The sequence below is a fragment of the Bacillus proteolyticus genome (genome assembly GCF_001884065.1).
GTDB classification, from domain to species: Bacteria; Bacillota; Bacilli; order Bacillales; family Bacillaceae_G; genus Bacillus_A; species Bacillus_A proteolyticus.
Genome location: NZ_MACH01000092.1, coordinates 344,404 through 401,951 on the forward strand (window position 1 = coordinate 344,404; position 57,548 = coordinate 401,951).

The window sequence follows — 57,548 nt, forward strand, 5'->3', positions numbered from 1 at the left end:
AGAAATATTTTTCAGTAAAAAAGCAGGTATGTTACAGAAGGAGACTTCTTTCGCCTTACCATTTTGAACAGTAATATCTACTTCAACTAAGCCAGCTGGCGTATCTAGCTTTAAAGAAGTAACCGGTTCAACTACTGAAATTAAACCTGATTCAACTAAAGCTGTACATACACCGATTGTATCGTGGCCACACATCGGTAAATATCCACCTGTCTCTATGTATATAACACCTATATCAGCTTCAGGATGACACGGATCTGTTAATAGTGCTCCTGACATTACATCATGACCACGTGGCTCATTCATTAACAATTTGCGAATCCAGTCATACTCCTTTTTCATATGTAACATCTTCTCTGCCATCGTCTCTCCAATTAACTTAGGAAGTCCGCTAATTAATGTCCTCGTTGGATTTCCGCCCGTATGTGTATCAATCGTCGTAAAGACTTTCTGTGACCTCATCCGTTTAACACCCTTTCTGTAAAACGACTCAAACGAAGTGGTTCAATAGGAATGATTGTTTCTTTTTCATTTAATAACTCCTCAATCACTTTCCCAGTAACTGCCGCAAGACTAATTCCATCGCCTTCATGTCCTGCTGCTATAAAGTAGTTCGGAATATGTTCCACTCCTGAAATGATTGGCAAATGATCTTCTGTCCACGGGCGTAATCCAGCATATGAACGAATCACCATCATATCTGCCATTTTCGGATAAAAACGAATTGCTCTATTTGCAATACATTTAATAACCTCGTTATTTATCCTCGTATGAAACCCTACAAATTCTCTACTACTACCAATTAAAAAATTTTGACTTTCTGTTGGCTCAAACACAAGAGCTACCCCATATTTTTCAGTTAAAGCATCCACTTTTCGTTTTCCACCAAATTTAGAAATCAAATAACCAAATTCCATTACTTTACGGCAACCTACGTGCTGTTGCCTTGAGGCTACAATAATATGCCCTTTTCTCGGTTCGATTGGGATGTTTACATCTAACATCTGCCCGATTTTAGGAGCCCACACACCGGCTGCGTTCACAACTTGCTTCGCAGTAAACGTCCCATTTGTCGTTTCTACAATAAAGGAGCCGTCTATATCTCTTTTCATTTCTTTTACTTCTGTATGATTAAAAGCTTTCGCACCCAATTTTTTCGACTCTGCTAGAAGTGAAAATGCAAGGAGATATGGATTTACAGTAGAATCAGTTGCGCATTCTAAACCACCCAATAAATCATCCGCAAAAAATGGTGATTCCTCTCTTATATCTTGCCGATCAAGCATTCGAAACGGTAACCCAGCATCTTTTTGACGATTCACCCATTGCTGCGCTGCCTCCATCTCTTCGTCTGATTCACAAACGAGAATACTTCCTGGCGCCCTATATTCAAATGAGTGCTCCAATTCTTCACTTAATTCAGTTACTAATCTTTGACTTACTAACGACATTTGACTATCAAACCCTGGGTCTTTATCGATAGCCAAAATGTTCCCATCACACCGTGAAGACGTCCCACTGACAAATTCTCCTTTTTCAATGATTGTTACGTCTCTTCCGTATTTTGATGTGTAATACGCGATAGAACAGCCTATAATACCACCGCCTATTATTAAAACGTCACAGTGTCTCACATAGCACCCCCCTTTCTCCTAAATCTCTCACTTTCTATTTATGCAATTGGTGTGCCAACTCTACAGGCAGAACTATTTATATGAAATAATTTTTATTTGTAAAAATATTTTAAATTTATCGTAAATAGGTGTATTATTTTTTTATCACTGTCTAAATTTTTATACATAATAGGAGGACATTATGACATTTTCATTTCCAACAATAAAAGAGTTTATAAAAATTTTATCAATCGATCGTACAAGTATGTTTAAGTACATGAAACAGGTAGGTGACAAATTTTATTACATCCATTCATCTACTGAAAAATGGAGTTGTGCAGTTATATATGAAAATGACTCTTTCAATGCTTTAATCGAAGCCTTTTCTAGCTATTCAGCGGTCGTTATTATAAGCGAAACTCAAGAACCTATATGCTGTATAACTGCTCAGCAAACGATTCCTTTTCTTTATAAGTATTACAATGAACTACAAGCTTTTTATAATACTGTTATTCAAACAACTGATTCTTCTGTTACAGTCATCGATGATAAAGAATACGTCCGTACTTGGACGGATGGCGCCGAAAAGATTTTTTCAGTCAACCATAATGAAATTATCGGACAAGCAATCACTCGTTTTTTTGATTATAAAGATTTAGAAATTTTACAATCATTACATGACGGAAAAAGTATAATCGCTCAATTCCATCAGCCTCGTCCTGATTTGTTCGTATTAATAAATTCAAACCCAGTTTACTGTAACGATGAAATTATAGGAGCAGTCGTTTCAGAAACAGATGTTACAAATCAAGTTGTATTGAATGAAAAACTATTTAATATGTCACATGAAATGCACCGGTTAGAGCAAGAAGTAGCAAAATATAAAGATACATCGGATCCTTTCCTTGCGATGAATGGAAAAAGCCCTGTTATACAAAGGACTATTCAATTAGCTAGAAAGGTCTGTTCAGTGAAATCAACCGTTTTAATACTCGGCGAAAGCGGTGTCGGAAAAGAAGTATTTGCGAAAGCAATACATGAAGCAAGTGAGGCAGCAAAGGCGCCTTTCATTTCAATTAACTGCGGCGCAATTCCAGAAGCGTTATTTGAAAGTGAATTATTCGGATACGAACGTGGGGCGTTTTCTGGAGCGAATAGTAAAGGAAAAAAAGGTAAAATAGAGCTCGCTCAAGGTGGTACTTTGTTCCTTGATGAAATAGGTGAAATGCCTCTCGATATGCAAGTGAAACTTTTACGTGTATTGCAAGAAAGAAAGTATTACCGAGTCGGTGGAGAGAAAGAAATAAATATTGATTTCCGTATTATCGCTGCTACAAATCGTGATTTACAAGAAGAAATGAGAAAAGGAACTTTCCGAGAAGATTTATATTATCGCTTAAATGTAGTTAGCTTGCATATTCCACCACTACGTGAAAGACGCGAGGACATTATTGAATTAACATACTCATTCTTAAATGATTTTTCAATAAACTATAACAGACCAATTCGAGACTTACCTTCAAATATTATGCATGAACTACTTCATTACAATTGGCCTGGTAATATTCGCGAGCTCCGAAACGTAGTTGAAAGACTCGTCGTATTTGCGACAGACGGCATTATTAAACAAGAATATTTACCATTTCATACAAATGAAACTTTAGACAATCATACAGCTCAATCCCTATTACTCAGCAACAATAATACGATTCTTTCTTTACAAGAAGAAATGGATGAGCACGAGAAGAAGGTAATTGAAAGAGCTTTACGCATTTTGGATGGTAATAAATTAGAATGTGCGAAACAACTTGGCGTAACGAGGGCCACTTTATATAACCGTTTAAAAAGGCTGGGGTTACAATAAAGTGAAACTTTAATCAGTGGGGGTTTTATCCCCACTTGATTATCAGCCCTCACCAATCGGGCTTTTACGGGCAGCCCGACCCCCACCTAACTTCTTTGCTTTCACTGAATTTTGAGGTGGAGTCTTACTGCCCGGCAAATAGCGAGATACCCCCCTCCCCCTCTATATTGGCATAGTTTTTGCATAATAATTTATGTAAACCGAACTAGAGGAGGAGTACATATGACGAATAAAGAGAACTTAATTGTTTGTCGTTGTGAAGAAGTTACATACGGACAACTTCAATCGACAATTGCTGAATATAAATGCTCGGCAAGAGAATTAAAACTAAGAACACGTGCTGGCATGGGATTTTGCGGTGGCCGCACATGTAGAATGATGATAGATCGAATGATTGAAAATGCAAACCCTGACATAACTCCTAATGAAATACCTTTAAAATATCAACCACCCGTGCGCGCGGTTACTTTTGGAGCGGTAGGTGAAAGTAAATGAGTAGAATTACAGATCACCCTATTTTAGGTAGTTTAAATAATAGTGAACGCATCACATTTCAATTTAACGGTCAACAATACGAAGCTTATGAACACGAAAGTATAGCTGCTGCCCTGTTAGCAAACGGAATACGAACTTTAAGGGTCCATGAAGATAGCGGGACACCACGAGGTATTTATTGTAATATCGGACATTGTTCAGAATGCCGCGTGACAGTAAATAATCAAACGAACGTAAGAGCGTGCTTAACTGTTGTAGAAGACAATATGGTTGTTGAAAGCGGAAAACAGCATCCAAATATCGTGAGAGAGATGGTGAAAAAGCAATGATAGATGTAATTATTATTGGCGCAGGACCAGCAGGATTATCAGCGTCTATCTCTTGTGCCCATTTTGGACTTAACGTACTTGTTATTGATGAATTTATGAAGCCTGGCGGAAGATTGTTAGGACAATTGCATCAAGAGCCTACTGGAGAATGGTGGAACGGCATAGAAGAATCCAAACGCCTTCACGAAGAAGCAAAATCACTTTTAGTCGATATTCGGTGCGGTGTTTCTGTCTTTAATTTAGAAAAAGATGAGAACTCTTGGCTCATACATACAAATATCGGTACATTAGAAGCACCGTTCGTACTCATTGCTACTGGGGCTGCTGAGTATTCTATTCCCCTTCCTGGCTGGACACTTCCAGGGGTTATGTCAATTGGAGCAGCTCAAGTTATGACAAATGTTCATCGCGTGCAAGTTGGAAAAAAAGGAATCATTATTGGCGCTAACATTTTGTCATTCGCTATTTTAAATGAACTACAGTTAGCTGGAATTAATGTGGATCATATTGTACTTCCTGAAAAAAGTGAGTTAAGCCAAAAAGCTGGTGAACCGGAAGAAGTTTTAAACTCTCTTTTAAATGCGGCACACCTCGCTCCTTCTGCTTTTTTGCGTATAGGTAGCCGTTTTATGAAATATGATTGGATTCGAAAAGCTGGATTAACCTTCTATCCAAATAACGGAATGAAAATAAACGGGACACCACTTCATCTCCGGAAAGCTGCACTTGAAATTATCGGTACAGATCAAGTTGAAGGTGTGCGTGTAGCTAATATTGATTCTAACGGAAATGTTATTAATGGCTCAGAAAAGATATATGAGGCTGACTTCGTTTGTATTGCCGGAGGTTTGTATCCTCTTGCTGAGCTTGCCGCTGTAGCGGGATGCCCTTTCCATTACATTCCAGAATTAGGCGGACATGTTCCACTTCATTCAGAAGAAATGGAAACCCCTCTTCCTGGTTTATTTGTAGCTGGCAATATTACTGGAATTGAAAGTGGTAAAATCGCAATGGCGCAAGGAAAGGTTGCAGGTCTATCTATTGCTAAACATGCAAGTGAGAAACGTGACGTAATCGAGCAACAATTACACCAAGCAATGCAAAACGTTCACTCTGTTCGTCAAAAAGCAGCAATTCAATTTAATCCCATGATTGATGTTGGCAGACGGAAGATGAATGAAATTTGGCGTGATTATTCTTCTGTATATGCACATACTAAAAAGAGCTGCTGAGATTACTCTCAACAGCTCTTTTCACTACTCTTCTGAGTTATTAAATTTCGCTAATGCGTAAATGCCTTCTTCATCATCTAATTCAAGTTGCAATCTTGCAGCAAATGAATTGACGTTGTATTCTCGATCAAGTAGTAAGCGTAGCGCTTCGATTAAGTTTGCTTGAATTAAAATTTGCTGGCGACCATTTACCTCTACTTCTGCAGAGAAACCGTAGTCATCATCATACATTAGTTCAACTGCAACTTCTTCTGGACCAACTTGTCTTTTTTCAGCGATATATACACAAAGTGCATTTATAAGCTCTTGTTCAGAAATTTTTATTGTTTCCATGCTACTTCATCTGCCTTCTTCTTACGTTGATCTTTGAAGTATTTAAATGCACGAACTGCTAACATTACGATACCAGCCATTACTAACATATTTACCATAAACGCTAATACAGAACCAAGAGCTCCCATATTTGCAAATAAGCTACCCATTAGTAAACCACCAAGACCACCTAGTAATAAGCCTTTCATAAAGCCACCTTTATTACTTTTTGGTGCTGTGTTTGTTGCTTTTGTTTTTGAATCTGTTGTCGTTTTTTGTGAATTTACATTAGAATCTTTTTTGTTTAAATCAACTTTTGAATTTTGACCAGAACTTGGTGTATATGATTTCTTACCAGATTTGTAACTTTTCGCTTCCGCGTGATTTACGAACATAAAGCTACTAGCTCCAAAGATAACCATGAATGCTGTCATTACTGCTACAAATTTTTTCAACATATTATATCCATTCTCCTTTTATATAGATATATGTGAAATCTACCTTTCTTTTAAAATAAGAATGATAGATTTATTTTAAAACCTTTTTAAAGGTTCTTATGAACTTATTATATGAACTTTTGTCGAAATATGCAAGTATTATTTACTTACGACAAATTTATGACATAGGAAAAATTAAGCAAAACAGAATTGACTTTAAATGAAACAAAACATATTATAAGTTCATAAGAACTTTTTATAATTTTGGAGGTGAAAAGATGGAAACATTTCATCTCACACGAAACGAAATGGCAACGCTCCTTCTATCACTTAGAGGATGGAATCCGAAAAAGCCTCTTAGCATTTTACAAGAAGCTTGGGCAAAGTCACATAAAAAAGATATTGAAAGCGGACAAAGCGTTACAGCTTTTATTACAACCGCACTTTCACCTATTTTTGAAAAATTAATTAAAATCGATGATACAGATGTTGGTTTTTCTTTAAATGAAATAGTTGCGCTTGGTAATCAGATTGAAAACACGAGTTTCTCTGTAACTGCTATGCAAAACTGGGTGAAACGAGATATAAAAGAAATGATTGGCTCCCCTCAAAAAGGGAAGAAATACTCAATCGAACAAGCAGCCTTACTATTTATTGTTGAAGATTTAAAAACGGCACTTGATTTTGAATCTATTCGTAAACTATTACGACTCATCGTAAACGACCCGGCCGATCGTAGTGACGATTTAATTAATCCTGTTCATTTATATGGTGCTTACTCCTCTTTATTTGAAGAACTAAATCAAGGGAATTGCATACAACTAAATGCTACAGATACAATTCATACGATTGAAAATATTGTAAAAGAAAAAGCGGATAAAATCGCAAGCAAGTTCGATCAAATAAATAACGAACAACGCGAAGCAATTCGTAACGCTATTATTATCGCTACACTATCTGTACATACCGCATATGTACAAATGTTAGCGAAACGATATGTGACAGCAACGTTATTTTTACAAAATTTAGATGTGAAGCCGTAAAAAGAGGAGCCATAGATTATGGCCCCTCTTTTTGTCATTATAAAAGATACGATTATATCGATGTTTCTATGTAGATAATAGGTTTATTTAATTTAGGAATGCCAATAGTTTCACATAGCCTCCTTTTTCAATTGTTTATTTTATCCAATGCAGATTTAACAAAGCCTGTTTTATCATCAGCATATTTATGTTTATTATTGGGGGTAACCTGTGACAATTTCATCTTTAACTGCTCATACTCAATCCGAGCAGTTTTATTATTTATTAAGTAGTTTCTAAAACACAATTGCTCAATTAAATATTTATTCCCCTTTTCATACATATGAATTTGATGTGTTCTCGGCTCTCCTTTATTAAAATAATATCTTTCAGGTAATACATCTTTTCTATACCTATATTTTAAATGTTCTAACCTAGCAATACATTTCACACCATTCTCAAAATTTTTCAATTCAATTGCAATATCAATAATAGGTTTTGCACTCAAGTATGGACTAGAAGTACTTCCAATATGGTGTGTTGCCAAAATATATTCTCCAATTTGGTCTTCAATTAATTGTTTCTCTTTTAAAAATGCAACTTCCCATTCCTCAGTCCATGGAACTAAAAAAACTTCACCACGGGGTAATCCTAACATTCATTTAACTCCTCCTGCATATAGCCCTTTTTATAGATATAAATTCCAAATATTCCACCTTTATTGTATAACATACAAATAAAAATCCCCCTATTTTTACTACATATAAAATGAGAATTTTTTAATATTCCTTTCATTCTCTCTTCATGAAAACTCAACTTATATCATTTACTATAATACTTATGAGAGACATAAAAGAATTGAAATGGCAATCCCCTATATAAATAAGGTATAATCTACATATAGTGAACCTTTTATGTTGTTAAATAAAGGGGCTTATATTCAAAATTCATAAATTAGAAGGTGCAACAATGTTAAGTAGTTTTATTCACTCAGTATTAACATTTTTTGAAGGATTAGGTTATTGGGGCATTATGCTCGGACTTATGATTGAAATTATTCCAAGTGAGATTGTCCTTGCTTATGCGGGATACTTAGTATTCAATGGTAGTATCTCATTTGTAGGCGCAGTTATATTCGGTACAATTGGTGGTGTTATTGCCCAAATTTTTGTTTATTGGATTGGTCGATATGGTGGTCGCCCTGTATTAGAACGTTACGGTAAGTATATTTTCATACATAAAAAACAAATGGATGCTGCTGAAGATTGGTTTAATCGTTACGGAACTGGCGTAATTTTCACAGCGCGCTTCATTCCGGTAGTGCGTCATGCGATTTCAATTCCTGCTGGTATTACAAAAATGCCATTACTACGTTTCACTACTTTAACAGCACTTGCGATAATCCCTTGGTCTATCATTTTCATTTATCTAGGTGAAAAACTAGGTGAAAACTGGGAGAATATTAATGAAATTGCTGGACCGTATGTGAAATCTTTCGCTATTGGCGGGGTTGTTCTTATTATTTTATATTTCGTAATAAAAAAGTGGACAAAAAAACGTAAAAATCTTGCTTAAGATTATAATAATAACCGCTATAAATTCATTTAGAATTATAGCGGTTTTTATTATTGGCTTCGCTAAGTTTTAGGAATTGTATAATTTCTTCTTTATGTTTTAAATCATGTTGAATGAGTGATGAAAAATAATTGTTTAATCTCACTCTTTTCGTGCCGAATTGGAAATCATCTTTAAAATTCCGGGCAGAAATTTGATTAATTTGATCAACTAACTGTTTACGAGTAAAGCTGAATTGATCTAATAGTTCTTCTTTTGAAATACCGGATCTCGCATATTTCATTGCACCCTCATTCATTTCCTCAACACCTGTTGGAACATGGGGTACAGATTGTCCACTTATAAAGTATGGAATTCTAAAATTCATTAAAAACTCATCCCAAATGATTAAATGTGAAATCACATCCGCAATTCCCCATGAACCTTTTCTAAAAGGTTCAAACCATACATCATTAGTTACACACTTCAATGTTTGGCACCATTCTATTAGTCTTAACTTTTCTTCTAGAATACTTTCTTTCTCCATAATTCATTCCTCTTTCACACTAATAATCGATTCATATATAACTTCTAGACATTACATAAAAACCCCTCCAGTTTAAGATTTACGTGGATAAGCAACCATTCAGTCATATAATTCGTATAGTAACTCAAAAGGAGTGATTTCCCCTATGCATTGGCAGCAAAAAGTACCATACTTAATCGGACGCCCTGTTGGTGTTTCCCTCATTAATGGGCAAGGGACATCCGGCGTTTTATGCGGCGTACAAAATAATCAATTATTTGTTTATGAATACCTTTACCAAGCTCAATTTGCAATGAAACATTATGATTTTAGACAAATTCAAGATATACACGCCTTTCCAAATTGCCCACACCAAAATCCTTTATATTAAAAAACAGGAACGGCTTAATTGCCATTCCTGTTTCTAAGTTGTTATTTCTCAGAGTAAAACTTATGCACTGCTTCATCGAAATAAATCCAGCCTTTCCAACCTAAATGAATCGTATCTTTTAAGAAATACTTATCATATTCATGGCTAGAAAAATCGACTACTGGGTATCCCGCTTTCTCGACTTGCTCGCGAACCTTATTATAATACACATCACGACGTTCTTTCGGGAAACCAGCGTAATCATACCACGGTCCGTTTACAGGCACAGAAATAAAGAGTGGTTTTATATTTTTTTCTTTGAAAAGATCTAAAACAATTTGTAAGTCATCATATTCTGGTGAATCATCATAAGATTCATTTGCTCTAAAGTTTTTTAAACCTTTTAATTTTTTCTTTAAATTATGTTTATAGTAATATGGATTTTCAATTCCGAATGTATTTGTTGTGGATCCCACTTTACCTTCTTGCTCCGCATGTTTACGTGCATCTTCCCAAGAAAGCGAACGTAATCCCATATTCGTTTTCTCTTTCATCGGTTCAATCTTAAATAGAGAGTTAAATAAATCTCGATGATCTAAAATGTTCCGATACATATACGCTAGCGGCTTAGCTAATCCAGCTTTTATGTTATGTTTTGTATCGTTATATATAATACTTTCTAGAGAACTACTTAAGATCGCGTCTTTACGAACAACTTTGTAATCTAATAAACGCTTCGCGATTTTTTTCTTCATTTCAGGATTTATTTCATCATTAAAAATAAAGTGATAGGCTTGTTGTTTGGAGAAATTATTTGTAAAATCCCCTTGTGACACACCGGTTTTTGTAAACCATTGTGGTGAAAGAACAAAGACTACCTTTTTACCTTCTAATCCATCCATTGTAGACGTCATATTTAAAATATGAGCCAAGCTTTGCGTACCACCAGTCCCTATTAAAAATGGAGTAAAGCCTGCCGGATTTACTTTAAAATAATTAGACGGATGATATGCATCCATTCGTAAAAATTCTGATGAACCATACATCGGTAAATACTGCGAATTCTCTAACATTTTTTGCTGTAAGAAAACACTTTGCAATTTTTCTTTTTGCAAGGAAGTTGCTGCATCTTCTACCTTTTTATCGCTTATTAGTGATACTAAACTCTTAGAGGGAATAAGCAATACAATGAAAAAAAGTACGCAAGCTAAAATAATTGGTCCGAAAACATGCTTCATCTTCATCTGCTATTCCTCTTTCTAGTACTATTAAATTGTAACCCTTGTTTTTGACACGTCATCATTTCTCTCCTTTTTCTCTATACATGTTCCATTCTATTTATCTATTATACATGTATGTATTTCCTTCCTTGTTCTATTAAGTCCTATACAAATAGCACAAGAAAATGTTTCCAAAGAAACACGTTAATTATACAAGATTCCACATAAATTTCACACTGGAATTTATGTAATAATTTTATTTTTAAACGGCGAGAAAACATTTGAAATGTCTATAACTCATTTGAAGCTATAAGAAAAAACAGACTATCACATACGTGAAGTCTGTTTCTCCATCACTTTACTTTTGTACATCTGCCCATTTTAAGCTTGTAGCTGGACCAAATTGATGTACATATAAGTCTTTCACATATGGCTTTTGTAAATACGATAATCCTCGCTGGAATACTGGTGCAATTACTGCATCATCCAGAAGCATTTTTTCAGCATCTTGCAGTGCTTTCCAACGAGCTTTTTCATCATTACCTAATTCAGTTTTAATCTTCTTAATTAACGCGTCATACTCTGGATTTGCATATCCTGTATTATTTACGGTACTTCCCGAAAGGAAAACTTCTAAGTATGTCATTGGATCTGGATAATCAGGTAACCAACGTGATAACGACATTTCATATTCTTTTTTCTTCTCGAGCGCTAGTTTTTGTGTATGTGGTTGTAATTTCACATTTACCTTTAAGCCTGGTAAATTTTTCTCAAGCTGTTCTTTAATATACTCGCCTACTTTTTTAAAGTTTTCTAAGTCATAGTTTAATAACTCCAGCGTTACTTCATTTGTTCCCGTTTCTTGCTTCGCCTTTTCCCAATATTCTTTCGCTTGTTTTACATCAGTCTTATTAAACTCACCTGCCGTACTTCTAAAATCTTTCTTATCTGGACCTTTTAAAAATCCTTTTGGTACGTAGTAGTTCGCAGCGACAGAACCATCATTTAAAAATGAAGTTGCGAGCCCCTTCTTATCAAACACAGTACTTAGTGCAAGACGGGCATTTTTATTTTTAAGAATTGGTACATTTTCATTGAAACGGAAGAAGTACATAACCGGATCTGTATATTGTTTTAGCTCTTTATTATTTTTATATTTATCTACGAATTCTGTGGAAATGACAGCCCTATCTACTTTATCTGTTTCATATAAATTTACCGCAGTTGAAATTTCTTTAACAATTTGATAGTTTACTTCATCTAACTTCACTTCTTTTTTATCCCAATATTTATCGTTTTTCTTCATTGTAAAACTTGCTTCATGCTTCCACTCTGATAATGTAAATGGCCCATTATATATCGCTTTATTTGCTTCTAACCCGTATTTATCGCCTTGCTCTTTCGCAAACTTTTCATTAATTGGATAGAAAGACGGTAAAATAAGTAGTTTCGTAAAATACGGTACTGGATGTTCTAACTCAACAACGAACGTTTTATCATCTTTTGCTTTCACACCTAATTCTTCTAAGCCTAATTGTTTCTTATTTATCTTCTCCGCATTTTTCACATCGTACGCGATATATGCATATTGAGAGACTGTATCTGGATTAATAAGTTGCTTCCAAGCATATACGTAATCATGAGCTGTTACTGGATCACCGTTAGACCATTTCGCATCACGCAAGTGGAATGTATAAGTCTTTCCGTCTTTACTCACTTCATATTTCTGTGCCCCAGCCTCAATCACTTCATCATTTTTCGATAAACGGAATAACCCTTCCATTACGTTATTTAACACGTTAAACGATACCGCATCAGTTACTTTTCCTGAATTTAATGACGGAATTTCACCCGTTTCTAGTAGCTGTAATACTTTCTTCTCATCTCTCGGCTTTGTCGTTGTTTTTTCTTTTGCGCAGCCCACTAAAAATGAAGAAACTAATAGAGTACTAACTAATGAGTAACGAACAACTTTTTTCATTTGAAAACCCCCTCTATTTTTTAAGGTAAGTAACGACGAGCACCCGCGTATTCTTCTATATATCCTGGTGTATTTAACGGAATAATTTCAACTGATCTTTCAGCTCTTGGTGAGTGAATCATATTTCCGTCACCAATATACATTCCAACGTGATGAACACTACCTTTTCCTTGGTTATGTGCAAAGAATATTAAATCGCCCTTTTGTAGGTTTTCTTTATCAACCGCAATTCCTGCTTTTGATTGTGGCCCAGAATCCCTCGGTATTGTAATACCATGTGATTTATAAATCGTATGTGTAAATCCAGAGCAATCAAATCCGAATCCACTTGTACCAGCCCATATATACGGTAATCCTAAAAACATTTTTCCCGTGTTTATTAAATCATCAGCTGTCGGCTTTGGAATATCATTTTGAGAACGGTAAACAGTTCCATCATTTTTTCGTAGCCATGCCTTCTGACCATTTGGTAACAATACACGGTATGAAATCGGATCTTCACTTAATAGCGGCAGTCGCGTATTATAACTGACTTCAAGTGATTTATGTTTTTCAGAAGGATTTATATACAAAATGGCTGTCGGTTTCGTTACTAATACGAAAGGTTCATTTGTTTTATCTGCAAATTCTTGATTATATGTTAATTGTTTTTCAGGCATCCAACCTGGATAGCCTTCTTCGTTTCGTGGAGTTGGCTGTCCGTGCACTAGTACTTTTACCCAATCACCTTTTTTATCAATTACTGTTACTTCTTGACCGAGTAGCGCTTGCGTTTCTAATTTATTTGCACTCGTTAACCAAAGCTTCTCATCAAGCGTCATTGATTTCGTCCACTTCCACAAATCAACTGGATTTGTTGCGCTCGGTGCATCAATTGGTCGTAATGAGTCAGGCGCAGTCCATAACGTTGCAGCAGATACATCTATAAATGCTTTATTATCCTTCTTCTCTTCAGCATTTGCCGAAGTAAACGATGAAAATATAAATAAAGTTGTTAAAAATGCAGTTCCTACTTTTTTCATATATATCCCCCTTAAAAGATAGTTTACTAGGTACTACTCCTAAGATTGTATATTCACTACAGAATGCAGGTTTACCTTTGGACCAGTGTAAGTCATTCCTTCTGGCTCTTCTACTAACCATAACGGTGCATCAAGATCAAAGTAATGAATGTTCGGATGTGCCGCAGCTAAATGGGCAACAGCACTAACTGAAAGTGAAGATTCCATCATACTTCCAACCATACATTTCACACCTGCTGCTTCCGCGATATCCGCAATTTTCCAGGCTTCTCGAATACCACCGCATTTCATTAATTTAATATTAATCAGGTCTGCATATCCTCCTTGGACAATTTTTAATGCGTCACCCGCTGAAAACATACTTTCATCTGCCATAATAGGCGTTTGTACATTGTCCTTTACGTACTTTAATCCTTCCCAATCTTTCGCATGAACTGGTTGTTCTACAAATTCTATATTTAAATTTCTATTCTCCATTTCTCTAATAATAGAAATCGCTTCTTTCGGTTTCCATCCTTGATTTGCATCTAAACGTAACGTTGTACTCTTTGGAACCACATTTCGAATTGCCTCTATGCGTTCCAAATCTAAATGCGCCTCTTTACCCACCTTAATTTTTAATGTTTGGAATCCCTTTTCGATATGCTTTTTCGTTTCTTTTGCCATTAATAAAGGTTCATCCACACTTACAGTAATATCAGTATAAATCTCTTTCTTTCCACCTAGTAATGCGTATAATGGTATGTTGTGAAATTGACAATATACATCGTATAAAGCCATATCTACCGCCGCTTTCGCACTTGTATTTCCTATACAGCTCATTTGAATGTGTAACAATAACGTTTGAAACTGCAGTACATCTTTATCAACTAATACAGAGCGAATTGGCCCTAATATTGCTTCCTCAATCCCGTTGGCAAAATCACCTGTAATAACCGGCGTTGCAGTAGCAGCTCCTTTCCCAACAATCCCTTCATCTGTATGAATAACCACATCTATACTTTCGATTTCCGTTACAGTACGGAGCGCTGTTTTAAACGGTGTATGAAGTTTTACGTGTCGACGTTTTACCTTCACATCAGTAATTTTCATTTTGTTCATCCTTTCGTTGTCTTTAGAGTGTAACTTTAATCCACGGGAGGCTTTTATTCTGCCTATTAATACGAAATAAAAAAATCCAGCCATAAGAAAATTCTTACGGCTGGATTTTGTCTATGAATGGGTAGACAAAGCAGCAATCTGATTATATTTTTTCTGTGCATCCTTTAGCGCTACAAGTAGCGCCTTTTGAGACGAACCGAAGTATCGATTTTTTATTTCTGTTACTAATGCTGGGTCATTAATATTTTTATGTAGAAACAAATATTTAACAAATTGAGATGTTAATGCAATTGTTGCTGAGCAATCTGCATCTACAATTTCCCCTGTATCCTTCTCAAGTACAAATGCTACAAAATAACTTTTGAACTTTTCGGTAATAGGATTATTTTGAGGTGCTTTCGCATCCCCTACGACGTAAATTGTATTTGAAGCGTACACAGCTATCTTCCTTTCTTATACGAGGATAATGGTTTTCTTAACAGACGTATGAGCTGTTAACTCAACGTTGATTAAAAAATGTATCCGCTTACCTTGTATTATATACAATTGACAGAATTTTAACAATATTTATTTTGACGTATATTCCATAATTATGAAAATCTATTTCAACAATTAAAAATGGCTCAAACTTCTCATTTTTACAATATGTCATTGCTCCTTGTACCATGACATTCATACTACAAACACCTTTTCCCTCATACATCAAAAAACAGTTAGCTATCGCTAACTGTTCCACCACTTCACTTTGGCAATACGAATATTGTTTCGTTGGACTTAGAAAATTGATACTCTTTTCTCGCAAACTTTAAAATTTCTTCTTCATTATCCGTTAAATTCTCGATGTTAGTCTTTAAAGAACCTTGATCTTTCTTTAATGAAACTAATTGTTTCTTTTGATTCGTTATTGTATCTTTTTTTTCACTTATTATTTCTTGTTGTTTCGTCAATATATATTGAACGTACAAAGTAGTTGCAGCGACAAAAATAAACATGAATATAAATCGCCTTAATTTCTTTTTATTTATTGCTCGATTGTCATTAGACTGTGATAGTTGCTCTGGTATATTAGGAACATTTACTCTTTTGAGTTTCCTCATTTTCAAATCCCCCTAACCCATATTTTTCACTACCATCGGCACGATCCTCTTACTAACTTAAATTCTATTCTTATAAAATAAGCTCCTTCACAAAAAAATCTCACAAATTAACCAATTAGAGATAGCGTTCGACGACATTTCCGTATTTGATATGAAAATTTTTATTTATGCTGCTATAAAATAGTAGTTTATGTTATTCTTTTTCCCCAATTGTAGAAAACATTTTTACACACATAAATTCCAGTTTTGCATACCGATGTTATAACATGCTTACAAGGAGGAAAAGCGATGCACTACCGTACATTAGGTAAAACTGGAATTATTGTTTCTGAAATTGGCTTTGGAGCGTGGGCGATTGGCGGCGATGAATGGGGTCCTGTTAACGACAAACAATCTATAACCGCTATGAAGAAAGCAATTGAATGCGGCGTAAACTTTATTGATACTGCTGATGTATACGGTTTAGGACATAGTGAAAGGTTAGTAACTCAAGCAATAAGAGAGCACCGTAATAATATCGTTTTATCAACGAAAGGCGGTTTAATTGGGCATCACTATGATCCAAGTGGAGAGCCTGTTTATAATACTGCCGAAAAAGTAATCGCAGTATTTGAAACTAGCTTACTGCGCTTAGAAACAGATTATATTGATGTTTATTTCTGTCACATTTGGTGGGATAAACAAGAAGAAACAGAAGCATTTTTACGCGCATTTGAAATATTAAAACGGGACGGAAAAGTAAGAGCTGTTGGTGTTTCAACTCACGACCTACAATATATAAAACATTTCAATAAAAACAATGAAATTGATGTTGTGCAACTTGATTACAACATATTAAACCGAAAACCAGAAATCGACATACTGCCCTACCTACAAGAGAACAATTTAGGAGCTGTTATACGCGGACCTTTAAAAATGGGGATATTAACTGGAAAGTTTACAAATAAAACAACTTTTCCTGACGGAGATTTACGCAAAGAATGGCCAAAAGAAAAGTGGTTTCAAGAAGATTTACAAAAAGTAGAAAAATTAAGGTTACTCTCAAATAAAAATCAGACATTAGGACAACTTGCACTTCGCTACGTCCTCTCCCATCCAGCAGTATCGGTCGCAATTCCTGGCGCAAAAACAGAAACACAAGCGAAAGAAAATGCAGATGCAACTACCCGTCCGATCCTTACAAATGAGGAATTAGCGTATATTCAGTCAATATAAAACAAGACCAGCATTTGGATTTTTCCAACTGCTGGTCTTGTTTTACTTTTAATATTGTAAATCAATATCATATTCCATTATCTTCGCTGTTTCTTCAGCAACCCGAACACCTAACAAATTTTTTACAATATGAAATGACATATTAATTCCGGCTGAAATTCCACCAGACGTAATAATATGCCCCTCATCTACAAACTTTACATTTTCTAATACTTCAACATTCGGAAAATTATTTCTAAAGTTTTCAATACTAGCCCAATGTGTTGTCGCTTGTTTTTCCTCAAGTAAACCTGCTTTAGCTAACAAAAGCGCTCCAGTACAAACAGAGGCCATTAGCTTCACTTCTTTCATCTGCTTGCGAATTCAATTTATTACAATTTTATTTTCTACTTCGTTTTCTCTAACACCTAATCCACCAGGAATAATTAAAATATCAACTGGAGGTAAGTTTTCAATGCTATAATCCGGTTGTACCTTTAATCCGTTCCGCGCCATAATCATTTCCCCATCTTGGCTAACGGTATGTACAGTAAATGGTCGTTCGCCATTCGTTGTAGCAACGGAAAAAACTTCAAACGGCCCCGCGAAATCTAACACTTCCACTTCATTAAATAGAAAAATCCCTACATTCCAGCGATTAATCATAAACTTACTTCCCCCTGCAAATAATGTAAAAGATGCTCATGCCCTTTCTCTAATGCAATATCGTATGCTGTTTTCCCATCATTTTTCTTAATCGTTTTATTAGCCCGATTTTCAAGTAATAATATAATTATTTCTTCATTTCCTAATAAAGCAGCTTCATGAAGACCTGTCCAACCACCACTTTGAACTGCATTCACATCTGATCCCTTTTCAATTAAGAAAGCTACAAGCTCGCTTTGTTTGTTCGCAATTGCCGCTTGAAGTGGTGTATTCTCATTTTCATTCTTTGCTCTAACATGTATATCTGCACCATTTTTTAAAAGAAAACTTGCTAATTCTATTTGTCCAAAATAAGCTGCTAAATGAAGTGGTGTCCAGCCATCTTCACTAAATTCGTTAACAACACTTGGATCAATCTTTATTAATTCTTCTACCTTTTCCTTGTCGCCGCTTATGACTGCTTGTGATATTGATTGTAAATGTTTCATAATAATCCCCCCGTTTTCAAATTATTTGAATATCCCTTTCTATATGTTCTATTCATTATTATATTTTCCTTTTCAAATTAATAATTTACATAATAATGTTATTTTATTGTTTTTTTGATAATAGTGATTAAACTTAATTATTCGTTTTAAATATTTAAATTTTCTGTTAAAGTGATCGTATTATGCTTAATAAAGGAGAGAGACTATGTTACAAGTAATGCCTTTAAACACTGAAGACTATGATTTAATTAGAGCTGCTGAAAAAGTAATCGAAAAAAACTATAAATATGGTCGTCATCATATCGGTTCAGCTGTACGAACCAACACGGGTAATGTGTATGCAGCAGTACATGTTGAAGCAAATGTTGGAAGAATAACAGTATGCGGTGAAGCTATGGCAATCGGAAAATCTATTTCAGAAGGTGATCATGAATTTGATACCATTGTAGCAGTTGCTCACCCACATCCTCATGAAGATATAGAAAAATGTTGGGTTGTCGCTCCATGTGGTATGTGTCGAGAATTAATAAGTGATTACGGAAAAAATACGAATGTTATACTTTCTTATAATGGTGAACTTGTAAAATGTAGCGTTATGGAATTATTACCTGAAAAATATACATGTGAAGTAGAATAATCATTCATGCTTTCAATTTATCAAATAATATTATTCCAATAAAAAACAATCCATTTTAAAAACGGATTGTTTTTTATATTTCATTTTTATACAGTTTATTTTTCTTGTTTCTATCATTAAAAAATACAATAAAAAAATGAAATTTAAATATATATGTACCCTCTACACTAACTTTTTCATTCGAAAATAAAAAACGAATTTTACCTTACATTTGAAAAAATCACATATAAAATATCTATAATTACTAATCTTATCATACTAATCTATAACAATTCTGCCTTCTTCCCTTACCTGTATCCTTTAAAACATAAGACTTTAAAACGAGTGCTGTTAGTGAATCTGTTAATGTTTTATATGATAAATTTGAAAGAGCTAATAGATCGTTCGTATATAACATTCTATGCTTCTCTAATAATAATAGTACTAATCTTTCTGACGGTTTTAATGTTTCATCACTTTCTAGTATAAAATCTATATTTTTCATATTCCTACTACTTACTCCTTATATAAAAAAATGATATTAGTAGTTATTTAATATAAAAATACTACATAACAAATTTGAAGATATAGTAAAATAACATACCATTCAAACACTATTATACTATAACATATAAAAGGCATTTCCCCAAATTGGAAATGCCTTTTATACTTCTTCCTCTTACTTATATAATTGGTATGATTGTTCTAGCCCTATACTATATTTTGTATTATTGTCCGTCCATTCTCCCCCTAAGTTTCCTGGCCATCCTGATGTATTGGCAACATATTTAAGTAACTCCCAATCAACCAATCCTTTTTTCACACCGCGTTCATACGATTTAACCATATTAGAAATCGCTATTGTTGCATTTATTTGTGAATCTATTAAGCTCTCTTCCGATAATTGTGCTGGTGCTAAACCATCACGATGTAATTGAAACAGACCGAAAGATGTCCCTTTATCCCCTATTGCTTTTCGATCAAATTTTGTTTCATGATCAGCAATAGATAATGGTATCCACTCTGGAATACCATACCTCTTTGCAACTTCACTAATTACTTGTTTATTATTTTTAATCTCTTTCTGCTTTTCGTAGTTAGTATAAATTACATAACTTAAAGTAAATAGCGTAAGTAATATGAATATATACTGTAGCGCTTTTTTCATCATTTCATCTCCTGCTTTATGTATGTTTCACCTTCTATATACACTATAAGACTTTTATGTGACATTCATTTGACGAAATAATTTTAATCATACATAAGCAGTTACATTTTTAACTATTACCTAAAAACTACAATTCTTATAAAAAAATCTTTCAACACATACAACCAATCAGCCTTTCATGTATAGTACATGAAAGGCTGATTGATTTTCACTACACTTTTTTATGTATACAGTATATCCCCGCTATAATAAAACAAATTGAAATTATCGATAAAATTGTACCATGAATTTCATAAAATGCAGTAAAGAATTTCCCGCTTGGTCTATCCCAAATTTCTAATGAACCCGCGTAAATTGCGGAAGTTATATATGTAAGCCCGAATAGGAGAACTCCCGAAAGAACATAGATTACTCCAATATTTTTCATTATTAGCTCACCTCCATTAATTTTATTTGTGAATAAACAAAAAAGACCTTTATACGTTAAAGATCTTTTTCATCTTATTTTTATTACTAAAAACGCCAGAATCTAAAACAAAAACTCACTTTAGGATACGTATCTCCATATGCAAATTAAAGACTATACGGTTGTCAGCGTCTTCTCGATTACCATTTTTTACATTAAATATTTCTTGCAATATGTGGTTTGCTGTAGTGACTCGTTCCACCGCCACCCACTATTACTTTACCGCCTTTTTTGAAGATTAATAATTTACTTGAACCATCTGAAAGTAGTACTATTACTTCAGCATGATCACTCGTCGCTACATAGATTACATAACCACTTTTTGAAATACAAGTTTCCCAATGCTTATCAAATTCTGATCTTACAACCCGATTAGAATACACTTGATTTTCAATTCTTCCTTGTTCTTCGTTTTCCAAATTTAATCTCCCTACTTCCCTAAAGTATCATTTATATTAAAAAAACAGCCCCAATAAGAATAGTGACCACCTTGAATATAAATAGTATATGTGGTTTTCAAGAGAATGCTTGGACAATGAAAACTAACAGAAACATTTTTAATAAAACTCTAGCAAACAAATCCACTCAATATAAAAGAGCTTACCTTAGTAAGCTCTTTTATCTCATTCCCCTCATGTACCTTTATTTCACAATCGGCAATGTCACTTCACTCAATTTCACCGTAAGCTTTGTTCCTGCTTTCGGTCTAATTGTATAATCATAATCACTTGCGATTAATACGACTCCAATTTGATGTCCTGCTTTAAATACGTAATCATCTGGCTGCATGTCCCATGTAAATGTATAATTCTTACCAGGTTGAAGTGCCGTTGAATTTTCTATACTATTTAAGTTTTGCGGATCCATCCAACCTCTCGTTACAATTTCAGGCTTCGCTCCGCCGTAATCAACGAGTAAAGCGGTTAAATTTGAAACAGACCGATCAATATTACCTGTTATTGAAATTTTCGGCGTCCCACTTATTCGCATATCTTTTTGCAGTACAGGCATTGTATATACTAATCGGTTCGCTATTTCCAGCTCTGGGTTTTCTACTAATTGATTCGATTTTATTTTTGCATCATCTATTAATGAAAAAACCGTGTTTACTGATCCCATACTTAATGGTAGATTGACTGCTTTATTACTTAAATACATACGGACTTTTGATGGTACAGCCGCTGGATCTGGCCAATTTTTTATTTTTTGCCACGATTTATTTTCACGTTGTACATCTACCATCGGTTCAGCCATAATTCCATTTTCAATTCCATATAACCAATAATCGAACCATTTATTTTGCGTTTGTTGCCAGTTATTACTTGATGTTCCGCCGTGTCCACCTTGATGTAACCACATTTTACGAGGAACATTGTTTTCGCCAAGAGCTTCCCACCACTGTGAAAACTGCTTCGTTTTTACATTCCAATCATTTAGCCCATGAACTACAAATACACTTGCTTTCACATTTTTTACATCTTTTACATAGTTACGTTTATCCCAAAAGTCGTTATAATCGCCTGTTTTACGATCTTGTCCAGCTGTTAGTTCTTTAATAACCTGCCCGCAAACTTCAGGATTCTTTCTTGTTAGTACTGCTTCAGCCATATTATCTGTATCTTCTCCTTGATATCCACCTGGCGCAATTACTGCTCCATTTGCACGATAATAATCATACCAACTACTAATTGCTGCGATTGGAATAATTGTTTTTAACCCTTCAACTCCAGTCGTTGCGACAGCATTCGGTAATGTACCATTATAAGAAACTCCTGTCATTCCTACATTTCCCGAAGACCAACTTGCATTTACTTCCTTACCATCCTCTGTATATGCTTTCGCACGACCATTTACCCAATCAATGACAGACTTAGTCCCTAGTATTTCTTGCTCATCTCCAGTTGTCGCACATCCATCTGATTTTCCAGTTCCAATACTTTCGCCTAAAATGACTGCATATCCTCTCGGAACATAATAATTACCATACGATCCAAGATTAACTGCCCCATACGGTTTTCCTTCATACGCATACAATTCTTCATCAACATTATAAACAGGAACATCTTTTAAACCAGATCGATATGGACTCATTTCATAAATAACAGGAACTTTCACATCTGGATTCGTCTTTGGACGCATAACCTTTACTGATACACGATCTTTTTTACCATCTCGATCACTATCAACTTCTGTCTCTACAAATAGATTTTCTACAATGGCTTCATCAAGTGAATAAATTGGTTTCGTCATCCCATTTTCTAATTCAATTTTCGTGTTTGACATTAAAGCTTCTGAAACTTGACCATTTAACTTAACATTATTCTCCTTTGCGGAGATCCCTTCTTTATTTTCTGCATGAGCAGTCATACTAGAAACTCCTGAAGTAATTGTTAAAGATAATATAGTCGATAGTGTAATTGCTATTTTCTTTTTTTTCATGCCCTTCCCTCCCTATATATTCCTTCTTTTACTATACATCAAAAATACAGAAAATTCAGTTTATATTTTATGTAAAAAGTTGAGAAATTTGTAGAACTATCAAATCTTTTCATATAAAGAAAAGGAACTAATAACAATTAGTTCCTATCTATATACATATAAAATTGTATTTCCCCATCTACTACCGAAACCCCGTATTCAAATCCATGTCTTTCTAAAATACTTTTTACTATCGCTAGTCCTAATCCAGTACCTGATTTTTCTTTACTACGAGAAGATTCTAATACATAAAAAGGTTCCCAAATTTTATCTATCTCTTTAATGCCCTCAGCAGCAATTCCATTTTGAATTCGAAAATACACAATGTCATTTTTCTCTTCTACTGTGATTTTTATATTTTGATTCGTTGTATATTTTATCGCATTAGAGATTAAATTTTGAAAGACCATTCTCATTTTATTTAAATCAGCATAAACAATCGCGTCACCAGCATTATAGTTCACTTGCAAATTGATTTCTTTCGACTCCAGTTCAATTTTATGCTTATCTATTATACTTTGGACTAGTGGTTCAATAGGGAATTCTTCTTTATGTAAAATATCTCTTTCTAATTTAGAAAATCGTAATAACTCTTCAATTAAATTTGAGATTTGATCTGTTTGTTTAATGATTGTATCAACATATGTACCATCATCTAAACCGTCTTTTATTCCAATAGAATATGCTTTTACTAATGCGATTGGTGTTTTTAATTCATGAGTTACATCGCCCATAAATCGTTTTAAGTGGTCATTTCGATCTGTTAAATCTTGATGTGCTTCATGTAATTTATCACTCATAATGTTGATACTATTTGCTAAATCACCTATTTCATCATTCGTTTTAACTTTCGTCCGTTTAAATTTCAGACGTGAAATATCTTCTGCGACATCACTCAATTCATTCAATGGTGTAGTGATTGTTTTTGAAAAAATCCAGACGAGCACGATAATAAGGAATAGTGAAAATCCCAAAATATATAAATAAAATGAGTTAAGAGTTTTAATTACTTCATTAGAATGTGCGATAGAAACTCCTACTAAAATCAACATATCATCTTTCGCAATGTATTTCGCAAAAAAACTAGATTTTATCTTTTCTTGATCATATATTTTATTCGATTGTCCGAGGTTCTTCACTTTCGTAATTTCTTCTTTTGTAATCCAAAGTTTATTCAATGCAACTCTCTTTTTTGTAAGTTGCATGCGTAATTCTTCATTAATAGCATCTTCTGAACTATTTATTGATGTATAAGCAATCGTAACATTACCTTCATTTTCAATACGATTTATGGCATCATCCAGTTCTTTACGCGGTATTGACTGTATTTGCGCTGTAATACCTTCCAAGCTTTCGCGTGTTTTGTGCACATTATATTTTGGTAAAAAATAGTTAATTAATAATAAAGAGACCGTATAAATAAGGATGACTGTTAAAGAGATGCTGAAAAATAACTTTTTACCGAGTTTATTCACACTCTTCCTCCAAACTGTATCCTAAACCACGATGTGTCTTTATAATATTTTCTCCTATTTTTTTACGTAACCTTCTTACATGCGTATCAACCGTTCGCTCTTCCCCAAAATAATCAAATCCCCAAACGATATCTAACAACTTTTTCCTCGTTAAAATCGTGCCTTTATGATTTAAAAAGCACTTTATTAATTGTAATTCTGTCTTTGTAATGTCTAATTCTTTCTCATTTTTATATACTTTATTTTTGGTGAAATCTATTTTTAAATCTTGAACTTGGATAACATCTTCATGCTGTACAAGCTTTTTCGCTCGAGTAATTAGCACTCCCGGGTGAAATGGTTTTTTCACGAACTCATCTGCCCCGCTTTGAAGAGCTGCTAATTCATCTTCACTTTCACTTTTCGCAGTAAGCATTAATACTTTCACACTTGAATTCTTTTTTATTTCCTGACAGACAGTAATACCACTACTTTTCGGCATCATCCAGTCTAAAATAGCTAAGTCAATTTTCTCATCATAAAATATTTGAAGTGCTTCCTCTCCATCTTTTGCTAATAAAACTTCGAAGCCTTCTTTTTCAAAATACGCTTTTAAAATTTTCAGCATATCTTGTTCATCATCCGCGATTAATACTTTCATTATATTTCCTCCATTACTTATAAACAAATACCAATTTTATCATACAACTTCTTTGTTACATCAATGTGACATAAAAATATTTACAACGTTTGAGGGTATAGTAAGTGTGAGGTGTTGTTTCATGTTCAAAAAAATAGGAGTCATTACTCTTCTCTTCTTTTTATTATCAACAAATGCGTTCGCAAATACAAATAAACAAATTGAAGTATTTGATTGCAAAAAAGAAATGGTAGTCCAAAAACAATCTTTAGATTCAGCCATTCAAAAAGAAGCAGTTCAATACGCAAAATCAATTACCGGTCCATTCAAAAACTTAAATGTCGTTCCGAAAGATGGACATATGATAAAAATCCCTTTATTTAGGCCTGTTTCTATTACAAATCAATGGTTACATACAACAATCGATGAAGTACTCATCCTGCTCCCACTTAATGAAAAACCTTACATTATGCTTTACGATGATGAGAATAATCCACATTTTTATTATGTAAAAGGTGATCCGAAAACTTTATTAAAACAAATGAATGTTAAATTATAATTAATTAAAGAAAGATCCCGCAAGTATCATTCGCGGGATCTTTCTTTATCAGTTAACAACTTGATTTTCATTTAAAAAATTAATAATCTGCCTTTTGTGATGGTTATCGTGATCTACGAATTCTTTAATAATATATATTAGAGAGTACGGTATTCCAGTATGAGGACAATATGATACTCCATTGGCAGTCAAATGTTCCTTTAGCTTTCCAATAGACAGTCGGTTAAGCTCTTGAACAAGTAAATCTCTTTTAGCTTGTGCTTCTTCAAGAAGTTTTATCTTAGATATACCTGATTTTGCATAATTAGAGGCTATTTTATTATATGTATCAAAGTCAGGGAACTCCATTCCCAGTCCATCTCTCACTGATGATAATGTCTCACGTAAAAGATAGTCATCCCAATTCATAATATGAGATATGATTTCACCAACAGTCCATTTCCCCTCTGATATTGGTGCCACCCACAATTCCTCTTTCATACCTTTCAATGTATTTATCCAAATTGAATATTCATTGAAATCATTAATAATTTTATTTTCTCCCACCATCTAACTCCCCATTCCAATAATATATTTAAATAAATCATATCATAAACCTACACAGAACAGAACAAACGTTCCGAAGAAGAGCAAATAATAATTCACTACATCCTTTTATCTAAGTTTAGATAATGGCTCGCTCCTACATATTTTGTCCCTTTCACAAATCCACTCGAAGTATAAAATTTGTCACCCTGTTCTGTATCTGTATTTAAGACAACAATAGTAAAATATTTTTTCGCATCGCTTAAAATTCTCACTAACAGTAACCTCCCTAATCCTTTCCTTCGGTATTCTTTTGCAATATAAAATCTCCTTAACCTACCAATCTTATTGTCTTCTGTATACAGATTTTCATTTATACCTCCAATCCCAATTAGCCTTCCCCCTTGAAAAATGCCATATAAACATTCACCAGTTTTATTAAATGTGTTTATTTTATTTTCATATTCACTTATTAGTTTTATTAGGAAATTAAATCCTTCGTCTTTGCTTTCTTGAACAAGATAATCGTGTTCGTATATCATTAAATCTTCAATTTGTTGAATATGTATATCTTTCAAGTAAATTCCTCCTTAATATGAAAATACATAAAAATGCTCAAGAATCATTTATTCTGAGCATTTTTATGATTGTTACTTTATTCAATTCGTATATGCGTATTCTTCACTTCAGATATAAATCGATAATATAATTGTTTAATTTCTATACATTTAAAGGTATTTGTACTCAAAAATCATTAATAAAGTTGTTTAATTCTTATTGAACTAAAGCACTTGTTTGTTTAAGTGAATACATTCACATTTATAATGTCTCTCAAGTATAATATCAGTTTATATATTCACTATTCTTCTCTAACAGGTTCAAGATAAATTATAATTTGTTAATCGATATGTTTGTGTAACCACTGTTCAAATATCTTTAACTGTTCTTCAGTATGAAAGTAATGTTCGCCTGTCTCCATGACTTCTAATTCACAACGATGTTTTTTTGTAAAATAGTTAATAGTTTCAAATTCGCACAGTTCATCCTTGGCTCCGTACATAATATACGTATCTGTATTCCATATATTAATAGGATGTTCTTTTACATAGCATAAATAATCCCAATATAACTTTTGACCAATAGGTGTCTCTATAGTCATTTCTTTTTGCAAAAGCTCTGGTGTTACATTAAACCCTTTCATCATATTTTCGATAATTCGTTCCATATTAACTACTGGTGATAAAAACAATGCCTTTTCTATCACATCATTTTGATAGGCTAAAAGGCTAAAATAAGCCCCCATACTACATGCAAACACGTTTACTTCTTTCCAATGTTGTTTTGCGTAATTCATAATTATAGATAATTCACTAACACAAAACTGTACTTTACAAGGAGTATTATCATTTTTTCTTTCTCCATGCTCAGGTAAATCAAAGCTTAATACTTGATAATCTTTTTGATTGGCTTCTTCAGCTAATATTTGAATAACTGTATCTTCCTTATTTGACATATTTCCATGTACTGCAATAAAAATTTTTTCACTCTTATTTCCCCATAAAACCGTGGGAATATTACTAATTTTAAAATTATCTTTAAGCATATTTCCTCCGTGGAATAAGACATATAGGAATTGGCAAAAAACTGCACACACTTTATAATCCTCTACTCAGCTTTAAAACAAATCAAACTATTACTAATTCATCACAAATGAATTATAATCTCTCTACCCCTATATAACAGAGGCTATTTTGAATTTAAAATCTTTCTTTTTTTCCATTTCTTCAGAAGCTACAAGTTCTTATTTTGATTCCTTATTGAGCTAATCTACTCCGTTAGTAGAAGAAGGATTTTTAAACAATTATATTATTTTTTAAATGACTTTATTATAAATTAAACACCTTTATTATCTCTGCACAGCAGGAAATATTCCCTTTAACTCCATTAAATCATCTATTACTATATCTGCATGAGCAAGTTCACCTTCTTGTGCAAAATCAAAATTGCATCCAATCGCAATCAAGCCATTATCTTTAGCTGCATTTATATCAGATAAACGGTCCCCTACTACTGCTGCTTCTTTTATATCATACTTGTTCAAAATACTTTTAACTAAGTCGCTTTTATTAAGTGAGTTTATTTGTTCAATACTAAACGTTTCAGTAACCCATTGGTCTAAAGCATAATAAGATACGATCGCTCGTAAATATTCAGTTAAACCATTACTAGCAATATAAATTGAACAATTATTTTCTTTTATATATGTAAAAATTTCTTTTACGTTCGGGTATAAAGCACCTTTTCCGCTCTTAATGTTTTCAATTAGTCTTTCTAAAAAATATGCATCAGTTTGTTCTCTTACTTCTATAGAATGATTCGGTAATAAAGCTTCCCAAACTTTTGGTAAAGGCACACCCATGATTTCACGGTATTTATCAATAGGTGTTATCGTATCCCATAATTGTAGTGAACGTAAATGATCAAATGTAGCATCTAGTGATAATTCTAAAATTTTGTCTGTTTGAAATAAAGTTCCATCCATATCGAAAATTAGTGCTTGTAACATGACATTCTCTCCCATTCTTTACTTATTAACTACAATACAGTTTTACTCGAAATATTTTTAAACATCTCAACAATAATTTCTGAACAATAATTCGCTGCGGTTTTCGCAAAATCATCATATGAAACTTGCGCTGAATCATCTGCACTGTCAGAAATGCATCTCAAAACAAGAAACGGTATATCATTTATGTAAGCAACATGTCCAATTGCTGCCCCTTCCATTTCTGTACAATGAGGTGCATATTCAGTGACTAATTGCGCCTTTAATTTTGAATCCTCGACGAAGCATTCTCCGCTGACGATTCTTCCTTCATGAACAGTAATATTTAAACTACTACTATTAACAGCTTTTTGGGCTAAATCTCTTAATTCCTCGCTTGCTTGAAACGCTTCTTGAAACGGAAATAGATTCTTCATTTGATTTTTATTAACATCATGATGCGTAACATTTGTAGAAATAACTAGATCGCCAACTTTCACATCCGGATGTAATCCACCCGCAACACCTGTATTAATGATAGAGTCTACCTCAAACTTACTAATTAATATTTGTGTACATGCAGCTGCATTTACCTTCCCTACACCACATCGCGTAATAACAACTTCTGTATCCATAAAGTTTCCTCTATAAAAAGATATTCCCGCAATAGTATGTTCCTCTTTAATAAGTAGTGTTTCTAATAGTAAGTCTATTTCTATTTGCATTGCTCCGATAATACCGATTCTGTTCATGTATGTAGTCCCCTTTATCTATTTGCGCTCCCCCTGCATAAGCTGCAAATATTCATCAATATCTTTATTTATTTGTATAAAAGCTTTATTCCAAAACTCATAATTTGTTAAATCAATTTCAAAATGTATTTTCATAAGTTCTTCAACTGGAGCTTTTCCCGTTTCTCGCAAAAATTCTTTATACCTCAAATAAAATTCCCTATTATTTTCTTTCGCTAATTCTAGTAAACTAAAACTTACTAAATAACCAAATGTGTATGGATAATTATAAAAAGGAACATCTGCTATATAAAACTGAACGTATTTCATCCAAACAAACGGCTGATATTCTGTTAGTGCATTTCCATATACCTTTTCTTGCGCGGCTATAGATAATTTCTCAATTTCATCAGCACTTATAGGACCTTCTTTACTTTTTTCATAAAAACTCTTTTCGAACTGAAACGATGCACGAATTGCCATAACATAATTAAAGCTATTTCTAATTTTCCAACTGAGCAATGACTTTTTCATTTCTGTACATTCTGCTGTTTTTATTAAGTGATCTACAAGTACCATTTCAAAGAAAATAGACGCTGATTCAGCTGTACTCATTGGCAGATAATCATCTAAAAATGAAGTAGATTGTTCAAAACTCATAACATAAAAATGCCAAGCATGTCCTAGTTCATGAGCTAGTATTCTTACACTATCAATTGTTCCATCATAACGCATTGAAATACGGGATTCTTTTTCACCGAAAAAAGGAGCACAAAATCCTCCAGGTGGTTTACTATCTCTTGGTTCCGCATCTACCCATCCATTCGCTATTGCATTCCGCGCGAACTTTGTCAACTCTTCATCTATATTTTCAAATGCATCATATATGTTTTGTACTCCTACTGAAAAAGGAATAACGGTCTTATTACTTTCTTTTAATGTCATAAGTTCATGCCATGTAATCGAATTCTTTTCCTTTTTAAATACGTTTAAAGCACTTACTAGCTTATCAAGTTGTGTTTCTGTTACATCCCACATTTGTGATAATACAGTTTCAGAAATACCATTCATTTGAAGGGATTGAGTTAAAACTTCTCTCCTTTCTAATTCATTACTCCGCGTATTACGTAATCTTCCAATTTGATTCAATACAGTAGCAAAGATATCTTTTTCCTTATTCAAAGCATTTGTAAGAGAATCAAATACTATTAATCTTTCATTATGATCATCACTATTCATCGCAACGTAATTTGCTTGTCCAAATGATAAAGTCTCTTTATCGTGTATTACTTCTATCTTATTTCTTAATTGTGTATACATATCTTCCCAAGCTTTTAATTCATTTTCTATAAGTCTAATACTTGAATGATTTGCATTAACACTTTGTCCCTTACTAGATTCTATTAATAGTTGAACTTCTTTCTTTAATTGATTTACTTTTACACTTAGTAAAGTATCTTCAGAATGCTTCTCATCTTCAGCAGCACGGCAATATAAGTAATACTCTGCTTTTTCGATAGCCTGTATAAGTTGTGAAAGGATTACTGAGTCTTTTGTTGCTTTATATTCTACTTTTAGCTGTTCTATAGAAATCATAGGGTCCTGTTCATTGGAATATAGCCTGCATAAATCCCAGTTAGTTGGAGCATATATAAGCTTATTCATTTTTAATAGCCTCCTATTTTTACAAATAGTTACAATAATTTAATCCCTCCATAATTATATATGAATCTTCAATTTTTAGATATCTCTAAAAATTAAAACTTAAACGAATGCATTTTAACATTCCTTATTCTGCTCCCTCCCATTTACAAGTCTATCTTTTATGAAATGTAGATAGCATAAAGACGCTAGAGCTACAAGTATTGGAATAAGTATGACTCCTCCAATAAAGGGATAAACCGCTACACAACATGTAAAAGCTATTATAGAAAAAATTTTACCTAACCTATTATTTATTAACTTAACTCCGGCCGCAGTGCCGACTATATATGTAACAATCCCTAACGAATTCGGTATTAATACGATTCTATCTATACTAATATGAAAAACGAAACTTATTAACAAACCTATTATCGCAATAAAACCTACAACTTTTACTGCATTTGTTGGCGCTGCTCTTTTTTCATTAATACATGCTAAATAACGAGGTGCAACTTCTTCCTTTCCTAGTGAATAGCCTAAACGGCCCATGCTTGCGATAAATGCATTTGTCGTCCCTAAGCAAATAATAAAAGCTAAAAATCCAATTAACCATGCAAATTGATTACCTAATGTTTGTTTTATTACCAGCACTAGAGCTGTAGTATTATCAGCATTAATATGATATGATTTTGTTCCAATTACTGATAATGCAATCCCCATATATAAAACTCCAATAATAATAATCGCAAATCCTGTAGACAAAATAATATTTCTTTTTCTAGGTGCTTTAAATTCTGGAGCTAAACTCGCAATTGCTTCCCAACCGAAAAACGACCAAAAAATTAAAAATGACGCATCTAAAATCGGGTTTACTTCTTTCATAGAAATATGTACATTTATATTTTTCATTTCAATATAAGGTAGTGAGCTTATAATTGTTACGATTAAAATAAAAAAAGTTAATACACCGATACATACTTGAAATGAACCGCTCATTTTTAATCCAAATAAATTGAAACCGATAGAAATACTTACTATGATTAACCCGATAATATAAGAAAAATACGATGGTAAAGAAAAGACTTTTACTATATACATTCCACCTGTCAGTGATACAATGATTTGTCCAACACTACCTGCGATAAAAAAACACCACCCTATAATCGCACCTACTTTTTTACCAAAAGCCTTCTCAGAAAAAGTTGCAATTCCCCCTGCACTTGGATGCTCAATAGATAAAAAAGCGAATGTTAATGCAAGTGGGATACTAAGTAAAATCATAATAAGCCAAGAAATAATCGCATTTCCTTCCGCTATACTCGCAGTCATACCAGGTAAAATAAGAATTCCTGATCCTAAAACTGCTCCTACGTATAAAGCTGTTCCCTTTTTAATAGAAATTGTTACGTTGAAATGATTAGACATTACATGCACCTCCATTTATATTTTAATTATAGAAAGTTATCAGTCTATTCAACATTCAATTGTGTATGTAATTTAGCATTAGATTTTATATTATGCATGTATTTCAGAAGTTTACTTTCAACTTTGCAAAGGAGCATGAGTAATGGATGAGATCGATAAGAAAATAATCCTATTATTACAAGAAGATGCCAGGATGACAATTACAGAAATGACTGAGCATCTACACCTTAGCCGCCCTAGCGTTACAGAAAGACTAAAGAGGTTACAAGATACTGGAATAATTGAGAAATATACCGCACGGATATCATTAGATGAAGTTGGAAAATCAATTCAAGCATTTTTAAGAATCGAAAATTTAAAGATTCCATGCAAAAAATTTGAGGAAAAAATATACGAAGAATATAGAATACTCGAATGTCATCGAGTAACCGGTGAAAGTAGCTATTATTTAAAAGTAGCAGTTCACTCTATGAAAGAATTAGAGGAATTAATTGATATCGTTATTCCGTTTGGTACAGTGAAAACCTCGATGATTTTATCTTCACCAATACCATATCGACCGGTAGTTGTAGAATAAAAATAAAAAAGGATATTCTTAAGAGCATAAAATAACATACTCTTTTGAATATCCTTTTTAAGCTTATGATTTCCTGAAGTATCCAACTACCCCCCTTTTTAATCCATTTTATTTTCAGCTGATAGTTTAAAATACTTAGCAGATAATTTATATGAGCGATTCTCATAATAATAATCCCCCAATTTATAAGCTAATGCGGCAACTAAGCTATATTGCTGTTTTTCTATACCCATCTCAATTGCTGTTTTCATATTCTTCTCATATCCATTATAATCTGCCCATATTCTAGATTTTTCCGCTTTAAATCCATATAGTTGAACATGGGCATACGGTACATCACAAATCGATAAAATTTCAAATGCCTCATCTATAAGTTTAGTTACTGTTTGCCAATCTTTTAATTCTATATAAATTTCTATTAAATTCCGAATTGTATATACCTTACCTTCTTTGTTTGGTAAATACTCACAAAGGATCAAGTTTTCCTCGTAACACTTTATTGCATTTTTATAATCTTTTAATGCTTGATAAATTTTCCCGTAATTATATTTCAAAAAACATAAATTTAATGGCTCATTTTCCACCTTTGATTCATTTTCTACTTGTTTTAAAGTTTCATATGCTTGTTCATACTGTTTATCTTTGTTATATTGCATCGCAAGAAGTATTAACGTATAAATTTTATATTGTTCTATATTAAACTTTTTATACAATTTATATGCTTTTTTTGCATATATGCGACTAATACTTTGATCTTTATTAAGATTCTGACTTACTATACTTAGATTGTAATACGTATCTGCGTGCAACTCGGTCTCTTCTGGTTCCAGCATATTTTCTATCTTTTTGTAAACTTCATATGCTGTAAAATACTCCCCTTTATTAGAAAAATAAAGACCTCGAGCTCTTAAATAATATATATAATCTTCAGTATTTTGCATTTTCACTTGACTTGGAATCATTTGCGAAGCTTGATCTACAAATAACTTCACATATAATAAGTTTTTATTTCGGACATGATAGTATATGATGACGCCATACGTCTTTAATAATAAAGGAATTGCGTCCACTTCACGAACGTATAATTCTAACAAAGATAATTCAGCTTCAGTTATACTTTTATCTTTTTTATATTTATCACATATTTCAAGAATAGTAAGCTTTATCTCCTCGTAATTGCCATCTATGAGAAAATCGCAATCAACACCCAGCTTCTTAGAAACTTGTTTTAAAAAAGAAGATGATGGTTTGATTTTCCCACTCTCAATTCTACTTAAATAGGTTACTGAGCATATTTCTGATACGAGCTCCCCCTGTGTCAATCCTTTATGCATACGAACTTGCCGAATACGTTCCCCAATTTCCATCTTTTTCTCTCCCTAATTAACCATTTCATGCTTTTCACTAAATAAGTCATTATGTATTTCTTAATCTTTCATACTATATAAAATATACAATTTCACAAATGTAAAAAAATGTATCATTCATTTTAATATTACATTCATATTATGATTATTTCTAGATAGCTTGTTAAATTTAATGGTTTAAATTTAAGGTTTTTGCCCACTTTTTTCATACAATTTTACTTCTTGTTATTAACAAAGACGGCGCCATATACTTGAATTACGATAAACTTAATGAAAAGGATTTAACTACATGTAAACTATCATTCTTAAAATAGATCGAATGGTTAATTACATTTACCTAGTACATGGAAGACATCTATTGTAAATGAAAATAAATTAAATGAGCTCAATAGATGAATTATCAATATCACATCCTAGAAATTAGTTTGTCGAATTATTTAGTAAATATGAAAGGATGACAAATATGATTGTAAAAACAAAAAAAGATTCAACACGAAAAATAGCAAGATATGTTGGAGGCGCTGCTATTCTTTTATTGCTAGCATCCTTCCTTTATCAGTGGAACAATGGTTTAGTAGTTGATGATACTGAAACATTTGGTTTCATGCTAGCCTTCACCGGTTTCCTATCTACCTTCTTACCTACTAAAAAGAAAGCTACTAACTAATAAATAATTACATATTTTTTATTAACATAAAACAATTATATTAGAATAAAAAAGGATTGATCAAAAGATCAATCCTTTACTCTACCTCATTTAAGAAGAACAATGTTAACGCACCTGGTCCTGTATGCGCTCCGATTGCTGCACCAATTGTATTTACGATAAATACTTCACAGCCAAATCTTTCAGTAATTAATGCTTTTAATGCTTCGGCAGTTTCTAAATCATCACCGTGAGTCATACCGATTGTTTGATCTTTAAGGTCTTTTCCGCGCTCTTCCATAATATCAACAATACGACTTAATACTTTCTTTTTCCCTCGTACCTTTTCAAGTGGTACAAGTTTTCCTTCATCCACATTTAAGATCGGCTTAATGTTTAATAAACCGCCGATAAAACCTGCTACTTTACTTAAACGTCCACCTCTAACAAGGTACTGCAAGTCAGCTACAGTGAAGATATGTTCCATATGGTTCATTAGAAAAGCGACACGGTTTAAAATCTCTTCTTTCGATGCGCCATCTTTCGCCATTTTAGCAGCTTCTAATACGACAAGCCCTTGGCCAAGCGAAGCACATTTTGTATCGATAATTTCTAAATCTAAATCAGTGTATGTTTCTTTCACTTCTTCTTTAATGAGAACTGACGATTGATATGTACCAGACAATTCAGATGAAAAGGCTAAATATATACAAGGGTTACCTTCTTTCGCATAGGAAACAAATTTTTCTTGGAATGTTTCAAGTGAAGGCAGTGACGTTTTATACACTGCACCTTCTCTCATTTTTTGCAGTAATGTAACCGATTTTAATGTAACCCCATCTAAATACTCTGTTTCTGCTTCATCATATACACGGAGTGGAATTAAATCAATATCATATGCTTGCAGCAATTCTACCGGTAAATCCGCCGCACTATCCGTAATGATTTTAACACCCATTTTTAAACCTCTATTCTGTTATAAATATAAAAAATATAAAATAAAAATAGTACTTTTAAATTATATACGTAAAACTTAAATGAAGAAAGGAAAAGACTTTATATTGTATGCACTATTCTTCAAAAGTTGAACTATAAAGTAAAATGATTTCAATTTATCCTCTTTTCACCAGTTATTGAGCTATATATAATTAGAATATTAATACTCTTCCAAAGGAGGTTACTCATGAGTATACAACTAGCTACTTCTAAAGATTTAGAATGGATTAATAAGCAATACGAATCAATAGGATTTTTACCAAGTGATTTAAAGCGGGATAAAGTTGCAATCATTACATATAACAATGAGTATGCAGGTGTAGGTCGTTTAGTCCAAATCGATGGAGAGACTATGGAAATGGGTGGTATTTTCATAGCACCTAAATTTCGAGGGTTACAATTAGCAGGAGAACTCGTTTCATTTTTAGTGCAAACAGCAAAGGAATCACATATGCAATATGTATTCTGTCTCCCTTTCGAAGAATTAAAAAGCTTTTATAAAAAATACGGTTTTACTGAAGTCGATACTACGCAAGAGGTTGTCCATCCAATTATTCTAAAAAAATATAATTGGTGTTTAAAAAATTATGATAAACATGTATTACTATTTAAGTTGTGAGTTTTCTATAATAGGAGTGGATACACTTTGTATTACACCACATGTTTTAATAAAGATTTATGCCTTTCATCAATTTAAGTACCTAGTTTTTTAAATCGCTCCATCAGTTGTATTTCACATCTTTCCCAAACGCTTATTAGCTAGCTCGTTTACAAACTTGCTAGCACTATTTTTAAGTTTCCCTATTACATATTCCTGAGGAAATTTTTAACTAATTAATGGAGATGATCATTTATTTAATCCGTACCCACACTTCCTGTTCTTGTAATAATTCCACAGTTAATTCCAATACAATATTTTGCATTAATTGATACGCGTTATTATGTGGTGTACTTCGTTCCGATATAAATTCAATACATTGAGAAATATAACCTTCTACAAGTAAGCTCCCTTTTTCAATTATAGATGGATTATTTCCTTTCTTTATTATTTTTGGCAATAAGAATTCTTTTTTTGTTAAAATAATTTCCTGTGACACCTCTTTTATTTCTATAACTTTTTCTTTAAATACCACTTTTTCTCGTAAATTAATTTCACCTTTATACTTCCCTATTTCTATTGGTAATTTCGCAGGTATATAATTATTTACTCCTCCTTCATCTTCCTTCTCTAAAATTATACCGTGTATAGGGATCCACGAAGATGTTCCTATCCAATTCTCTTCAGTATTACCTTTGATTTTTTGATTAGGAAATTCTAAAAGCACTCTCTTTTCATGAAGGTTTGAAGAAACTAAATTACAATAAACTTCTTCATGATAATGTTGTTCTGTAGTTAATAGCTTAGTATCCAGCTCCCGTCCTCTTGCATCTTTTTCATTACGAAAGACAAATGTTTCTTGGTTCCTCACATTCATATTAGGGAATTTTATAAAACTAGTCACATCCGAAATAATATAAAATGGAGTTTTCACTACTATTGAACGCACAGAGGTCTCTATTTTTGATCCTGAATCTATACTTACTTTCTTTGATTCATTTTTTGCTGATTTAATTTCCACCTCTTCTTCCTCTAATCCATTCACTTTGTCTTCTTTTGCTGATCTAGTTTCTTCACTTTCTTTCTCTAATTCAATTGCTATACCTTCTTTCTCTGATTCAGTTTCTATACTTTCCTTTTTTTCTCTTATCTCGCGCGAATCATCTTGAACATTCAGCATTTTCCATTTGTATACTTTGTTCCATATTTCCTTATCAACCCATGGCTTGTTCATCACCATCCCCCTATCTGATGAAATCCATATAAATCTGGTATTTGTACGCGACCATTTCATCATTATATATGTTTTATAATAATAAAAAAGACATTGTCTTTTTAATAAAGACAATGCTTTTTTAGTTTTATACTTGTACTTGTTGTACTTGTAAAACTTTTAAAGTAAGATCTAATACAATTTTTTCACGAAGAGTTTCAAATGGCTCATTTAATTCTGTTGGACAAGGGGAAAAGTCTAATTCGAAAAATTGAGCGCTGACTAATTCGCAATACGGTTGTTCATTGTAAAAAACTGTATTTTCGAAGAAGTATTTGTCTAAACGTGGTAGATCACCATTTTTAGGATTAATAAAGTGAGAAGTAGTATCTGAGGAAGCAGCTACTATAGCTTGTGATAGAAAATCACCAGCTGTTAAATCAGCAAAACCAGAAAATGGAACATTAGCAATGCGGTCATATAGAACTCCATTACACTCATAATTTGTACCTGGTACTGGAGTAAATGCTACAGGAACTAACTTACATTGTGTTAAAAATGCATTTTTTAAGATACGTTTAATTTCAACTGCTGGAGGATCTAATGAAATATCAGATTCTACAACAATTTGAATTGTTCTTTCTGCTAACACAACTGGTATTTTTACAATCGGTGCTCCTGGAGTAAGAATTGGTGTTGCAGCTGCATCACTTAATGGTGTTTGAGTTTGTCCATCTACCTGACATGGTACATTAATTGGGCATTGTTCGCTCATATTTTATAATCTCCTTTATACAATATTTTGGAGTTTTTTAACTCTCTATACTGTATATGTATCTATTCTATTAATGCGTGGGTTCCTGTAATAGTTACTTTCATCATTTACAAAAAAATAGCAATTTTTTGATAGTTAAAACACACAAAACTAAATATATTGAGCCTTTATGATTATCTACCTATACAAAAAGAGAATTTCTGAACCCTCATAGTGGAAGTAGGAACTGATGTGTTAATTATATTCAAAAGTAATGGAATAGGATTTTTTTCATTTAATACTATCTATACAACAAAAAATCAATATTGGCGGTACTCTATTAGTAAAAAATAAAAACCGACTTAAAAAATTCGGTTTTTATTCCCAAATTTTGCGAACTCCCTCAATCTTACCATTGATATTGTTTCTTTTTTTCAAATTTATCAATTCTTCTAATAGAACCAATCCGATTGTCATTCTTTCCCTTAACTTCATTAATTAACATCTGTTTCAATGCCTTTAACTTTGGTAAAATCACCTTCGGATAGTTTATATTTGCGATTATAGAAAATAAGTCTAATAAACATTAATTTAATAAGATTGGCTAGCTTTATTACGTTGTATAATTTGTACACACACCATTCATTTACCTATTATTCACAAAATAAGTATCATACGCCTTATCAAAAACATACCCTAACTTTTCTGCTAGTTTGGCAGAAGTACTATTCGCTGCGTCCCAGTTTGGATACCTCCCCTTTTCTAAACAATCCAATATTAAGGCTGCACTAACTACAGTTGCCAGTCCCTTTCTTCTATGATTTGGGTCAGTAGCAACTTCGATTTCAATACCATCATCATAAATACTATATGATGACGCACCGCATACGACTTCTCCCTTATACAGAATGCTATAACCTATACCTCGATTTACATAATCATCTATTGAACGGAATTGGCTTATAAAATCTTCAGAAACCTTGTGTAATGATGGGTTATTCGCGATATGCTCATCTACCTTTCTTAATTCATATCCTTTTGGAAGTGCCGATATAACAGATTGTAATTTTGTATGATTAAACACTTCTGGATTTCTTTTAAATTTATATCGTAAAAACTTATCTATTTTTCTTTCATGGAATATTTCTAAACGCTTTTTCCATTGATCACTATTTACGATTACTAAAATTCTTTCAGGGATGTTACATAATAACTCTTCTGTCTCTTTTGCATTTGGATCCCCAGCGTAAAATGTAAAAATCCCTACCGTAATTTGCGCTACTGTCGGATTTTCAAGATCGTTCACCCAAGCGGTGCCCATATGTCCTTGTAAATAAGAAAGTAGAACAACATTATTAAAATCCTCGAACATAGAAACTAATTTTTTTCTTGTATGTATTTTTGCCTCATATATCATTTACATTCCCGCTTTCTTTAAAATCAACTAGATTCAACATTTTCATGAGTTAACTTTTATTAGTATTCTTATACACACTTATTTATTCTCTAAGCAAATGTCTATGAAACTCAAATATCAAATAATTATAAATTATACGTAAATGCAAATTTATTATAACATCTAATTACATTGAAATGATTTTCCAATCAAGAATTGCTATTTTCAGATTCATTTTAGTCCTCATATCTCATTTCCTATTTACAGGTAAAAACATTACTATTCACAAATAATAGATAGCATTAGGACCTTACCACATAGCTATCCACTCAATTAATACATTGTTCCCCAAAACGAAAAATTTATAATTCCTCAATATAAAAATACATACATCCCAATATTTTAATAAATTCTATTTGTTGATAAATTTTTGCATGCATACCAAATCAAGATAAATAACTGTAAGATTAATTTATAAATAAGCTTTTTAAGGGGGATTATAAAATGTCTGATTTCTATTCTCGTCTTTCAAAAAGTGATGCCGCTGTTCTTCTAGTAGATCATCAAACTGGTCTGATTTCTAGCCTAGTGCGTGACTATGGTGTTGATGAGTTCAAGAATAATGTTTTAGCTCTTGCTAATACCGCTAAGTTTTTTGATTTACCGGTTATTTTAACAACTAGCTTCGAAGATGGCCCTAATGGCCCACTCATGCAAGAATTAATTGAACTTTTTCCAAATGCGCCTAAAATAGCGCGTCCAGGACAAATTAACGCATGGGACAATGATGAGTTTGTAAAAGCTATTGAAGCAACAGGTAAAAAACAGCTAATTATCGCCGGCGTAGTTACTGATGTTTGTGTTGCATTCCCAGCTCTATCAGCTGTAAATGCAGGGTATGAGGTATTTGTTGTAACGGATGCATCTGGAACTTTTAATAAACAAGTTGCTGATGCCGCTCTTATGCGTATGGCTCATGGGGGAGTCCAATTAATGAACTGGTTTAGCGTTGCAGCTGAATTACAGCGCGACTGGCGAAATGATATTGAGGGCTTTGGAGCTTTACTTGCTAAGCATCTTCCAAGTTATCAAAATATCATCGGAAGTTATAGGGCCGCTCAAAAAGAATTTAGTAAATAAATTACTCAATTTTAAATAACTATTTAAACTCAATAATGACTACCACTAGCAATTCTCATAATTAAGAAAAGGGCTACTTCAATGGCCCTTTTCTTAATTACTTTACAAAAATTGTATGAGCTCTTTCATTACATTTAGTAATACTTAAATAATGTTTCTTAGTTTAACTGTTATGGATACCTTCATAATTTGTTGTAAAAGAACGTATCATGATAGGAATTTACACATAGCAATTAATCGTACAACTAACCGCTCTATATACTTCTAACATTCATATTAACTATGTGATTTTTGCGTTATTTCAATCCACCTAGTATATGTAAAAACCCTCATTATATTGTAGGAGGGTTAATCAATATAAATCCTTTATATTTCCTTCTTAGAAATAAAGGATTCTGTAGCACCATTTTTATATATTTTAGTCAATTTAATAATTGACTTGTACGTCTTATTGTCATTCGTTACCATCTTTTTCATCTCTTCTATTTCGGCATTACCAGTTCCACTCTCGATTTTCAAACAGTTCGAAATGTTAAGGTAGCCACTCGAAGCGAAAAGAATAATAAACGTAAGATCAGGGAAATTAATGAACAGTATTCCAAACTTTAAAGGATTCGCAGCCGTATCTGATAAAACTAACCGAAAATTTAATAGTTCAGGCAGTCGAACAAAATCTTTAGAAACAATCGCTTCACCTACTATAGTAATTTGCTTTACGACATTCCCAAGTTCATCTGTAAACTCCATACAACTAGGCGCATCAATTGTTTTTGCTTGTAGTGATAAATCCAATTCTGGATTGTGAAAGTCAAAAAAGAGTGTACTTCCTTCCGTTAAACATTGCGGGCAAACATTTCCAAGTAGACTAAAATCCTCTTCAATAAATTTAACTTTCGTTTTACAACTACAAATTTTCCCTATTCGGATTGCATCAATTCTCGAGCAATCTACAAAGATAACCTCATCGTCCTCTTGTACGAATGATACAATCCCCTTCATCTCATTAAATGAAAGGAAATAGGATACAACAATTTCGTTTCCAGCTATTACTATACTCTCCACTTTAGTAAACGGTTCTAGACTTTGTAAAAATTCACATATGCTTTTTTGATCACATTGACAATTTCGTCTCGACCCACAACCCACTTTCACTCCATCCCTTCCCTATATGTTTTTATCTAATACATATAATATGAGCGAAATGTGAGAAAAGCTTGGACAATATAACTTTAACGTAGGAATATAGTTGCCTACTCATAACATTCATTATGAAATTACGTCAATAATGAGTAATAACACATAAATTCCCCTATAAATACATATAACAATTTCATCTTTCAATGAAAAAGCGTTATAATGAGGTGTAGCCTCTACGATTACGTTATAAAGGAGATTAAAACAATGGCTAAAATTAAAGTGTACCAAGCAAAAGAAGAAAATATGGAAGCAGTAAAAAACATCATTGATGTTGAGGAACAAAACCCAACTGCTGAAAACTTACAAAATCTATACGCATGTGTATTAGAAACTGAAGATATGGCATTGCCTGAATCATACATTGAAGAAGATATCTTAATTGATTCTATGGAAGTTATGGTTAACGCTTCTCAAAGCAAACTAAGAGACTTAGGTACATATGATGTAATCGAAGTTCAAAACAAAGGTAAGAAAACGCAAATTTTATTATTAGCAGACGAAGAATACGAAATTATCGAAGGCTAATCTGAATCCGTACATACGAAAAAGCTCCTTTCAATTTGAAAGGAGCTTTTTCATTACGCTTTTGATACTTCACTCTTTTTATTCTTTTGTTTTTTCTGTAATACCATACGCTCATTTCCCATAAAGAAAATGAATATGAATGCTAAACCTGCTGGTACTAACGCCCACATAAATGTTTGAACGATTGAACTAGAAAGAGCGTCAATAATTTTATCTAATATTTGCGGCGGAATTTGAGATCTCGCCGCTTCTGATAAAATAGCTCTTGAATCTCCTAAAGCGTTTGTATTCATTCCTCCGCTCATCCCTTTAAACGCTTCTTCTAATTGATCTTGGAAACCTGTTCTTTGGATCATTCCGAAGATTGTAATACCAAGCGTCATTCCTAATGAACGAATGAAATTACTCGTTGAAGTCGCAGATCCGCGCTGTTCCATACCGAAGTTGTGAATAGCTGCCATACTTAGTACAGAGAATGAGAAACCGACTCCAAATCCGATAATAATCATATAAATCGTTAATAATACACGACTTGTTTCTGGTGTTAACGTGCTTAATAAGAATAATCCAAGTAGCATAATAACCGCAGAAATAATCATAATGTTTCGATAGCTAAGTTTTGTCGTTAAAAATCCGCCTAATTGCGCTGTTACGACTGACCCTAACATCATTGGTAAAAGTAATAATCCCGAGTTTGTTGCAGTGCCACCGTATACACCTTGAATGAATAACGGAATATATACAGTTGCTGACATAAATGCAGCCCCGTAACATAACGCAATAATGGTACTCATTCCGAATAGACGTTGTTTAAACATCTCAAATGAAATGATTGGTTCTTCTACTTTTCGTTCAATAACAATAAAAGCAATTACTAAAATAGCGAACCCAGCAAATAAACTTAAAATAAAGCTAGAATCCCAATCGTATTTTTGTCCGCCTAGTTCTAGGGCAAACATTAAACAAACTACTGCACCAACTAAAGTAATGGCGCCAAACCAATCAATCTTTTGCTTTCTATGAACTCGTGACTCTTTATAAAAGAATGTAATAAAAATAAGTGCTAAAATTCCAAGTGGTAAGTTAATATAAAACACCCAGTGCCAGCTAATATAATCCGTAATATATGCGCCAAGTAATGGCCCGAAAATACTTGATAAACCAAATACTGCTCCGAATAATCCACCCATTTTCCCGCGTTTTTCTGGAGGGAAGATATCAAAAACGATAGTAAATGCGATCGGCACTAGTGCCCCGCCGCCAATACCTTGAATAGCACGATAAATACCTAACTGTGTAATATTTTCAGCAGTTCCACAAAGTGCCGAACCAATCATAAAGACGATTAAACCGAAAATAAAGAATCTCTTTCTACCATACATATCTGATAGTTTACCGAAAATCGGCATGCCTGCCATTTCTGCGACCATATAGGCAGAAACGACCCATACAAAGTTTTCAAGGCCTCCTAAGTCACCAACGATTGTTCCCATCGCTGTTACGACAATGGTATTATCCATTGATGCCATTAAAATACCTAGCAATAAGCCCGCCACAACAAAGCCGAGCTTATTATTTTTCTCAACCATAACTTTACTCTCCCTCATACTACTTATATTTGTTTATGTTCTTTTACGACTGTATTACCTTTCTGATTAAAACTAGTATGATATTCTACTACACTAATTTCACAGCCAGGGCCAATTATAACATGATTTCCTCTTACTACGTCTGCTATTGTATGTTCTAAATAAATATCATCACCCTCAATAATTGATGTTTGAAGACTTCCTGCATGACTTGTAAAAGGAATAAATCTCGATTTTTTACGCACTGTAATCTTTTTCCCACCGATTTCTCTCACTTTACTTCCTTCATAACGAATTGAGATTTCAATATTTTCAGCATTAAGTAATCCATCACTTTCAAGACCACCAGTTAGTGATAATTCTTCTACTTCAATATCTCCCTTCACATTTAAAGCACCTTTCACATCTACGAAATCACCTGAAAACCTTCCTTTTACTTCAATCATACCTCTTACTTTTGTTTTTTCAATATGAGCATCACCATGCATTTGTGTATTGCCATATACTTTTATACATTCCGCATCTACGTTTCCTTGTACTTCACTGTCCCCATACACGACATAGTTTTTAACTTTCATATTACCGCGTACATCACTCGTGCCGTACGTTTTAAATTCATTACAACTCATATCATTAGAAATTGTTCCTTCGCCGCGTATCTTTACTTTGTTATAATCTCCGCCTGCTGAACTACCAGAACCATTTACAGTAAGGCTATGTTGATGTCCCATACTCATTTCTCCCTTCCTTTAAACCTGCTTAATTTCTTTTACATTTGCACTTTTATCAACAGTAAGAACACCAGTATATTCAATAAGTTCAATCTCACAGTTCGGTCCTACTACAACATTGTTTCCCCTTACCGTTTTTATGTGAGCATAATCAATATCGATATTGTCACCTTCTAACAATTCAGCCTCTAACTGCAAGCCAAATACTGTTTTAAAAAGTTTACTAAAAGTACTCAATCTATGTCCTACTTTAATCGTTTGTCCGCCAATTTCTTTCGCTCTACATGTACCGTGAATATTAATATTAATTTCATCTGCGCTTAATAAACCACCTACCGTGAACTGTCCCTCTGAAGAAAAAACATCAACCTCGCAATTACCATCAATCGTCGCTTGCCCATTGATTTTAAATTCTTCACCGGTGACATTTCCACCTATCGTACCTTTTCCTGCAATTTTTAAACTGTTCGCCTTTACATCTTGTGTAATTGTCGCTTTCCCATCGATTCGCATCATTTCTGCGCTAACTGTACCATCAACTTTGCCTGATCCGCTAATTCTCGCATTGCCACTTTTCAAATCACCAGTAACAGTTCCGTAACCATTACATTCAAATTGGTCGCATTCAACGTTTCCGTTAACAGTTCCTTTTCCATTTAGTTGCACTTTATGAAACTCTCCACCGTTTGATGAACCATATCCGTTTATAATTAAATTTTCTGTACGCATTATTTCTCCTCCACTACAACAGTTTACTTTTTAATGCTTCGGTATATTTCATAATTGCTACACGTAAAACAATCTTTGTTCCCTTTTCAAAAATTAAATCCTCAACGCCTGATACTAAGAAGCATGTAGAAATCCCTAACTTCCGAATAATAACTAAGTCACAATTCTTATGTTTAATCGCTTCGTAATTTTCACGTAATACTTGTAAGACCATTTTCCCCTCTTCTAAACTAACGTCTCCTGATTGAAGTAGTTCTTCTAACATATACACATAAAGAATATCTACAAATTGAAATTCTGTTGTTTTATTCGTTTGTTCTATGAAGAATTGTAAAACTGGCTCTGATGCAATACCCTTACGTAACAAATCATCTTTTGTTAAATGAATTTCTGTCACGCTCGGTGAAAACATATTTGCTAATTCATCTAGTGATAAATCCTCTTTCATCGTTTGAATTTTATCAATACGTTCTAATATCTTTTCTTTCGGAAAAAATGTTTCCTGACCTGTGAACGTTGACTTTCGTACAAACCAATCTTCCGGTATTAAACTTTTTCTCTTCCACCTATATAACTGTCCGTATGAAATACCAGTTAGTTCTAATAAATCTTTTTTTGAAATTAAATCTGTACTCAACTGTATAACACTCCTTCCTGATAACAATGTAACATAACACTGTTACGTTGTAAACGAACTTCTATCACAAGTGGCATAACAATGTGTGAAACAAACCTGTCTTACCTACAAAAAAGGTTCTCACACATCTCTTTAAAATGCGTGAGAACCTATATTTTTCAAGCTTTAAACCATATATCGTAATAATCAATCCAGCCTTGTGAATTAATCATTACATTTTGTATTTTTTCGTGTGAACTTACTCGCTGTTTATTACGATATAAAGGAATGATATGTATTTCACGTAACAGTGTGCCCTCAATATCGCGTAACAGTGTCACCCGTTTCTCTAATTGATTTTCTGTAAAATATGGCCGCAATACTTTGTTAAAGCTTATATTACTATGCTGATTTATAAAACTGTTTTTGGTAAGAAACATATATAGTAAACTATCTTCAATGCGCTCGCTAATTGTCGCACTATCATGCATTATATCGGCCTTTTGTATCGTACTCATTTGCAATAATTCTTCTTGTTCAAGAAACTCAATATCAATTTTAATTCCGTATTTTGCACATTCTTTTTGTATCCAATGTGCATCTTCAACGTGATCTTTCCCTGTAAATGTATATAATCGCAGTGTTTCATTACGGTAAGAGCTGCATTTAATAAGTGTATGTATATCCCTGTTAATTTGAATTGTACCGTTCTTTATGAGTACTAATTCATCCGCTACTTCCCCACGCTCTCCCTGTAATTCTTCAACAATTTTATTACCATGAATAATTTTATATAAAGCTCTCCGAAACATCGCATTTTGCATAGGTCCTTCTTTTACTGTATTTAACGTAATGTAAGTTACATTCGACTCAAGTCTAGATAGTTCTTTATGACGCTTTACTATATTTTTAAAACGTGCTTTCGCTAATATATCGTACGTATTAACTTTGTGCTCTACATTCCATAATTCAATTCGATCCAGAAATGGTCGCTCGCGAAAATATAAATCATTTCCTTCTAATATGAATACATCCTCATTCTTTTCACATAACAGAAACGGTCCAGTACCAATTAACTTCCCGTCTCCATCTTCATTTACAATAGAACACTGTTCTGTACTTAAAGAATGTAAAAACACCTTATTATCTGTAGATAAACGAATCTGTACAATATAGTCATCAAGAATATGTAAACTTTCAACGTGTTGTAACATCCAAGCATGCGGATTATTTTTCACTTTCATAAATCGTTTAAATGTCTGTTCAACATCATAAGCGGTTAGTTCTTTTCTATTATGAAATTTAACACCTTTTCGTAAGTAGAAGGTCCATATATATTTCTGGTCATCATATTCCCAATAAAACGCAAGTCTTGGCTCTACACTGTTTGTATTTCCGTCTACATACACTAATGTGTCGTATATATGTTTTACCATATGACATTCCGAACGCATCGTTGCGTATACAGGGTCTAATGCAATATCTAGGTTCATTTGGACTTGCAAACGCAGCACATCTCTTCTCCCTTTAGATGTCCTTTCGACTTGATAACCGAATATCGAATCAATCCACGTTTGAAATTGCGTTTGAAGTAATGGAAAATACGAGATATATCTCTCAATAAATGCACTTCCGCTTTTTACGTCCCCTTGCCTCGTTATTTCTTTTCCTCTTTCTAAAATTAAAGAAAGTGGATGTTTTTGAAATAACAACTTTGAGCGATTCCCTCTCCCTCTGCCTGGAAACCACATAATCCAATTTAATTCTTCTAATTTTTTGATGATGAGTTTACTATTTCGCTCTGTACAAAATAATGTTTCAGATATATTTTGTATTGTTATTTCAAATTTTTCTCCCTCTGCTCTCCCTTTTCCATACTGGAGCCAAAGGTGCATATATTGCTCCAAAACAGTCATAAAACGCCCCCTAAAAGATGAAAAATCTTCCTCTTTCATTCTACCCTTTTTCATTTCTAGCTTCCATCTTATCATTTCAATATAGAAAGGAGGAAATAAAAATGAAGTATCTTTTAAAACGTTATAATAAGCCTATTCTCATTCGATTGTTCGGTGAATTGTTAGTCCGAACGACTGAAGCAATGTTAGCTATCATCTTTATTGTTCATGTTAATAAGGCTTTAAATGGTAATGTCATAGTTACAATGCTTCTTTTCGGATTACAGCCTCTCGCTGATATTGTGTTTACATTAATCGCTGGGGGTGTAACAGATAAATACGGCCGAAAGAAAATAATGTTACTCGGATTACTTTTACAAGCTTTTGCCGTAAGCGGATTTGTTTTTGCTGAATCGGTCGCCTTTTTCGCCTTATTGTATGTAGTTAATGGTATTGGTCGTTCTTTATATATTCCGGCACAGCGCGCACAAATCGCTGACTTAACGAAGGAAGAACAACAGGCAGAAATATTTGCTGTTCTGCATACTACTGGAGCGATTGGCTCTGTAATCGGACCATTAATTGGTGCCTTTTTCTATACTAGTCACCCTGAATATTTATTTATTTTGCAAGGTGTAGCTCTAACGTTTTATGCTGTTCTCGTTTGGACGCAGCTTCCTGAAACGGTTCCACTCATGAAAAACGTTAATAAAACTAAAGAAGTATATTCGCCAAAACAATTTATTTCGAAACATTATGCTGTGTTTGGACTTATGGTTTCTACGCTACCGATTAGTTTTTTCTACGCTCAAACCGAATCGAATTATCGTATATTCGCCGAAAGTGTATTTCCAAATTTTCTATTTGTACTCGTGTTTATCTCAACTTGTAAAGCAGTCATGGAAGTTATGCTCCAAATTTTCCTTGTGAAATGGTCAGAACGATTTTCTATGCCTAAAATCATTATTATTTCCTATACTTGCTATACGTTAGCTGCGATTGGCTACGGTTATTCCACAACAATATGGTCATTATTCTTCACATTGCTCTTTTTAGTGATTGGGCAAAGTATAGCTTTGAATCACTTACTACGATTCGTTTCACAAATCGCTCCAAGTCATAAACGCGGATTATATTTTTCTATATACGGTATACATTGGGATATTTCAAGAACTTGCGGGCCTTTTGTAGGTGCATTGCTATTAAGTAAATTAAGCGGTAGTACTCTATTTTATATTTGTGCTTTCTTATTAATAATTGGCGGTATCATTCAAACAGCTTTCGTTCAGTCATTAGAGAGAACAAAAGCAAAAGAGCTGTCCCTATAGGAACAGCTCTTCATTTAACCTGCCATATTATTTATGCTATCCTCCGGTGAGAACACAGAAATATGATGCACTTTACCAGTCGATTTCGGAATTATAAATTTCAATTCAAATTGGTCATTTACTTTATAAACGTATATTTTGTCATTACCATTTACTTTAACAGACGCTGGTTTTCCTAAAGCCTTTTCGATTTCTTGTAACGTAATCGATTTGAGTTCTGAATGATACGATCGAACGTCAAATACTTGTGATCCTTTGTTAAAGCCAAATGCCACATTTTTACTTGTAAAAGTTGCATACATCCCGTTCCCCGCTTGATCAGTCTTATCAGCTTTCCCCCACGCCTGCTCTATTTCTTCTATATCACCTGTATGCGCCGCGTACGGAACATTAGGTACTTTACCTACTTTCGCTTGCTCAAATAAATCTTTTACATGGTTAATTGATTTTTGATTAAGCACTGTATTTTTCGTATTAGACTCCGTTGAAGGTTTTACCGAATCTTCACCTTTTGGTTTTTGCACAGACTCTTTCTCTTTTTTTTGAGCGGTGTCCTCATTCTTTTTATCCGTTTCTGACGTATCTCTCTTTTTTTCCGTACTATTTTCTGATGTTGAATTAGTTTGTTTCTTTTCCTCAGCGGTATTACACGCGGTTAAAGCCGCTACACACGTTAAAGTTAGGAATAATATAAGCACTTTCATATATACTTTCATCATTTTCAGCCTCCCTCTTCAACATATTCACTTTTGCAACCATTCCATAACACTGCTCTTTAAATTATTTTTGCTCCAAAAAGTAAGTGTATCGGTTTCTCCGAAAGTATGGACTATATACTCTATATATGATGTTCCTAAAAAATAACCGAGTCGGTTGTATCCGAAATAGTTCCCCCCTGATAAACGGAACCATTCTTTCTCTTTTTCATCTGTCCATCCTTTAACATAATCTTGTAAAAAATGTTTCTTAATTTGACCTTTATGTTTTTCATAGCAAAACAACCAATCGTCTCCATCATTATCATATGAATAATAGACTGATTTACTTAATCCTTTAGCTATTCTTTGCGATAAATATGTCGCGACTCCCTCACGATATAAACTAACCGCTGCATCAGTCCATTGTGCTTTAGTCCAATCCATTCCACTCTCTAGCAATACAAAATTGTGATATATATGTCCGATTTCATGGGCAACGATAACACGAAGATGCTCCCTTTCAGGAGATAATTTTTCTGCCGCAAAAAATATATCCCCAATAATATCTCTTTCTACAAATGCATTGGAACCAAATCCACCTACAAATAGATGAAAAGTTAAATCTATATTAAAACCAAATTGAATGCGATACTCCTCACTCATTTCTTGAATAATAGATGGTAAAGTTTCCGAAATAATACGAATGTCTTCTAGTTTTTCAGGATATTTTTTAATCGCACTAGAAAGACGTTCTTCTGTCTTAGGACAGTGATAATTAAAATATTCTTCGAATGCTTCTGGATACATATCATAATATTTGTTCAAATCATGAAATCCTATATCATCGCTTTCCAAAAGCTTCAAAAAGCTTGGAATTGTATTATTAATCATCTTATTCATCTCCTTGTATACACCTTCTTTCCATACTCTTTATATCCTTCATTAATAACTTAAATTAAACTGTCACAAAAACTCCTTTAAATGCAAAAAACCAGCAGTGAATACTCATTCCCTGCTGGTTCAATATTTTGGAGTTCTGAAGTTTAATCAAACCATTTATCGCCGTCAGAAATCCATCTGTTGTTATGTAAATCAAAACATTCATCATAATCATGAAAACTAAAGTAGGACGGTAATTTAACACTCGTACCACCTGCTTTGTTCCAGCACATAGCAAACCATTCCACTATAGCTTTCTTTTCAATTTCTGATAACTCCCCATCATTTTCTTCATAAAATTCCCAAAATCCGTCTGATTCGTCGTCATGGAATTTATAATATTCCACATCATCTATCAAATCGTGACTACCAGAAAAGACACCGCTATCCATTCCTTCATAAAAAACTTCATTTGCTCCTCTATCCATCGAAAACATGACAATTGACATTTCAAATGACTGAACAAAAGCTGTGAAATCTATTATATCTATCCCTTCATAATAATTAAACCGAAGTGTCTCTTTAATATTTCGAATCAAATCAATCGATTTTTCTTCAAGCCCTTTTTTTAAAGAATTTGTATAATTTTCTATTGTAAACAAATTATCTCCCCTAAATATTGCGTCTATTTAAATTACAAAAATTACATTAAAAGGTTAATCTTAACTTCTTTACATGTGTAGTGAAAATACTTTTTACAGTTTCGAAATTGTGAGCGAATGTATTGTCTCCACTTAATGACGTGATAACAGTTAATCCTGCTGCTTTAATAAAATGTTTTACATCTACGGGCATAATAATAGCCTCCATTAATTTAGTTACGCTAATTATAACAGAAGTTTTACCACTGAAACACGGAAGAAATAAAACAGTTCTCCAAAATGAATCTCTATTCTCAACCTATATCGGCCACAGTTCCTGAAAGGCACGACATATAAATAAAAAAGCTGTCCTAATCAAGGACAGCTTCAAAATATGTATCTTTACACTTCAATTGATTTACCGTCTTCAACGATATGGTAAAGTAAGTGAGCTAAATGATGAATTGGACCATACTCTTCCTCTTCTTCATTTGTTTCACCTTGGAATTCAAGATCATTTAAGTATAATGCTAAAAATTGATAGTATAGTTTTAAATCAAATCCGTAGCAAGCACTTGGTTCTTCATGATCTCCTTCATATTGTAACATTAAGTATTGATCATTTCCTTCTGCATCTTCTGCATCAAAGAATACGAAGAAGCCAACGTTTGTATCTAAATCAAATAGATGACGGGTACCTTTTTCTGTTGCTTTATTGAAGTCCTCTTCACTTAATTTATGTACTGTTGTCGCTTTTGCATTATCTTCTTGATGAAAATTTACTGTAAATGATTTCAATGCTGACACCTCCTGATTGTATAATAGTAGCATAACATATAAAATGGACTGCTTACAAATGTAAACAGTCCAACTAAATTCATTTCCGTATTGCTCGCAACAGAAAACTCACGATGAAGATTAAAATAATCGCACCGATTAAAGCTGGAATAATCGCAAAGCCACCAATAACAGGACCGAATTTTCCAAGTAATAACGAACCAAGCCAAGAACCGATAATACCAGCAATAATATTACCAATTACACCGCCCGGTACATCCTTTCCAGTGATTAAACTTGCAAACCATCCTAATATACCACCGACGATTAAATACCAAATCAAATCATAACCTCCTATATATTTAACCTATAAAAATATAATCTGAAACAATTGCTTACCATTAGTTATGTTTCATTTTTCGTAAGTTATTCGTCTTATGAAAATCATTCTAATCTGCTCAACCTATTAAGGACAATCTGGCTTCAATATTGTTCTCATAAATTCGTCTTTAAACGCTTGATAATTAAATCCAACGGCAATTCTTTGTATAGGACGATTATCAAACGTCGTTGGCTCAGCTATTTTTCTAAAATCTGCAACACTTTGACCTCTCGTTACATCGTTCGTCGTACTAATCCAAACTGATGATTTTTTATATTCAAAAATATCATCATTTATAAAAGAAATGAACGGAAGTAAATCGTGAATCGGACCCCCAGCAATACCTGGATATTCTTTTTTATAAAAATTTTCAAAATAAAAATCAATCATTGGTTTAATAAGTTTCGCCTGTCCTGTCCCTTCTTTATCAATAATATCGACCATTTCAGGAGTAATAAGTGCTGCTTGCGTTACATTTAACGGATATATAGTAGCATTCTTCGCATATTTCATTACGATATTTGCCGCAATTGGATCACCGTAAAAATTAGCTTCAGATACTGGTGTAACATTACCTGGAAATAGAAAAGCACCGCCCATTATATAATAGGAACATACTCGATTCATTAAATTTGGATACAATAAAAATAATGTTGCAAGTGTCGTTAATCGTCCCGTCGCCACAATAATAATATTTTCAGGACAAGGCTCAATTAATTTAATCAATTCGCAAAAATTTTCGCTGTTACAAATTCTCATTTTCGGTGGAATAATTGGACCTAAACCGTGATCTCCATGAATTTCAGGGAAAAATAAAGGTTCTTCAGCTGTCATCGGTCTACTGGCACCTTCAATAATCTTCACTTCTGTAGCATAGTATTTTTCTAAAAAATACACATTTTCCGTTACAATTTCTCTTGATACATTTCCATACTCTGCAACAATACCTATAATATCTAATTTGCATGTTTTATTCGCATAAATTAACGTTACTGCATCATCAATTCCAAAATCTCCGAAAAAGATTATTTTTTTATTAACTTTCCTCACCCCTCTCCAGCATAATCTACTATCATTATTATGCGAAAAAGACAAGGCGGTGAAAAAGAGATAATTAAAAAAGCCGCCTATTTATTATTTATTGGCGACTTCAATCTTTTTATAAGATAAATATGCTAGTACACTTTTGCTTGAATCATATTTCGGATTATTCCCTTTTCTCGGTTCTCTCATATGTGTTTTTTCAAACCCAGGAATATCAGGCATTCTTTGCAAAAATTCAAGCATTTCTTCCTCAGTTCCTTCAATACGTACACGAATCATTATTGCTATTCCTCAATTCTCATTTTCTCTGTACTAAGTATATCGTACTTCAGAAAGTCTGCAAGAAATTTATCTTTTTAATGTTGAACTTTTTTTACAGACGAACAGTGCCATTTCAGTATAGAACGACTCTACTTTATTATTATCAAAGTGAATGTTGAAGAATTCCTGCATTTCGTTTGATGTTTTCATCATACATTCTGTTAACTTTAGACGCTTTTGCACAGGCACATCCATCATATTGCACCACCAGTCAAAATCAAACTTTTTGTCAAAAGTAAGACATGACTGCATTTGTAAACCATGTTTTTCTAATAAAGTAATCCATTCTGTTTTTTTCAAAGCTCGTTCATGGCTTGGATCACGTTTCTTTTCGATAAAGTTATAAAATGTATCAAACTCATTATTTTCTGGTGAAACATTATCAATTAATATAAATAATCCTTCATCCTCTAACGTTCGATGTACTTCAAAAATAAATTGCGAAGGGTCAACAAAATGATGTGCTGCAATTCGGCATGTAATTGTATCAAAAGATTCTTCAGCAAATGGTAACCTTTCTGCATGTCCTGCTACAAAAGATACGTTTTCATGTCCGTTCCCTATTATAAAACCTTTTGCCTTTTCTAACATTTTTTCTGTTAAATCAAGAGCGACTACCTCTTTAAACATTGGGGCTAACAAATTAGCAACATGTCCACCACCAGTAGCAATATCAAGAAGACGAGTATTATGACGAGCTTCAACTTGCTTAACTACATATTGTAAATCCGGTCCATTTGCATGTATTTTACTTTTCACATACTTTTCTGCATTACTACCAAATTGTTGTTTCACAAGCTCTTCTTTACTCATTTTTATCAACTTCTTTCTATAAGTATTCATATAATTAATAAGTTCTCTTTATATAATTTCAAATCCTCTTTTAGGCTCCATTCCTTGTATAAGAATACTAGTAACCCCAAAACATAACTCTTATGTTTTTAATTACAAAACAAAAAAGGTTACGAGAACTTATCCCGTAACCTTGAAAAACATCTCTTACATTAGAGTGCATACATTTATGTCTAAAAAATTTATATCCTCCTTTAACTTCATAAGAACTTCCACTTCCTTATAAGTAGCCTCTCTCGCATACAATCCAAATTGATCCATACCAACCCCTATCCATCCTGGAGTATCATAAAGTATATCTATGTTGAAATGATGCAACTTAGTAAGTTCTGATCTAATAAACCTGTCCCTACTAGCGATTTGCTTATCTATTAAACCATATTCTTTCCCATTGTCAGAAAGCGCTATAACCTTTCCTATTAGTGGATGTTCACGAACAATAAAGTGATATTCCTTTTCATCTATATTCGCCACAATCGTACGAGAATCGGATACATCAAATCCAGAATTCAGTACATTCATATCGATCAGCTCCTTTATTGTTTTCATTAACATCATAACAAATGAATATTTAAATAACATTAATATAATGTAAAAAATATAAAGGCTGACTTCCCTTTAGAAATCAGCCTTTACACGTTATTCGTCTTTAAATTCTTTACAAAATTTCATAATACTTCTTTCTCTTCATCATTTCCGGAAACTAAATTCCCTAAAACATCCGCAGTAACTTCGACTACAAATTCACAAATCCCTGCTACAACTTCTCCAATTACTTCCTCCATCTTTCCACCCCCTTGTTTTATGGAACTTATTTGTAGTATAGGAGATATTGGTTAATTTTAACTATCGGAAAAAGTGACAAAAACATTACAGATTTGTAAGCTATTTCAATGTTTTTTGAATTTATACTTCTCCTCTTTGAAACTTTAAGTATTATTAACAACCAGATAGGTCATCATAATATAAAGTATTTAAGAATCCTAATTTAAAGGAGGCGTGTAAAATATACTACGTAAAACTAATTAAAGGTCAATCTTTCTATGCTTTTGATCATCGTTTCTTAATATCTCAAGAAGAAGCGGTTTCGGAAAAGATTTTTAATCACTTACGCCGTAATGAATTCTTTGAAGTGCGTAAAGAAGAATATTCTGCCTAAAGTATGAAAGGCATCAAAAAATGACTCTCATAATTGGGATTTTTTCTTGATGCTTTTATATTATCTCCCTCTATTCAACATTACTCCTTAATTTTCTTAAAATCTTATAGTATATGTCCAAGCTAATTCATCCTTACCTTCATATTTTAGTATATGAGGAGGTGACGAATATGACTCATATCATTGATTACCAAGCTACTCAACCTTTAAATAAAACCGGTGAAACAACTTTTGTAATTCCCCATTCCCCAGAAAAAGCAATTCTAGCAAATATTAAATTAAAAATTTCAAGAAGAGATGCACGTAATAATCGAGTTGAATTAATTGCTACAGTTGGAGTTGAAGGTATAACTGAGATTTCACAAGTTTTATTCCGAATTTTCCGTGACAATACAGAAATCTTCAACGCTCAAGTAGGGATTGAATCTACAGATTCTGAGCAATTTTACGCGCAAACATTTCAAGCTATAGATCAAAATGTTAGCTGCGGGACTCACGAATATTCATTAACTGTAGAAAACCTTACTAGTGGTGCAAGTGCAAATGTTGTTGGTCCACTATCTTTTAGCGGTTTAGCTATTGGACAAGATCATAAGTGTTGCTAAGTAAATTTGTTGTTTAATTTTGTATTTCAAAAAAGCGAGACGTAGTATATACGTTCTCGCTTTTTTATTTTCTCTATATTTATTCTTACGTTCAATTAGTATTTAATCATAATTTTTCA

The 57,548-nt window shown here is 33.2% G+C and carries 67 protein-coding genes and 1 pseudogene (1 of these 68 running past the window's edge); 18 read left to right on the top strand and 50 right to left on the bottom strand.

Annotation, left to right across the window (positions count from 1 at the left end; genetic code table 11):
- A protein-coding gene (locus BAQ49_RS16335; protein WP_071746193.1) for a proline racemase family protein crosses the window boundary here: on the bottom strand, window positions 1-462 show its 5' portion. The gene continues 576 nt to the left of window position 1, outside the view; the window shows 462 of its 1,038 coding nt (coding positions 1-462); its start codon is at window positions 460-462; its stop codon lies off the left edge, out of view.
- The gene (locus tag BAQ49_RS16340; protein WP_071746194.1) at window positions 459-1,634 is read right to left on the bottom strand and encodes an NAD(P)/FAD-dependent oxidoreductase; all 1,176 of its coding nucleotides are present in this window, start codon (window positions 1,632-1,634) and stop codon (window positions 459-461) included. The genes BAQ49_RS16335 and BAQ49_RS16340 overlap by 4 nt, the downstream gene beginning before the upstream one ends.
- Window positions 1,635-1,815: 181 nt before the next feature.
- Between BAQ49_RS16340 and BAQ49_RS16345 the strand changes: the two genes are divergently transcribed.
- From BAQ49_RS16345 to BAQ49_RS16360, 4 genes are all read left to right on the top strand, one after another.
- Window positions 1,816-3,477, top strand: a complete 1,662-nt coding sequence (locus tag BAQ49_RS16345) for a sigma-54 interaction domain-containing protein (RefSeq protein WP_071746195.1) — start codon at window positions 1,816-1,818, stop codon at window positions 3,475-3,477.
- Between the two features lie 222 nt (window positions 3,478-3,699).
- On the top strand, window positions 3,700-3,972 hold the full coding sequence (locus BAQ49_RS16350) for a (2Fe-2S)-binding protein (protein ID WP_071746196.1): 273 nt from the start codon (window positions 3,700-3,702) through the stop codon (window positions 3,970-3,972).
- Entirely contained in the window at window positions 3,969-4,301 is a 333-nt protein-coding gene (locus BAQ49_RS16355) for a (2Fe-2S)-binding protein (RefSeq protein WP_071746197.1), read from the top strand. Before BAQ49_RS16350 ends, BAQ49_RS16355 begins: the two co-directional genes overlap by 4 nt.
- Entirely contained in the window at window positions 4,298-5,533 is a 1,236-nt protein-coding gene (locus tag BAQ49_RS16360; RefSeq protein ID WP_071746198.1) for an NAD(P)/FAD-dependent oxidoreductase, read from the top strand. Before BAQ49_RS16355 ends, BAQ49_RS16360 begins: the two co-directional genes overlap by 4 nt.
- Before the next feature lie 24 nt (window positions 5,534-5,557).
- Here the strand turns inward: BAQ49_RS16360 and BAQ49_RS16365 are convergent, their stop codons facing one another.
- Both BAQ49_RS16365 and BAQ49_RS16370 read right to left on the bottom strand, forming a co-directional pair.
- Window positions 5,558-5,866: a YxcD family protein gene (locus tag BAQ49_RS16365; protein ID WP_071746199.1), complete on the bottom strand. Its 309-nt coding sequence runs from the start codon at window positions 5,864-5,866 to the stop codon at window positions 5,558-5,560.
- A complete protein-coding gene (locus tag BAQ49_RS16370; protein ID WP_000913423.1) occupies window positions 5,854-6,303 on the bottom strand; it encodes a hypothetical protein in 450 nt (149 codons plus the stop codon). Before BAQ49_RS16370 ends, BAQ49_RS16365 begins: the two co-directional genes overlap by 13 nt.
- Before the next feature lie 257 nt (window positions 6,304-6,560).
- Here BAQ49_RS16370 and BAQ49_RS16375 point away from each other — a divergent pair, with 257 nt between their 5' ends.
- Window positions 6,561-7,325 (top strand): DUF1836 domain-containing protein, encoded by a 765-nt coding sequence (locus tag BAQ49_RS16375; RefSeq protein ID WP_000447222.1) that lies wholly within the window; start codon window positions 6,561-6,563, stop codon window positions 7,323-7,325.
- Window positions 7,326-7,452: 127 nt separating this feature from the next.
- Here BAQ49_RS16375 and BAQ49_RS16380 read toward each other — a convergent pair whose 3' ends face one another.
- Window positions 7,453-7,962 (bottom strand): GrpB family protein, encoded by a 510-nt coding sequence (locus BAQ49_RS16380; protein WP_071746200.1) that lies wholly within the window; start codon window positions 7,960-7,962, stop codon window positions 7,453-7,455.
- Between the two features lie 311 nt (window positions 7,963-8,273).
- On the opposite strand from BAQ49_RS16380, the gene uptA reads away from it, so the two are divergent.
- Window positions 8,274-8,879, top strand: coding sequence for an undecaprenyl phosphate transporter UptA (gene uptA, locus BAQ49_RS16385; protein ID WP_071746201.1), 606 nt, complete (start codon window positions 8,274-8,276; stop codon window positions 8,877-8,879).
- A gap of 25 nt (window positions 8,880-8,904) precedes the next feature.
- Here the strand turns inward: uptA and BAQ49_RS16390 are convergent, their stop codons facing one another.
- Window positions 8,905-9,405, bottom strand: coding sequence for a DinB family protein (locus BAQ49_RS16390; RefSeq protein WP_071746202.1), 501 nt, complete (start codon window positions 9,403-9,405; stop codon window positions 8,905-8,907).
- A gap of 145 nt (window positions 9,406-9,550) precedes the next feature.
- Between BAQ49_RS16390 and BAQ49_RS16395 the strand changes: the two genes are divergently transcribed.
- A complete protein-coding gene (locus BAQ49_RS16395) occupies window positions 9,551-9,775 on the top strand; it encodes a hypothetical protein (protein ID WP_002032598.1) in 225 nt (74 codons plus the stop codon).
- Window positions 9,776-9,816: 41 nt separating this feature from the next.
- Here the strand turns inward: BAQ49_RS16395 and dltD are convergent, their stop codons facing one another.
- From dltD to BAQ49_RS16430, 7 genes are all read right to left on the bottom strand, one after another.
- Window positions 9,817-10,998 carry a D-alanyl-lipoteichoic acid biosynthesis protein DltD gene (gene dltD / locus BAQ49_RS16400; protein WP_071746203.1) on the bottom strand — a complete coding sequence of 394 codons (1,182 nt, stop codon included), beginning with the start codon at window positions 10,996-10,998 and terminating at the stop codon, window positions 9,817-9,819.
- A 334-nt stretch (window positions 10,999-11,332) separates the two neighbouring features.
- Entirely contained in the window at window positions 11,333-12,955 is a 1,623-nt protein-coding gene (locus BAQ49_RS16405) for a peptide ABC transporter substrate-binding protein (protein ID WP_071746204.1), read from the bottom strand.
- A 20-nt stretch (window positions 12,956-12,975) separates the two neighbouring features.
- Window positions 12,976-13,977, bottom strand: a complete 1,002-nt coding sequence (locus BAQ49_RS16410; RefSeq protein ID WP_071746205.1) for a C40 family peptidase — start codon at window positions 13,975-13,977, stop codon at window positions 12,976-12,978.
- 39 nt (window positions 13,978-14,016) lie between these two features.
- Window positions 14,017-15,078, bottom strand: a complete 1,062-nt coding sequence (locus tag BAQ49_RS16415; protein WP_180237364.1) for a dipeptide epimerase — start codon at window positions 15,076-15,078, stop codon at window positions 14,017-14,019.
- Window positions 15,079-15,189: 111 nt separating this feature from the next.
- Window positions 15,190-15,516, bottom strand: a complete 327-nt coding sequence (locus tag BAQ49_RS16420; RefSeq protein ID WP_002012954.1) for a DUF3870 domain-containing protein — start codon at window positions 15,514-15,516, stop codon at window positions 15,190-15,192.
- A gap of 88 nt (window positions 15,517-15,604) precedes the next feature.
- Window positions 15,605-15,880: a hypothetical protein gene (locus tag BAQ49_RS34120; protein WP_071746207.1), complete on the bottom strand. Its 276-nt coding sequence runs from the start codon at window positions 15,878-15,880 to the stop codon at window positions 15,605-15,607.
- The gene (locus BAQ49_RS16430) at window positions 15,819-16,175 is read right to left on the bottom strand and encodes an FtsB family cell division protein (RefSeq protein ID WP_071746208.1); all 357 of its coding nucleotides are present in this window, start codon (window positions 16,173-16,175) and stop codon (window positions 15,819-15,821) included. Before BAQ49_RS16430 ends, BAQ49_RS34120 begins: the two co-directional genes overlap by 62 nt.
- Before the next feature lie 288 nt (window positions 16,176-16,463).
- On the opposite strand from BAQ49_RS16430, the gene BAQ49_RS16435 reads away from it, so the two are divergent.
- Window positions 16,464-17,390, top strand: coding sequence for an aldo/keto reductase (locus BAQ49_RS16435; RefSeq protein ID WP_071746209.1), 927 nt, complete (start codon window positions 16,464-16,466; stop codon window positions 17,388-17,390).
- Between the two features lie 48 nt (window positions 17,391-17,438).
- Here the strand turns inward: BAQ49_RS16435 and BAQ49_RS16440 are convergent.
- Window positions 17,439-18,035 (bottom strand): annotated as a pseudogene (locus BAQ49_RS16440) (DJ-1/PfpI family protein).
- Window positions 18,032-18,523 carry an ankyrin repeat domain-containing protein gene (locus BAQ49_RS16445; protein ID WP_071746210.1) on the bottom strand — a complete coding sequence of 164 codons (492 nt, stop codon included), beginning with the start codon at window positions 18,521-18,523 and terminating at the stop codon, window positions 18,032-18,034. The pseudogene BAQ49_RS16440 and the gene BAQ49_RS16445 overlap by 4 nt, the downstream one beginning before the upstream one ends.
- A gap of 205 nt (window positions 18,524-18,728) precedes the next feature.
- Between BAQ49_RS16445 and BAQ49_RS16450 the strand changes: the two genes are divergently transcribed.
- Window positions 18,729-19,160 carry a cytidine deaminase gene (locus BAQ49_RS16450; RefSeq protein WP_071746211.1) on the top strand — a complete coding sequence of 144 codons (432 nt, stop codon included), beginning with the start codon at window positions 18,729-18,731 and terminating at the stop codon, window positions 19,158-19,160.
- A gap of 253 nt (window positions 19,161-19,413) precedes the next feature.
- Here BAQ49_RS16450 and BAQ49_RS16455 read toward each other — a convergent pair whose 3' ends face one another.
- The 7 genes from BAQ49_RS16455 to BAQ49_RS16485 form a co-directional block, all read right to left on the bottom strand.
- Window positions 19,414-19,644, bottom strand: a complete 231-nt coding sequence (locus tag BAQ49_RS16455; protein WP_000789035.1) for a hypothetical protein — start codon at window positions 19,642-19,644, stop codon at window positions 19,414-19,416.
- A 174-nt stretch (window positions 19,645-19,818) separates the two neighbouring features.
- Complete coding sequence (locus tag BAQ49_RS16460) at window positions 19,819-20,310, bottom strand: transglycosylase SLT domain-containing protein (RefSeq protein ID WP_071746212.1); 492 nt, start codon at window positions 20,308-20,310, stop codon at window positions 19,819-19,821.
- A 208-nt stretch (window positions 20,311-20,518) separates the two neighbouring features.
- Entirely contained in the window at window positions 20,519-20,734 is a 216-nt protein-coding gene (locus BAQ49_RS16465; protein ID WP_071746213.1) for a hypothetical protein, read from the bottom strand.
- Window positions 20,735-20,928: 194 nt separating this feature from the next.
- On the bottom strand, window positions 20,929-21,192 hold the full coding sequence (locus BAQ49_RS16470; protein ID WP_000426648.1) for a hypothetical protein: 264 nt from the start codon (window positions 21,190-21,192) through the stop codon (window positions 20,929-20,931).
- Window positions 21,193-21,415: 223 nt separating this feature from the next.
- The gene (locus BAQ49_RS16475; protein WP_071746214.1) at window positions 21,416-23,212 is read right to left on the bottom strand and encodes a Xaa-Pro dipeptidyl-peptidase; all 1,797 of its coding nucleotides are present in this window, start codon (window positions 23,210-23,212) and stop codon (window positions 21,416-21,418) included.
- 137 nt (window positions 23,213-23,349) lie between these two features.
- On the bottom strand, window positions 23,350-24,726 hold the full coding sequence (locus BAQ49_RS16480) for a sensor histidine kinase (protein WP_071746215.1): 1,377 nt from the start codon (window positions 24,724-24,726) through the stop codon (window positions 23,350-23,352).
- Window positions 24,719-25,366 (bottom strand): response regulator transcription factor, encoded by a 648-nt coding sequence (locus BAQ49_RS16485; protein ID WP_071746216.1) that lies wholly within the window; start codon window positions 25,364-25,366, stop codon window positions 24,719-24,721. The genes BAQ49_RS16480 and BAQ49_RS16485 overlap by 8 nt, the downstream gene beginning before the upstream one ends.
- Window positions 25,367-25,487: 121 nt before the next feature.
- Between BAQ49_RS16485 and BAQ49_RS16490 the strand changes: the two genes are divergently transcribed.
- A complete protein-coding gene (locus BAQ49_RS16490) occupies window positions 25,488-25,904 on the top strand; it encodes a hypothetical protein (RefSeq protein WP_071746217.1) in 417 nt (138 codons plus the stop codon).
- A gap of 48 nt (window positions 25,905-25,952) precedes the next feature.
- Here BAQ49_RS16490 and BAQ49_RS16495 read toward each other — a convergent pair whose 3' ends face one another.
- The 7 genes from BAQ49_RS16495 to BAQ49_RS16525 all read right to left on the bottom strand — a co-directional run bounded on the left by BAQ49_RS16495 (window position 25,953) and on the right by BAQ49_RS16525 (window position 32,774).
- Window positions 25,953-26,450, bottom strand: a complete 498-nt coding sequence (locus tag BAQ49_RS16495; protein ID WP_071746282.1) for a DinB family protein — start codon at window positions 26,448-26,450, stop codon at window positions 25,953-25,955.
- A 98-nt stretch (window positions 26,451-26,548) separates the two neighbouring features.
- Window positions 26,549-27,007, bottom strand: coding sequence for a GNAT family N-acetyltransferase (locus BAQ49_RS16500; protein WP_071746218.1), 459 nt, complete (start codon window positions 27,005-27,007; stop codon window positions 26,549-26,551).
- Window positions 27,008-27,327: 320 nt separating this feature from the next.
- Window positions 27,328-28,032 carry an alpha/beta hydrolase gene (locus BAQ49_RS16505; RefSeq protein ID WP_180237373.1) on the bottom strand — a complete coding sequence of 235 codons (705 nt, stop codon included), beginning with the start codon at window positions 28,030-28,032 and terminating at the stop codon, window positions 27,328-27,330.
- Between the two features lie 303 nt (window positions 28,033-28,335).
- Window positions 28,336-28,995, bottom strand: coding sequence for an HAD family hydrolase (locus tag BAQ49_RS16510; protein WP_071746220.1), 660 nt, complete (start codon window positions 28,993-28,995; stop codon window positions 28,336-28,338).
- A gap of 29 nt (window positions 28,996-29,024) precedes the next feature.
- Window positions 29,025-29,726 (bottom strand): 5'-methylthioadenosine/adenosylhomocysteine nucleosidase, encoded by a 702-nt coding sequence (locus BAQ49_RS16515; RefSeq protein ID WP_071746221.1) that lies wholly within the window; start codon window positions 29,724-29,726, stop codon window positions 29,025-29,027.
- An 18-nt stretch (window positions 29,727-29,744) separates the two neighbouring features.
- Window positions 29,745-31,370, bottom strand: coding sequence for a M3 family metallopeptidase (locus tag BAQ49_RS16520; RefSeq protein WP_071746222.1), 1,626 nt, complete (start codon window positions 31,368-31,370; stop codon window positions 29,745-29,747).
- 114 nt (window positions 31,371-31,484) lie between these two features.
- Window positions 31,485-32,774 (bottom strand): APC family permease, encoded by a 1,290-nt coding sequence (locus BAQ49_RS16525; protein ID WP_071746223.1) that lies wholly within the window; start codon window positions 32,772-32,774, stop codon window positions 31,485-31,487.
- Window positions 32,775-32,916: 142 nt separating this feature from the next.
- Between BAQ49_RS16525 and BAQ49_RS16530 the strand changes: the two genes are divergently transcribed.
- Window positions 32,917-33,351, top strand: a complete 435-nt coding sequence (locus BAQ49_RS16530; protein WP_071746224.1) for an Lrp/AsnC family transcriptional regulator — start codon at window positions 32,917-32,919, stop codon at window positions 33,349-33,351.
- A gap of 98 nt (window positions 33,352-33,449) precedes the next feature.
- On the opposite strand, the gene BAQ49_RS16535 is transcribed toward BAQ49_RS16530, so the two are convergent.
- On the bottom strand, window positions 33,450-34,718 hold the full coding sequence (locus tag BAQ49_RS16535; RefSeq protein WP_071746225.1) for a helix-turn-helix domain-containing protein: 1,269 nt from the start codon (window positions 34,716-34,718) through the stop codon (window positions 33,450-33,452).
- Window positions 34,719-35,181: 463 nt separating this feature from the next.
- Between BAQ49_RS16535 and BAQ49_RS16540 the strand changes: the two genes are divergently transcribed.
- On the top strand, window positions 35,182-35,385 hold the full coding sequence (locus tag BAQ49_RS16540) for a hypothetical protein (protein ID WP_071746226.1): 204 nt from the start codon (window positions 35,182-35,184) through the stop codon (window positions 35,383-35,385).
- Window positions 35,386-35,461: 76 nt separating this feature from the next.
- Here BAQ49_RS16540 and BAQ49_RS16545 read toward each other — a convergent pair whose 3' ends face one another.
- Entirely contained in the window at window positions 35,462-36,322 is an 861-nt protein-coding gene (locus BAQ49_RS16545) for a DegV family protein (RefSeq protein ID WP_071746227.1), read from the bottom strand.
- A 225-nt stretch (window positions 36,323-36,547) separates the two neighbouring features.
- Here BAQ49_RS16545 and BAQ49_RS16550 point away from each other — a divergent pair, with 225 nt between their 5' ends.
- Window positions 36,548-36,979: a GNAT family N-acetyltransferase gene (locus BAQ49_RS16550; RefSeq protein ID WP_071746228.1), complete on the top strand. Its 432-nt coding sequence runs from the start codon at window positions 36,548-36,550 to the stop codon at window positions 36,977-36,979.
- 232 nt (window positions 36,980-37,211) lie between these two features.
- Here the strand turns inward: BAQ49_RS16550 and BAQ49_RS16555 are convergent, their stop codons facing one another.
- From BAQ49_RS16555 to BAQ49_RS16570, 3 genes are all read right to left on the bottom strand, one after another.
- The gene (locus BAQ49_RS16555) at window positions 37,212-38,192 is read right to left on the bottom strand and encodes a BC_2427 family protein (protein WP_071746229.1); all 981 of its coding nucleotides are present in this window, start codon (window positions 38,190-38,192) and stop codon (window positions 37,212-37,214) included.
- Between the two features lie 127 nt (window positions 38,193-38,319).
- The gene (locus BAQ49_RS16565) at window positions 38,320-38,946 is read right to left on the bottom strand and encodes a DUF7852 domain-containing protein (RefSeq protein ID WP_071746230.1); all 627 of its coding nucleotides are present in this window, start codon (window positions 38,944-38,946) and stop codon (window positions 38,320-38,322) included.
- A 625-nt stretch (window positions 38,947-39,571) separates the two neighbouring features.
- Window positions 39,572-40,342: a GNAT family N-acetyltransferase gene (locus tag BAQ49_RS16570; RefSeq protein ID WP_071746231.1), complete on the bottom strand. Its 771-nt coding sequence runs from the start codon at window positions 40,340-40,342 to the stop codon at window positions 39,572-39,574.
- A gap of 483 nt (window positions 40,343-40,825) precedes the next feature.
- Here BAQ49_RS16570 and ycaC point away from each other — a divergent pair, with 483 nt between their 5' ends.
- Complete coding sequence (gene ycaC / locus BAQ49_RS16575; RefSeq protein WP_071746232.1) at window positions 40,826-41,461, top strand: isochorismate family cysteine hydrolase YcaC; 636 nt, start codon at window positions 40,826-40,828, stop codon at window positions 41,459-41,461.
- 366 nt (window positions 41,462-41,827) lie between these two features.
- Here the strand turns inward: ycaC and BAQ49_RS16580 are convergent, their stop codons facing one another.
- Window positions 41,828-42,607, bottom strand: coding sequence for a BC_2878 family exosporium-associated protein (locus BAQ49_RS16580; RefSeq protein WP_071746283.1), 780 nt, complete (start codon window positions 42,605-42,607; stop codon window positions 41,828-41,830).
- Window positions 42,608-42,862: 255 nt separating this feature from the next.
- Here BAQ49_RS16580 and BAQ49_RS16585 point away from each other — a divergent pair, with 255 nt between their 5' ends.
- Window positions 42,863-43,183 (top strand): hypothetical protein, encoded by a 321-nt coding sequence (locus BAQ49_RS16585; protein WP_001062735.1) that lies wholly within the window; start codon window positions 42,863-42,865, stop codon window positions 43,181-43,183.
- A 53-nt stretch (window positions 43,184-43,236) separates the two neighbouring features.
- On the opposite strand, the gene BAQ49_RS16590 is transcribed toward BAQ49_RS16585, so the two are convergent.
- The 5 genes from BAQ49_RS16590 to BAQ49_RS16610 all read right to left on the bottom strand — a co-directional run bounded on the left by BAQ49_RS16590 (window position 43,237) and on the right by BAQ49_RS16610 (window position 48,803).
- A complete protein-coding gene (locus BAQ49_RS16590; RefSeq protein ID WP_071746233.1) occupies window positions 43,237-44,772 on the bottom strand; it encodes an MDR family MFS transporter in 1,536 nt (511 codons plus the stop codon).
- A gap of 23 nt (window positions 44,773-44,795) precedes the next feature.
- Window positions 44,796-45,503: a cytoplasmic protein gene (locus BAQ49_RS16595; protein ID WP_071746234.1), complete on the bottom strand. Its 708-nt coding sequence runs from the start codon at window positions 45,501-45,503 to the stop codon at window positions 44,796-44,798.
- Between the two features lie 18 nt (window positions 45,504-45,521).
- The gene (locus tag BAQ49_RS16600) at window positions 45,522-46,232 is read right to left on the bottom strand and encodes a bactofilin family protein (RefSeq protein ID WP_071746235.1); all 711 of its coding nucleotides are present in this window, start codon (window positions 46,230-46,232) and stop codon (window positions 45,522-45,524) included.
- Between the two features lie 13 nt (window positions 46,233-46,245).
- A complete protein-coding gene (locus BAQ49_RS16605) occupies window positions 46,246-46,869 on the bottom strand; it encodes a YhbD family protein (RefSeq protein ID WP_071746236.1) in 624 nt (207 codons plus the stop codon).
- Window positions 46,870-47,027: 158 nt separating this feature from the next.
- Entirely contained in the window at window positions 47,028-48,803 is a 1,776-nt protein-coding gene (locus BAQ49_RS16610; RefSeq protein ID WP_084667476.1) for an ABC transporter substrate-binding protein, read from the bottom strand.
- A gap of 62 nt (window positions 48,804-48,865) precedes the next feature.
- Here BAQ49_RS16610 and BAQ49_RS16615 point away from each other — a divergent pair, with 62 nt between their 5' ends.
- On the top strand, window positions 48,866-50,071 hold the full coding sequence (locus BAQ49_RS16615; RefSeq protein WP_071746238.1) for an MDR family MFS transporter: 1,206 nt from the start codon (window positions 48,866-48,868) through the stop codon (window positions 50,069-50,071).
- A gap of 14 nt (window positions 50,072-50,085) precedes the next feature.
- On the opposite strand, the gene BAQ49_RS16620 is transcribed toward BAQ49_RS16615, so the two are convergent.
- The 10 genes from BAQ49_RS16620 to BAQ49_RS16665 form a co-directional block, all read right to left on the bottom strand.
- On the bottom strand, window positions 50,086-50,790 hold the full coding sequence (locus BAQ49_RS16620) for a YjgB family protein (protein ID WP_071746239.1): 705 nt from the start codon (window positions 50,788-50,790) through the stop codon (window positions 50,086-50,088).
- 24 nt (window positions 50,791-50,814) lie between these two features.
- Window positions 50,815-51,660 carry a DUF5700 domain-containing putative Zn-dependent protease gene (locus tag BAQ49_RS16625; RefSeq protein ID WP_071746240.1) on the bottom strand — a complete coding sequence of 282 codons (846 nt, stop codon included), beginning with the start codon at window positions 51,658-51,660 and terminating at the stop codon, window positions 50,815-50,817.
- A 152-nt stretch (window positions 51,661-51,812) separates the two neighbouring features.
- The gene (locus tag BAQ49_RS16630; protein WP_071746241.1) at window positions 51,813-52,310 is read right to left on the bottom strand and encodes a hypothetical protein; all 498 of its coding nucleotides are present in this window, start codon (window positions 52,308-52,310) and stop codon (window positions 51,813-51,815) included.
- A 46-nt stretch (window positions 52,311-52,356) separates the two neighbouring features.
- Window positions 52,357-52,503, bottom strand: a complete 147-nt coding sequence (locus tag BAQ49_RS16635; protein ID WP_071746242.1) for a chorismate mutase — start codon at window positions 52,501-52,503, stop codon at window positions 52,357-52,359.
- Between the two features lie 188 nt (window positions 52,504-52,691).
- Window positions 52,692-53,087 carry a cytosolic protein gene (locus BAQ49_RS16640; RefSeq protein ID WP_071746243.1) on the bottom strand — a complete coding sequence of 132 codons (396 nt, stop codon included), beginning with the start codon at window positions 53,085-53,087 and terminating at the stop codon, window positions 52,692-52,694.
- A 79-nt stretch (window positions 53,088-53,166) separates the two neighbouring features.
- Complete coding sequence (locus tag BAQ49_RS16645) at window positions 53,167-53,409, bottom strand: GlsB/YeaQ/YmgE family stress response membrane protein (RefSeq protein ID WP_000638425.1); 243 nt, start codon at window positions 53,407-53,409, stop codon at window positions 53,167-53,169.
- 123 nt (window positions 53,410-53,532) lie between these two features.
- Window positions 53,533-54,498 carry a nucleoside hydrolase gene (locus BAQ49_RS16650; protein ID WP_071746244.1) on the bottom strand — a complete coding sequence of 322 codons (966 nt, stop codon included), beginning with the start codon at window positions 54,496-54,498 and terminating at the stop codon, window positions 53,533-53,535.
- Between the two features lie 84 nt (window positions 54,499-54,582).
- The gene (locus tag BAQ49_RS16655) at window positions 54,583-54,771 is read right to left on the bottom strand and encodes a DUF3970 family protein (protein ID WP_000621876.1); all 189 of its coding nucleotides are present in this window, start codon (window positions 54,769-54,771) and stop codon (window positions 54,583-54,585) included.
- Between the two features lie 69 nt (window positions 54,772-54,840).
- Complete coding sequence (locus tag BAQ49_RS16660; RefSeq protein WP_071746245.1) at window positions 54,841-55,626, bottom strand: class I SAM-dependent methyltransferase; 786 nt, start codon at window positions 55,624-55,626, stop codon at window positions 54,841-54,843.
- Between the two features lie 186 nt (window positions 55,627-55,812).
- The gene (locus tag BAQ49_RS16665; protein ID WP_071746246.1) at window positions 55,813-56,187 is read right to left on the bottom strand and encodes a hypothetical protein; all 375 of its coding nucleotides are present in this window, start codon (window positions 56,185-56,187) and stop codon (window positions 55,813-55,815) included.
- Window positions 56,188-56,671: 484 nt separating this feature from the next.
- On the opposite strand from BAQ49_RS16665, the gene BAQ49_RS16675 reads away from it, so the two are divergent.
- Complete coding sequence (locus tag BAQ49_RS16675) at window positions 56,672-56,824, top strand: YqbF domain-containing protein (RefSeq protein ID WP_071746284.1); 153 nt, start codon at window positions 56,672-56,674, stop codon at window positions 56,822-56,824.
- A 170-nt stretch (window positions 56,825-56,994) separates the two neighbouring features.
- A complete protein-coding gene (gene exsC, locus BAQ49_RS16680; protein WP_071746248.1) occupies window positions 56,995-57,429 on the top strand; it encodes an exosporium protein ExsC in 435 nt (144 codons plus the stop codon).
- Window positions 57,430-57,548 lie beyond the last annotated feature (119 nt).

Bases quoted from the DNA above. Each gene is read 5' to 3' on its own strand.
- BAQ49_RS16345 (WP_071746195.1), top strand. From the start codon at position 1,816: ATGACATTTTCATTTCCAACAATAAAAGAGTTTATAAAAATTTTATCA.
- BAQ49_RS16350 (WP_071746196.1), top strand. From the start codon at position 3,700: ATGACGAATAAAGAGAACTTAATTGTTTGTCGTTGTGAAGAAGTTACA.
- BAQ49_RS16355 (WP_071746197.1), top strand. From the start codon at position 3,969: ATGAGTAGAATTACAGATCACCCTATTTTAGGTAGTTTAAATAATAGT.
- BAQ49_RS16360 (WP_071746198.1), top strand. From the start codon at position 4,298: ATGATAGATGTAATTATTATTGGCGCAGGACCAGCAGGATTATCAGCG.
- BAQ49_RS16365 (WP_071746199.1), bottom strand. From the start codon at position 5,866: ATGGAAACAATAAAAATTTCTGAACAAGAGCTTATAAATGCACTTTGT.
- BAQ49_RS16370 (WP_000913423.1), bottom strand. From the start codon at position 6,303: ATGTTGAAAAAATTTGTAGCAGTAATGACAGCATTCATGGTTATCTTT.
- BAQ49_RS16375 (WP_000447222.1), top strand. From the start codon at position 6,561: ATGGAAACATTTCATCTCACACGAAACGAAATGGCAACGCTCCTTCTA.
- BAQ49_RS16380 (WP_071746200.1), bottom strand. From the start codon at position 7,962: ATGTTAGGATTACCCCGTGGTGAAGTTTTTTTAGTTCCATGGACTGAG.
- uptA (WP_071746201.1), top strand. From the start codon at position 8,274: ATGTTAAGTAGTTTTATTCACTCAGTATTAACATTTTTTGAAGGATTA.
- BAQ49_RS16390 (WP_071746202.1), bottom strand. From the start codon at position 9,405: ATGGAGAAAGAAAGTATTCTAGAAGAAAAGTTAAGACTAATAGAATGG.
- BAQ49_RS16395 (WP_002032598.1), top strand. From the start codon at position 9,551: ATGCATTGGCAGCAAAAAGTACCATACTTAATCGGACGCCCTGTTGGT.
- dltD (WP_071746203.1), bottom strand. From the start codon at position 10,998: ATGAAGATGAAGCATGTTTTCGGACCAATTATTTTAGCTTGCGTACTT.
- BAQ49_RS16405 (WP_071746204.1), bottom strand. From the start codon at position 12,955: ATGAAAAAAGTTGTTCGTTACTCATTAGTTAGTACTCTATTAGTTTCT.
- BAQ49_RS16410 (WP_071746205.1), bottom strand. From the start codon at position 13,977: ATGAAAAAAGTAGGAACTGCATTTTTAACAACTTTATTTATATTTTCA.
- BAQ49_RS16415 (WP_180237364.1), bottom strand. From the start codon at position 15,078: ATGAACAAAATGAAAATTACTGATGTGAAGGTAAAACGTCGACACGTA.
- BAQ49_RS16430 (WP_071746208.1), bottom strand. From the start codon at position 16,175: ATGAGGAAACTCAAAAGAGTAAATGTTCCTAATATACCAGAGCAACTA.
- BAQ49_RS16435 (WP_071746209.1), top strand. From the start codon at position 16,464: ATGCACTACCGTACATTAGGTAAAACTGGAATTATTGTTTCTGAAATT.
- BAQ49_RS16445 (WP_071746210.1), bottom strand. From the start codon at position 18,523: ATGAAACATTTACAATCAATATCACAAGCAGTCATAAGCGGCGACAAG.
- BAQ49_RS16450 (WP_071746211.1), top strand. From the start codon at position 18,729: ATGTTACAAGTAATGCCTTTAAACACTGAAGACTATGATTTAATTAGA.
- BAQ49_RS16455 (WP_000789035.1), bottom strand. From the start codon at position 19,644: ATGAAAAATATAGATTTTATACTAGAAAGTGATGAAACATTAAAACCG.
- BAQ49_RS16460 (WP_071746212.1), bottom strand. From the start codon at position 20,310: ATGATGAAAAAAGCGCTACAGTATATATTCATATTACTTACGCTATTT.
- BAQ49_RS16465 (WP_071746213.1), bottom strand. From the start codon at position 20,734: ATGAAAAATATTGGAGTAATCTATGTTCTTTCGGGAGTTCTCCTATTC.
- BAQ49_RS16475 (WP_071746214.1), bottom strand. From the start codon at position 23,212: ATGAAAAAAAAGAAAATAGCAATTACACTATCGACTATATTATCTTTA.
- BAQ49_RS16485 (WP_071746216.1), bottom strand. From the start codon at position 25,366: ATGAAAGTATTAATCGCGGATGATGAACAAGATATGCTGAAAATTTTA.
- BAQ49_RS16490 (WP_071746217.1), top strand. From the start codon at position 25,488: ATGTTCAAAAAAATAGGAGTCATTACTCTTCTCTTCTTTTTATTATCA.
- BAQ49_RS16505 (WP_180237373.1), bottom strand. From the start codon at position 28,032: ATGCTTAAAGATAATTTTAAAATTAGTAATATTCCCACGGTTTTATGG.
- BAQ49_RS16510 (WP_071746220.1), bottom strand. From the start codon at position 28,995: ATGTTACAAGCACTAATTTTCGATATGGATGGAACTTTATTTCAAACA.
- BAQ49_RS16515 (WP_071746221.1), bottom strand. From the start codon at position 29,726: ATGAACAGAATCGGTATTATCGGAGCAATGCAAATAGAAATAGACTTA.
- BAQ49_RS16520 (WP_071746222.1), bottom strand. From the start codon at position 31,370: ATGAATAAGCTTATATATGCTCCAACTAACTGGGATTTATGCAGGCTA.
- BAQ49_RS16525 (WP_071746223.1), bottom strand. From the start codon at position 32,774: ATGTCTAATCATTTCAACGTAACAATTTCTATTAAAAAGGGAACAGCT.
- BAQ49_RS16530 (WP_071746224.1), top strand. From the start codon at position 32,917: ATGGATGAGATCGATAAGAAAATAATCCTATTATTACAAGAAGATGCC.
- BAQ49_RS16535 (WP_071746225.1), bottom strand. From the start codon at position 34,718: ATGGAAATTGGGGAACGTATTCGGCAAGTTCGTATGCATAAAGGATTG.
- BAQ49_RS16540 (WP_071746226.1), top strand. From the start codon at position 35,182: ATGATTGTAAAAACAAAAAAAGATTCAACACGAAAAATAGCAAGATAT.
- BAQ49_RS16545 (WP_071746227.1), bottom strand. From the start codon at position 36,322: ATGGGTGTTAAAATCATTACGGATAGTGCGGCGGATTTACCGGTAGAA.
- BAQ49_RS16550 (WP_071746228.1), top strand. From the start codon at position 36,548: ATGAGTATACAACTAGCTACTTCTAAAGATTTAGAATGGATTAATAAG.
- BAQ49_RS16555 (WP_071746229.1), bottom strand. From the start codon at position 38,192: ATGAACAAGCCATGGGTTGATAAGGAAATATGGAACAAAGTATACAAA.
- BAQ49_RS16565 (WP_071746230.1), bottom strand. From the start codon at position 38,946: ATGAGCGAACAATGCCCAATTAATGTACCATGTCAGGTAGATGGACAA.
- BAQ49_RS16570 (WP_071746231.1), bottom strand. From the start codon at position 40,342: ATGATATATGAGGCAAAAATACATACAAGAAAAAAATTAGTTTCTATG.
- ycaC (WP_071746232.1), top strand. From the start codon at position 40,826: ATGTCTGATTTCTATTCTCGTCTTTCAAAAAGTGATGCCGCTGTTCTT.
- BAQ49_RS16585 (WP_001062735.1), top strand. From the start codon at position 42,863: ATGGCTAAAATTAAAGTGTACCAAGCAAAAGAAGAAAATATGGAAGCA.
- BAQ49_RS16590 (WP_071746233.1), bottom strand. From the start codon at position 44,772: ATGGTTGAGAAAAATAATAAGCTCGGCTTTGTTGTGGCGGGCTTATTG.
- BAQ49_RS16595 (WP_071746234.1), bottom strand. From the start codon at position 45,503: ATGGGACATCAACATAGCCTTACTGTAAATGGTTCTGGTAGTTCAGCA.
- BAQ49_RS16600 (WP_071746235.1), bottom strand. From the start codon at position 46,232: ATGCGTACAGAAAATTTAATTATAAACGGATATGGTTCATCAAACGGT.
- BAQ49_RS16610 (WP_084667476.1), bottom strand. From the start codon at position 48,803: ATGAAAGAGGAAGATTTTTCATCTTTTAGGGGGCGTTTTATGACTGTT.
- BAQ49_RS16615 (WP_071746238.1), top strand. From the start codon at position 48,866: ATGAAGTATCTTTTAAAACGTTATAATAAGCCTATTCTCATTCGATTG.
- BAQ49_RS16620 (WP_071746239.1), bottom strand. From the start codon at position 50,790: ATGATGAAAGTATATATGAAAGTGCTTATATTATTCCTAACTTTAACG.
- BAQ49_RS16625 (WP_071746240.1), bottom strand. From the start codon at position 51,660: ATGATTAATAATACAATTCCAAGCTTTTTGAAGCTTTTGGAAAGCGAT.
- BAQ49_RS16635 (WP_071746242.1), bottom strand. From the start codon at position 52,503: ATGCCCGTAGATGTAAAACATTTTATTAAAGCAGCAGGATTAACTGTT.
- BAQ49_RS16655 (WP_000621876.1), bottom strand. From the start codon at position 54,771: ATGATTCGTGTACGTATTGAAGGAACTGAGGAAGAAATGCTTGAATTT.
- BAQ49_RS16660 (WP_071746245.1), bottom strand. From the start codon at position 55,626: ATGAGTAAAGAAGAGCTTGTGAAACAACAATTTGGTAGTAATGCAGAA.
- BAQ49_RS16665 (WP_071746246.1), bottom strand. From the start codon at position 56,187: ATGAATGTACTGAATTCTGGATTTGATGTATCCGATTCTCGTACGATT.
- exsC (WP_071746248.1), top strand. From the start codon at position 56,995: ATGACTCATATCATTGATTACCAAGCTACTCAACCTTTAAATAAAACC.